This is a genomic window from Candidatus Liberimonas magnetica (assembly GCA_020523885.1).
GTDB classification, from domain to species: Bacteria; Elusimicrobiota; Endomicrobiia; order Endomicrobiales; family JAFGIL01; genus Liberimonas; species Liberimonas magnetica.
This window is the reverse complement of record JAJAPY010000005.1, coordinates 57,672-99,435: the sequence shown is the minus strand read 5'-3', so window position 1 is coordinate 99,435 and position 41,764 is coordinate 57,672. Positions and strand designations below refer to the sequence as shown.

Sequence of the window (41,764 nt, the reverse complement as noted above, 5' to 3'; positions counted from 1 at the left end):
CTGTCCCACCGGTTCCGCCTGTCCCACCGGTTCCGCCTGTCCCACCGGTTCCGCCTGTCCCACCGGTTCCGCCGCCGGTCATTCCAGGATTATTTATGTTAAAAAAACCAAGGTTTAAGTTTTGGCCTGATAATGTAACCGATTCCGGGGTACTAAATGAACCCATTCCGTTATTATAAAAACCTGCAGGATCCTGGGGATTAGAAATGCCGCCAGGTCCGTTTGTATTTGTCGCATCATCATACATAGTGTTATTGTTTGCATCTACAAAAGCTTTGATAAAATAAGTCCCGTTTGTCAAACCGTCAAATGTGTACCATTTAGACCAATAATCACCATAGATTATTTGGGTTTTGTTAGTAAGAACATTGTTTACAGTGCCGGATGATATTGTAACATAGAGCGGACCTTTCATCTGAAAACCGGGATAGTCAACTTTGCCTTCTATTTTATACGTAAAAGCTGAACCCGGATCTAGAAGGTCTACGTATGCGCCCCACGTATCATTGAACGCATTTGTTATTTCGAACGGGCCGGCGAACGCACTTATAGGGTCATCTGCCGCATCATATACCCCATCGCCGTCTATATCCATGAAAGCTCTTACTAAGAATTTCCCGGTAGTTGATACAGTGATATTAAAGTCTTTCGGGTTCGGAAGAGTAACAGAGCCCATCAGGGTTGTTTTGTCTTCTTTGTATGCCTGCACTATCACATTGCCGAATTTTGTGCCCTGGTACATAACCATACCGTTTATTTTCTTCGGCTGCGTATCGGTTAATGTAATGGTTATTGTTTTTGTCTGGCTCGGGTTTACAAGGTCAGCGGTTGTATAAACTTTTACCGTTATATCAAGGTTGCCTGCTGGCATTACAGAATAATCTGCCATAAATGAACCCCATAACGGATTATAATACCAGTCATTTTTCTGGGTAAACCTTGGGGTTGTTTCAGAGCCAAGATAAAACTCCAACCTGTCAATTGTGCTTGACCCATCGTAGGCTTCCGCATCTATATTGTTTCCCCAGGTTGCATATTTATAAATTGAATTGCCGTTTTGCGGGCTATTTATATTTAGATATTTCATATTTGCAGAGTTTTGAAGTTCTATATTCATATTATAGGCAGGCGAGCCCGCAAGGCTTATTTCTGAAGCGCCAATAACCGATCCGCTCGGTTCTGTGCTGTCATAAGCATTATTGTTATTCATATCAAGGAACGCAAAAGCATAGTACGTCCCGTTTGCAAGATCCGAAATGTTGTAACTGAAATCATAACTCCAGGGGCTGTAGTTAAAGAAAGGAACCTTTTTTACATACGCTGCTGTATTTGTAATATCGTTTGCTGTGCCAACTACTACATATAATGTACCGCTCATTTTCGGGTAGTTCCAATAGTTTATTGTGCCGTTTATGGAATTCCCTGCTCCGCCGCCTGCGCTTACTACAACATGTACAGCGCTTGATTCAGTAGGGGTGCTGTTTATCAGAGCTTTCATCTTTATCCATTTATCACCTGATGCAGCCGCAGGCCAGTTCCAGGTATAGAAACTGCCGGTCATTACCATTTGCATCCACCCGCTGTTAGTTGTAAAAGTTGAGTCTTCGGCAATCATAACCTCAGGATTACCGCTTATTGTTCCGCCGAATGCAGTACCGCTTATAGTTGTAGGCCCTGTAATCGTCTGATCAACTGTAGGATAGACTATCTGTGCAGTAGGGCTTCCGCCTCCGGTAAGGTTGACAGTTACATTAACAATATTAGATTCTACGGCTGATCCGCTTAGTGTCGGCAACGCCTGTATTTTCAGGTATTTGGACCCGCTTGAGGATGGGCTCCAATAAACTGTATAAAATCCGCTTGTTATAGACATTGGATACGTGTCATTGGAAGTAAACGTATTGTCATTTGAAATCAATAATTGAACTGATTGAAAAGTATCCCCACCAGCCGTACCGCTTACGGCTATAAGCCCTGTTATTGTAGCTCCGTTTGTAGGATTAATTAACTGCGCCGAAGGCCCTCCGCCGTCGTTGCTTACAGTAACGTTAATACGCGTAGACTCCGGGCTATCCATCATAGAAATATTTCTAACAAACATTGAAATTGTATGTGCTCCATCTGGGGCTCCTGTAGTCTGGTTAGTCGTATCCCAAACGTATTGAAAGCTTGTATTCATTAAAGGAGACAGAGGCCCTATTGTTGTTAACAGCCTTTGATTGCCAGTTCCATAATCTAAATAGAACATGCATGTAGTTATACCGCCTGAGTCGTCGGTAGCCGTGCCGGAAATAGTTACGACACCGGTAAGCACTGCTGCCTGTATAGGTTGGACTACCTGGCACGCAGGCATAGCAAAAGCGAGACTTGCCGTAAATAACGTAATTGCACTTACAAACATAACACCGGACATAATCTTTTTAAACATTGCACTTCCTCCTGTTTGCCCCGAACAGGGGCTGATGAATTTTATTTAACGATGAAAATAGCCGGAATAGACCTTCGGCTGATTTTAATATGCATGTTGTTTGAATTGAAGTTGTTTGTTTTAAATCAAGAATTAACATAGGGTGATTTGGGTTTTTTATGACACCTTTATGCTACATAACTTTTTGCACTTTTTGCGTTTACTGCCTGTTTTGCTTGCTTTGAATTATATGCTGCTTTTTTTCGCATAAATACTGTTTTTTTTCGCAGGTACTATTTTATAGCTAAAATAAATATCTTTGTCAAGCTATATAAGAAACAATTATGGCAGCGCTCTATTTTTCCGACTAAAAATAACAAAATGTGATTTTAGTCACAAGCCAAAATATCACTTTTATCTGTTTTTTTTGTTTACAGCTTCAAGCCTTTTAATATCTTTTCCGTACTTGTCTTCATTTCCTTTATCTTTATAAATCTTTTTTAAAAATATTGCGTCATCAATAGAAATATAAGAAACAGCACATCCTAAAAAATCACCTTTTACTTTCCTTTTAAAAGCATCTTCAAAGCTTAAATCCTTTTGGTTGCAAAAGATATCAATTCTTCTTGGTTCTATGCCTATATAGTAAATCTCATCTTTTACAAGCAAGGCTCTTGGATTTTCTTCAATCCCGATAAAATCTTTTATTGCTTGTGTTGTTTTGGCGGCATTCTCAATAGTGTCTCTTATCCAAAAATCAATGTCTTTTGTATAACGCGATATTTTCGTGTGTTTTATAACTGCGTAAGCGCCAATTATAAGATAATCTACTTTATGCTTATTGAGACATTCAATAAAGTCCAGATAATCTTGCTCAGCAGGCTTTTCTTTTTCCATAAATACTCCTGTTGAACTCCGGTATTTTGCCGTACTGTATTAATTCTGCTTCTTTTCTTATGCTATTTAAGGTTGCTAAAGCGTCATTAAAAGACTTTTCTGTATTAAGCAGATCTTCTTCACTATGGGTAAACTTACCCAAAATAAAAGTACGGCCATTTTTTTTACCCTTCCTTAATATTTTCATAAAGCTATCTTTTAATTGTTCAAAATAAATATTGTATTATATCACTGTCCAACATATTTTGTCATTCCCGCATGTCTTTAGCGGGAATCCAGGAATATCGACGACAGACAACTTCTCTAGATTCCTGCTTGCGCAGGAATGACAAAAAATAGGTTTTTCAATGAACCCCTTTTGCTAAATATCAGCCTGCACTTCGCCAAGAGCTATTTCGCTCTGTGTGTTATTGGTCATATCTTTCAATAACACACAGCCTCGTTTAAATTCCTCTTCTCCAAAAATAATAACTTTATCTGCACAAAGCTTATCTGCAAGCCGAAGCTGGCTTTTTAAACTCCTTTCTCCGAACGGCCCTTCTATTATATAAGTATACTTATTATTGGCGTTACAATACAATGTTTTTAGTTTGTTTGCAAGAATAAAACCGCTTTTTTCCAAGCTTTGAGAAGAAACTGCTACAAATATCAATTTGTTTTTATTAATACCTAAATTTATTTTCAATTTGTCTAACGCCATAATTACACGCTCGGAGCCAAGGGCAAACCCGACCGCAGGAGTAAAAGGCCCGCCGATTTCTTCTACCAGATTATCGTATCTTCCGCCGGCTGCTAAAGCATCCTGGGCACCTAAAGCATTTGAACGAATTTCAAAAACAGTCCTTGTATAGTAATCAAGCCCTCTTACAAGGTTGTGGTCTATTATAAATTGGCAGTCTGATATTCTTAAAAGTTCCTGCACCTGGCTGAAATTAGTGCTGCACTCCTGGCATAAAAAACCCTCAATTTTAGGTGCATTTTTGAATTTTTCGCTGTCAATTTTACAGTCAAGGACACGCAATGGGTTCTTTTCTATCCTCTTATTGCAGTCAACGCAAAGGTCTTTGCAATTTAAGAAATAATCTTTAAGGGCTTTCCTGAAGTTTGGCCTGCATCCGGGACATCCAAGAGAGTTAATATGTATACTTATATCTTTTAAGCCTATAAGGTTTAATATTTCTTTAGCTACAAGGATTATCTCTGCGTCTGCCGCGGGCGACGGGTTGTTAAAATACTCTGCGCCTATCTGAAGGAACTCCCTGTACCTGCCTGCCTGAGGCCGCTCGTACCTGAACATCGAGCCCATATAAAAGAGTTTGCTTATGCCTAAAATCTGTTCAAGGTTGTTTTCTATATATGATCGTACTACGCCTGCTGTCCCTTCGGGCCTTAGCGCAAGCCTTCTTCCTTTCCTGTCATTAAATACATACATCTCTTTTTCAACTATATCAGTGGTTTCGCCTATAGATCTGGTGAACAGGTCTGCGTCTTCAAAGGTAGGAAAACGGATTTCTTTATAATTATAAATTTTAAAGATATTGCAGCATATATCTTCAAGAACCCTTATTTTTTCCGCAGCATCTCCCCACAGGTCATGGGTGCCGCGCGGCGCGTTGTATTTCAATGAAAACCCCTTATATTAAATGCAAAATGAAAATATCAAAATGAAAAATTGTTGTATCCCGCTTTGCGGGATTAATTTTAATAAGTCCGGCATAGCGGACACCTTAATTTTGCATTTTGCAATTTGATATTTGCATTATGTTTATCTTACCCATTGCTTAAGCTTATTCTGGTCTGTCAATACGATAAAACGGTTGGAATATGTGATGCAGTTAAGCCTTTTGAACCGGTTGAGTACTCTTGATACCATCTCCCTTCCGGTACCTACGACCTCTGCTATATCCTGGTGGCTGAACGCCATGTTTATTTTAAGGCCTTCCTGAGTTTCCTGCCCGTACTTTTTGCCGAATTCCAGCAGTGTATTTGCAAGCCTTCCTATCACGTCTCCAAAAGTAAGGGCTTCTATCTCTTTGTCTGCCTGCCTCAGGCGCTGGGATAAAGTCTTCATTATCTGAAACGATATCCTGGGGTATTTTGCCAGCAGCTTCCTGAAATCCTGCTTCTTTATAACAACAAGCTCGCTTTCTGTAAGGGCGATGCTTGAAGCAGACCTTGGTTCCATGTCAAGCAAGGCCATTTCTCCGAAGAATTCGCCTCTGTCAAGGATAGCAAGGGTTTTTTTCTTTTCTCCGGACCTCGTAAATATCTTTATCCTGCCTGATAGGACTATATAGAACCGTTCGCCGGAAGTATTTTCATTAAAAATGGTCTTATCTTTTAAAAATCTTTGGTTTTTCCCTATCTGGACTATCTTCTTTAGATCGCTCTCTTCGAGCTCCGAAAAAAAAGTAACTTTTTTTAGATAATTTAACCTTACCATTTTCCCTCCCCAAGGCAATTTCGAAAAAACAATTTCGAATATCGAAAAAAACTACAATATTGAATATTCAAAAACAGCAAACGCAATTCAAATTCAATGTCTTTTTTAAAAATGTCTTCAACTCTATTTTTCTTTTGGCCGTTTTGCCTTATTGGTTATTTTTTCGGATTCCGGTATTCGAGATTCGAAATTTCTTGCTGTTCCTATTTGCAGACCAATTTCTTGAATTTTCTTTTTCCCACCTGAATTATGGTTTCTGTTTCTATCAATATTTTTTTATCTTCAGTTATTTTTTCCCCTGCGATCTTTACACCCCCCTGCTCCATAAGCCTTCTGGCCTCTTTTTTGCTCGGAACAAGCCCTGAACAAAGAAGGAGCTCTGATAACTGCACCTCTTTTTTCTCAACCGCGAACTCTTCTATGTCCTGCGGCAGGTTTTTGTTACAAACTACGCTGCCAAATTCTTTCCTTGTTTCTTCTGCCTTTTCTTTGCCGTGGTACCTGGCCGTTATTTCTTCAGCAAGGTTTTCTTTTGCCTCTTTTGGGTGAAGTTTTCTTGCTTCATTTAAGTCAACCGTGGTCAGGAGTTCATAATATTTGAACATAAGCTCATCTGAAACAGACATTATTTTGCCGAACATATCGCACGGGGTATCGTCGAGAGATATATAATTGCCGTAGGATTTTGACATCTTTCTTACGCCGTCAGTCCCTTCAAGAAGCGGCATGGTTATGACTACCTGCGGCTCCTGGCCGAAATCACGCTGGAACTCGCGGCCTACAAGAAGGTTAAATTTCTGGTCGTTTCCTCCAAGCTCTATATCCGCCTTTACCGCAACAGAGTCATAGGCCTGTAAAAGCGGGTACATGAACTCAACAAGCGCTATAGGAACGTCGTTTTTATACCTTTTTTCAAAATCGTCCCTTTCAAGCATCCTTGCAACAGTATACTTGCTTGCCAGGTTCAAAAACCCTGCAAGGCCAAGCGGGTTGAGCCAATGAGAGTTAAAAACCACTTCGGTTTTGTCTTTATCTAATATCTTAAATACCTGTTTCTGGTAGGTTTTTGCGTTCTTTAGAATGTCTTCCTCGCTCATCATAGAGCGGGTCTCAGACCTGCCCGACGGGTCGCCTATCCGTGCAGTAAAATCGCCTATTATAAATACGACTTTATGCCCGAGGTCCTGGAAAACCCTTAGTTTATTTAAGAGCACAGTATGCCCAAGATGAATGTCCGGAGCAGTGGGGTCAACACCAAGTTTTACGCGAAGAGGAGTGTTCTTAGAGAGTTTCTTTACAAGTTCTTCCTGAGAGATTATTTCTGTCGTCCCTCTTTTTATGAGTTCAAGTGTTTTGTTCATATTATCTTTATTTGGGGGGTTCTTCATCCTGAGGTTTTTGCTGTGATTTTAACCTTTCTTCAATCTTTTTGTTTATGAACTCCGCCACGATAGGGTCTGTTTTTACGAGTTTCTGGACAAGTTCTCCTGCAAGAAATATTATGTCGGTATCTGCCTCTGCCTTTACCGTCGCTGTGGCTGCCCTGGGTGTCAGAAGGGATATCTCGCCGAAAAAAGCTTTTGGCCCAAGTTCTGCTACTTTTAACTTTTCTTTCCCCTTCCGGACATTTATAGATACGAGCCCTGTCTCTATAAAGCAGAGTTTGCTTGATATTTCGCCCTGAAAAAGTATGGTTGAACCCATTTTGTAATGCTCTTTTTCAAGGCCGTCCATAAGCAGTTTTATCTCCGTGTCTGAACAGGCAGCAAACAACCCGGTCCTCGTCAGAGCTTCTTTTGACCAGGCCAGGTCCTGCGGTGTTAATTCCATATAAACCTCCGATTACAGACTGTAGACTTCCGACTACAGACTTACAACATTTTTGTCTGTGGTCTGACGTCTGATGTCTGTAGTCTATTTTTTAAACAGCCAAGTGCCGTATTAGGCCGTACAACTCCATATTTATTTTCTTTTCTTTGCCGATAACCTGCGAATAGGGGACATCGGATATCCGGCCGTTTTTTAAAACTACAAGCCTGTTCTTTTTCCCTTTTTCAAATATCTTTACAGCATGAGAACCGAAAAGGCTTGCCAAAACCCTTGACCTTGCCGACGGAGAGCCGCCTCTTTGGATATAACCGAGCGCTGTTACTCTGACTTCCAGGTTAGTGGCTTTCTGTACCTCTTTTGAAAACACAAAAGGGTCTCCCACTCCCTCGGCAAATATTATTATGATGGATGTTTTTCCCTTTTTTACCTCTTTTTTAAGTTCTTCACAAACTTTTTTTATGTTATATTTTATCTCGGGAACCAATACGAACTCGGCGCCGGCTGCGATGCCGATCTGAAGGGCAAGAAAGCCGTGTTCCCTGCCCATGACTTCCACTATAAATATCCTCTCATGGCTCTGGGCTGTATCTCTTATTTTGTCTATCGCATCTATAGCCGTATCCGTGGCTGTATCAAAACCTATTGTTTCATCCGTACCGAATACATCGTTGTCGATAGAAGCAGGTATAGATATTCCGTTTATACCGTGTCTGGATATCCGTTCAAGGGCACAAAGGGAACCGTCCCCTCCGATCCCTATTATTCCGTCAATACAATGAGATTTTAGTATTTCAACGGCCTTTATGATGCCGGCCTCAGTCTTTATTGCCTGGCACCTTGAGGTCTTAAGCATAGTCCCGCCCAGATTGACTATACCTGAAACTGAACGGGTGTTAAGGGGTATTATCTGGTTTTCTAAAAGCCCTGCATATCCGTGCTGGATACCCAGTACATCAAAACCCGTGTATATAGCTTCCCTTACAACAGCCCTGATCGCCGTATTCATTCCTGGTGCATCCCCACCGGAAGTAATTACCGCGACCCTTTTCACCCCGCCCTTCCTTTATAATTGAGAATAATGCCTATCATATTAATTATTTTTTATCACGTCTAAACAGAGTTTGAGCCCTTAGTTTTAGGAAGAGCGGGGTTCTTCCCCACCCCTTTTCTAGACATATACCACAAGTTTTTTAAACTCGGCTAATATCCTTTTATCCCACCAGCCTTTGTCCGCTTCGTTATCCAATATCGAAAAAGCTTTTGCCTGGGGCATAGCCGCTCTGTAAGACCGGTTGGTGGTTAGAGCATCATAGACGTCAACTATAGCCATGATACGCGCTACGACCGGGATATTTTCGCCGGAGAGTTTATCCGGATACCCCGTGCCGTCCATTTTTTCATGATGGTGCCGGATTATAGTTAGCGCAGATTTTATCGAATTGAGCGGCTGGCATATCTTTTCCCCCCTGTCAGGATGGGAGCGTATCACGGCAAATTCTTCGTCGGTAAGCATCCCCGGCTTGTTTAAAATGGCATCGGGAACGGCTATCTTTCCTATGTCATGGAGTATGCCGCCTTTAAATAAATAGCTTTGGTCATCGTTTGAAAGGCCGAAGTGGTGGCCTACCAGGATAGCAAACTGGCTTACACGCTCCGTATGCCCCTGGGTATAAGTGTCCTTAGCTTCTATGGCCCGGGCTAAGGCAAATATCACACCTTCCGCAGAATCAAGTTCGTCATACAACGCCTTTACTTTTAATAGGGATTTTATCCTGGTTAAGAGTTCTACCGCCTTATAAGGCTTGTTTATAAAATCGTCGGACCCTGCTTCTATAGCCTCGATCTTATCCGGGGTTTCCGTATAACCTGTAAGGGTAATTACAGGAATAAACCTTGTTTCAGGATTGGATTTTATTTCCCGGCAAATATCGTTGCCCGATATTCCGGGCATATAATTGTCAAGGATAATAAGGTCAGGGTTTGAGCGCAATATATTTTCTCTTGCGGTATGTCCGTCAGACGCAGTAATTACGTTGTAGCCCTGGTCGGTTATCAATTTTTCTAATATACTTCTTGCGCTGAATTCATCGTCAGCTATTAAGATAGTCTGTTTTTTTTCCATTATTTTTGTTTTAAAGCCCGATATTCCTGTACCCGGTATCGAAACCTTGCTGTCTTTGGTGTCGTATCCCCTTAAAAATGCACAGGTGCCTGATTTTAAAAATTTGTTTAAATTAATTTTAGCAAACTCTATAATTATTGTCAAATGGTAGTTTAAAATAAAATCTTGACTTTAAAAAATAAACATGTAATAATTAAATGTATAATTATACGGGCTGATTGTTTTGCCTAAATCAAGCTAAACAATTTGAACGACATGGTAAAGTTAAAATATATTTTGCGAATTTAATATTTATATGGCAAGATTTTCAAAAGACATGCTATTGCATAAAACTGATTGATATTTCAATTAAATTAACAAATGTTTTATTTGAACAGGTGGAACCCCTCCGGCAGGAGCCGGAGGCTCCTTTGAACAACGTGACATCCCGCCATCATTACATTCATTCCCGCCAAGGCGGGACTTACATCACGGCGGGGTAAGCTGTATTAAGCTTCGCGGTTTCGAATCAAAATAGGTTCTTTAAAAAACCTATTTTGATTTTGTGAATGTTCCACGTGGAACAAATAAGTTTTGAGCAAAACCAAAATCGTTGACTCTTCACACAACCCAGAACTCAAGACTCATAACTAACCATGAAATTTTTATTAATTAATCCTCCGATCTATGATTTTGCGGCATATGACCTCTGGCTTAAACCTTTGGGGCTTTTATATATCGCAAGTATATTAAAAAACAGCGGCGCAAATATAAATCTTATCGACTGTATGGACAGGAATCACCCGGCACTTCTAAAACCGGTATCAAACCGGTGGGGCTGCGGCAAGTATTTGCAGGAAGAGGTTCAAAAACCAGAAATTCTAAAAAAAATACCAAGAAAATACAAAAGATACGGAATGCCGCATAAAACCTTCAAAAAAGCTCTTGAAAACACACCTAAACCTGATGTAATTTTGATAACCTCAGGCATGACTTACTGGTACCCCGGAGTAATCGAAGCCATAAATACCATGAAAGGATATTTTCCCGGTATTCCGGTAATATTGGGGGGAATCTATGCAAGTTTATGCTATGACCATGCAATAGCAAACTCAGGGGCCGACTATGTGGTGAAGGGGAATAACTTATCCGAACTTTTTAGGCTTTTTAAAGAACTCAAGATAGCGGATATCCAGGAATTGTGTTTCAAAGATTATCCTAGCCCAATGTATGAACTCTATAGCGAACTCAATTATGTTGCGCTACGTACCAGTACAGGATGCCCCTTCCGGTGCAGTTATTGCGCGATAGGTGTGCTTGAGGGTGGAAAATGGGAAAGAAAACCGGCTGTCCTGGTCGCATCTGAGATAAATAAATTTTACGGCTCAGGGATAAAAAACTTTGTTTTTTACGACGATGCTTTGTTTTATAAACCCGAAGAGCATATAATACCTATCCTTTCGCAAATACAAAAATTGAGAGTTACTGGTTTTTTTCATACACCTAACGGCCTTCATGCAAGATATTTAACAAAAGATCTTGCCAAATTTCTAAAAAAAACTAATTTTATAATGCCAAGGCTAAGCCTTGAAACGGTAAACAGCACAAGCCTTAAAAACAGCGGAGATAAATTAAATACGGCTGAATTTCAAACAGCCTGTCAAAACCTGCAAAATGCAGGGTTTAAAAAGGGGGAATACGGCGCTTATATCCTTATGGGCAGGCCGGGCCAGGATTTCTTTGAAATTGAAGAATCCATAAAGTACGCCAATAAAAACGGAGCATTTGTATTTATAGCCGAATATTCGCCTATCCCAGGAACTGCGGACTGGGAAAAAATTAAAAATATCCTGCCCTGTGATGACCCTTTATGGCACAATAACTCTCTTTTCCCTATATACGAACTGTCAGAATGGAAAAGGGCCCAGGAACTTAAAAACCTTACAAGAGAATTGAACTTAAAAGTTCGGAGTTATTAGTTTATAGTTCGGAGTTACTACTCTTGACTCCGAACTAATCACTAAAAATTGTTCCATGTGGAACAATTTTATTTCATGCTTGCATTTTTTATTTTTATTTTGCTATAATAATGGCCATGGCAAAGATCATAGCTATCGCAAATCAAAAAGGCGGGGTCGGAAAAACAACCACAGCTATAAACCTTGCTGCAGGAATCGCTTCTTTAGGGAATGATACACTATTGATAGACTTTGACCCGCAGGCAAACACTACGAGCGGGCTGGGTGTTGATAAAAACACAACTAAAAACATTTACGAAGTGTTGACTAATCAGTTGTCCCTGAATGATATAATAAGGCCCACAGAGGTGAACTCGCTGGACCTTGCGCCTACAAGTATTGACCTGATAGGTGCTGAGGTTGAGTTCGTTAATATGGAAAACAGGGAAGTCCAGCTAAAGAATATCCTTTCAACTCTAAAAAAAGAATATAAATACATATTTATTGATTGCCCGCCATCATTGGGGCTTTTAACAGTAAATGTCCTGGCTGCGGTTAATTCTGTGATAATACCAATGCAATGCGAATACTATGCGCTTGAGGGGTTAAGCCAGCTTCTAAAAACCATTGATTTAATAAGGCAAAACCTAAATAAGAACCTTACCATAGAAGGGATACTTTTAACTATGTATGACAGCCGGATTAACCTATCCGAACAGGTCATAGAAGAGGTGAAAAAGCATTTCGGAGAAAAGGTCTATACTACCCTTATTTCAAGGACAGTCCGGCTTGCAGAAGCCCCCGGGTTCGGAAAACCTATCATTTTATATGATAAATCATCCCGCGGCGCCCAGGCTTACCTTGAATTGGCGCACGAGTTTCTTTCAAGGCAAGAAGCTGTTGTTGTAACACCTTAAATATAAATTTATCAATTAACAATTAGCATTGAAAATTGAACAGTATTTACTTCTTTATTTTGCAATGCTAATTGCTAATTTTGCACTTTGCAATTAGTCCGGGAGGTTTTTATGCACAAAGCATTAGGCAGAGGGCTTGAATCGCTTCTTCCAAAAACAGTACCTGAAGCATCCAACATCTCAGAAAATATCATAAAAGTTGAGATAGAAAAAATAAAGCCTAACAGGTTCCAGCCAAGGCTTGAGTTTGACAACACCAAATTAGGCGAGCTGGCAGAATCAATAAAAGAGCACGGGCTGGCCCAGCCTCTTGTGGTAACTCAAAGCATGGTTCCGGGTGAATACGAGCTCATAGCAGGCGAGCGCCGGCTCCGGGCATGCAAGATCGCGGACTTAAAAGAGGTTTCCTGTATTGTAAAGCAGGTCAATGACAAAGAAAAGTTCCAGCTGTCTTTAATCGAAAACCTGCAGCGGGAAGACTTAAACCCTATAGAAGAAGCAAGGGCTTACAAAAGATTGTCCCAGGAGTTTGAACTTACCCAGGAAGACCTGGCCAAGACCCTTGGAAAAGACAGGTCAGTCATTGCAAATACTTTAAGGTTCCTAAACCTGGACCAGGATATACAGGAAGCTATAATCGTAGGCGCGATAAGCATAGGCCATGCCAAGATACTTGCAGGCATAGATGACAAGACAAAGCAGAAAATGCTCGGAGAAAAGATCCTGAGGGAGAAACTTACCGTCAGAGAAATAGAGAAAATAGTCGCAAGCTGGAAATCAGTTTTGAAATCTGGCAAGAAAAAGAAAAAATCCGACGCAGAGCTTACGAGCCTTGCTGAAGAACTTCAACGCCACTTAGGTGCAAAAGTAAAAATAGTAGGGAAACCGAAGAAAGGCAAGGTCGAAATATTTTATTATTCTTTAAAAGAACTTGAAAGGCTCTCATTAATACTTAGATCAAAAAGAAAATGAACAAGATAATTTTTAAACCGGTTTTGCTGATTGTGTCATTAATTTTATTCTACAGTCTTTCTTTCGCGGTTGAAAAAAGCGCAAAAAGCTCCATCCTGATTAATATGCAGAGCGAACCTCCTCAAAACAAACTAATCCATTCGCTCAACCTGCCTGTTTATTTATCTGAGCTTACAAATATAAACGACTACAATATTTTTGCCAACGGCGGCTGGGACGGCAGCTGGTATGCCGGGTACAATGTCTGCTGGATAGAAATGATCCCTCAACCGCCAAAAGGAGAGTACAGGAAAGCTTATATCGGTGCAAAACTCGGCCGTACAAAAACTCAAAACGTGCCTAAAAGACCTATCTGGGAAAAAGAGCCTATCCCGGGCGAGATAGACATGGCTCTTTCTTCAAGCCCCTCCTGGAAAGCATCTCAAAGCTATTTTTTAACGCAGACAAAAGACATACCTTGTGAAGCTGATTATGAAAACGCTCTTGAAGGGGTCGGAGAAGCCAGGTGGTTCTGGGCTGAGGTGCCTATAAAAGAAGTGAACTTTGAAGGCCCGAATTATATCGCTCTGTGGTCCCCTACGCCATTTTTTGTATCTACTTCGAGCAGCCCTGTGCTTGCCGGCGGATGGGGGAGTAAAAAAGTCAATTCCTGGCTTAACAACGAAATCCGCGGCTACCCGCCTCTTGACCTAAAAGCTTCCTTAAAAACAGCTATTACTATATTTGAACCTGCCATATGCCTGAAACTTATCCCTGCAGGCACAGAGCAGGATATAGAGGTTACAATAGTAGATATAAAAGATGGCAGGGACGGTACCGCCAACAAAACTCTTGTTGTTTCAATTATAGGAAATGAAATCGAAAAAGCCTGGCTTGAAGTATCAATTAAAGACAGCAATGAATGGGAAAAACACGGAGGTTATGTCTACGGCGCTCCATACTTTTTTACCCTAAAAGCCGACAACCTTCCTGCCGGCAGCCTTCTTATACGCTGCTCAGCCCAGGATATATGGGGAAATATTGGTTCAAGTGCTCCTGTTGAGATCTCTGTTACCAGATAGCACTACTTCGTTAAGTGAGGTTTGTCATTGCGATCCCGCTTTACGGGAGAAGCAATCTCGACGTTTTGGAGATTGCCGCGTCGCTTCGCTCCTCGCAAAGACACCGAAGAAGAAAGAGTGTCGTATGATATTCGACTTAACGAAGTAGTGCTAGGGAGCACTGAAATTACCCCCTTGATTGCGCAGATTAAGACAAATTACACAGATTAAATTTCATCTATAATTTTGTTCTTACTAAACTATTTCATGGAAGCAACCCTAAAAAACAGATCAAACCTCATCACATTCCTTCTTTTTTTATCAATACTTTTCTTAACCCCCTTATTCCCTGATGTAAAGCTTTCCCGCCCCAAGCTGCTTCTCTTTGAAACAGGTCTTTACGGCATTTTTTATCTATGGCTTGTTTTTTCATTTCTAGAGGCAAAATTCTTTATCAGGCGTTCGTTTGTTTTCTTCCCGTTACTCGTTTACGGCGCTGTTAGTATCGCATTCTACTATTTGTCTCCGGACAGGGCGGTCGCTTTAAGCGAATTAAAGCGGGGGCTCCTTTCAATAACCGCATTTTTTGTAGCTTCACATATCATCGATTCTGAGTTAAAAAGAAAATGGGCTCTCAACTTTTTTGTAGCTGGCAGTTTTCTTGCTTTTATATACGGTATACTCCAATACTCGGGAGGAATATGGATATTCTCTGTCCCTAAAATGGGCAGGGTAATGTCTACTTTCGGAAACCCGATTTTTTTTGCCGCTCATATCGTAATAGTCCTTCCGATAGCCATAAGTCTCATCTTTGCATACAAAAAACCTTATTCCAGGGGTTTTTTCATTATAGCAGTTACCGCCGGCCTTTTTGCTTTATACCTTTCAAGGACAAGGGCGGCATACATAGGTTTTATTTTTTCTATGTTCATACTTATTTTTTTAAATATTAAAGCAATAAAATCAAAATCCTATATTTTTGTTTTGTTTCTGGCAATAGCTGCAGCCTTTGGTTTCTTTACAAAAAATATCTGGTCCAGGCACCAGGCTCATACCGTTATATGGAGAGACTCTCTTGTTATGTGGTCAAAAAGTCCGTGGATAGGCACAGGGCCTGGGACATTCCATATTTATTTTCCAAAGTTTGCTTCCGAAGAACTTAAAAAGATCTGGCCCCAGAACCAGTTCATTGTAAACGACGCCCACAGCGAGTATGTTCAGTATCTTACTGAAACAGGGATTATAGGTTTCGGCATTTTTTTATGGCTTTTATCAGCATTTTATAAAAACTCTTTAATACTCCTTAAAAAACAGGAGGGCGCACAAAGATATATCATGTCAGGGCTTATCGCTTCAGGTTCAGGGATACTTGTCCAAAATATGTTTTCCGTAGATATGCGGTTTATAATATCCGCTCTTAACTTCTTTTTGGTGATGGGAATAATAGAGAGTTTTAATGATACTTATTTTGAAAAAAGGGAGCTGTCAAAAAATGTTTGTGTCTTTGGGGTAATTTTAACCATAGTCCTTGGATTCTTTTCATTTAAAAAAGTGCTTGAACCCTACATCGCAGAGAAAGCTGTAGCAAATACTCCGGACTTTTTCGATGAAAAAGTATTAGAACCTCTAAAATCCGTTGCCCAACTTGAAGAACTGGCACAAAAATATCCTGATAAGGCATCGATCTATGAAAAACTGGGCTGGATATACGCCAAAGAGAAGAATTGGGAACCAGCGATAAGTAACTACGAGAAAGCAAGCCGGCTTAATCCGAACATCTTCGGGCCTTTAAATAACCTTGGAAACATATATTTCTTGTTGAACCAGAGGGAAAAAGCTATTAGCTACTGGAAAAGATCCCTTGAAATAAACCCCGGCCAGACAGACTCTCTTCTTAACCTTGCCACAGCCTACTATTACCAAGGACAACTCAAAGAAGCCGCTGACGAGCTCAAAAAAGTCCTCGCCATAGACCCGAAAAATCAAAAAGCTATAGTGATGTTAAAACAGATGGTGGAATAGTAACTGCAGAGCACAGGGATCAGGGGGGAAAGGAGTAAGTGAACTTCAAAACATCTTATTTAATATTTAACTTTTTCTTAACTTTATAAAAAAACGCCGCCAACGGGGGTACTGCTCCTTCGTTCGTTTCACTCGCTCACCCGCAGCCGGCCACTCTCGCTGCCGTCCCGCTGTGGCGGGACTTTTCCCACATTAGTGGGCGCTTCGAGTTGGCTTCGCCCCCTGTACGGTTATCAATCTTTCGCTTACGTAAATGCTTCTATTATATTTCAATTAAACAGTATTTTTGGCGCCGCCAACGGGGGTCGAACCCGTGATCTCCGCCTTGAGAGGGCGATGTCCTGGACCACTAGACGATGGCGGCAAGCTTTTATATTATATTGATTTTTCAATGTGTTTTTGATTTTCTGGTATTACTGAATTCCCCTGAATATCAAAAAGTTGTCCAAAAGTTGTCCTGTTTGATTCTTGTGAATGAATTGACAGCTCGTTTAAATGCTGTATCTCTTCATTCTGATAATTAGGCGACAGATGCGTGTAATTTTTCTCTGTCATCGCGATCGAAGCGTGTCCTAACCATCTGCTAACCGTGTGTATGTTTACACCTGCCATAACCAGATAACTCGAAAAAGTGTGTCTTAAATCGTGATACCTAAAATCTCTGATGCCAAGTTTTTTACATTTCTTAATAAACCGATGAGAGATGTATGTAGGATCATAGTCACGTAAGACTTTGCTTTGGGCATCTTTTCCTGAACCGTAAAGTTCAGCAAGCAAGTCATAAATTACATCGTTCATCGGAATATGCCTTGCTTTGCCGGACTTCGATATAGGAACATAAATTGTTTTAGCAATCATATTTATGTCTTCCCATTTCATCCTGCAAATTTCACTTCTTCGCATTCCGGTATGGAGAGCAACTAGGTAGTACGGAAAAACTATATCATCTTTAATATTCTCTTCCAGCAACCTTAACTCATCCATGGTTAAACACCTGATGTGAGCATTCGGTTCTCTTTTGAGTTTTACTTCGCTGGCAGGATTGGGGCCGCTGAATCTTTTCCACTGTGTCATTTTATTAAATATCGTCTTAATCAAAGCATGATATTTATCGATTGTTGCGGAATTAAGCCCTTTTTCCTGTAGATTATTACGCAAACACTGAATATCAAAAGACGTAAAGTCCTTCAGCTTCTTGTCTCCAAAAAGACTGTTAAGATATTCAATCTTGCTTTTATCATCTTTCCATACAACCTTGCTAGTTCGCGAATGGTTTTCAAAGAACAATTGAGCTGCATTTCTGAAAGTTATCCGCTCATCATGGTCAGGATTACTATTAAGCCCTAACCGTTTTTGAGCTTCCGCTCTCGCTGCGGCACTCCTGGACTTGAACCGTTTCCTGTATCGTTTACCGAGATGCCGGAAATCGTAAATCCATTTCTTATTAGGCGGGTGACGGACACTCATTTTTTTGTCTCCTCACCCTCCACCTGATTTGCATTATAGCATTTTTCCATTCCAAAAGGAACGGTGGTGTTGAGCTTCAGCCACGCGTCAATTTGAGTTTTATTAAAACGTAGCAGTTTGCCGACCTTTATTTTTGGAATTCTTTTTTCATAAACCATGTTGTATATTGCCTTTACTTTGACATTGAGGTACTGGGCTAATTCTTTAATGTTTAACAAATGTTCTTCCATCTTCTTCTTCCATGCATACTATTACCCTCTGAAATCTATAGTAGAATCTTTTTTACTTATCGACTTTTTTATTTTTTACTTCTACGATTTTTTGACCCAAAATTATTTTTTCAGTTTTATACAGCAGTTCATTCATTAAAAATTGCATTTCTTCAGGTTTAAATTTGAATTTCGCTTTATTTAAACTATCAGAACTCTGTTTTTTAGTGTTCTTCTTCATCGTTTTATCCCTTCTGTTTAATATTAAGTTCTTTATTCGACCTTTACCAACCATATAATATCCGCTTTTCCCTTAAACCTTGGCAACTTATTTGATCTAAATGAGCTTTTATAAAGCAAGACATGACCGGTTATATCCATTTCATCTATTGCTTCATTGATGTTATTGACTAGGTTCTCTGTATACTTTACCCAGGATTTATTATGCCTTACCTCGCAGACAAGACGGCTTTCTTCTTTATAGCCAGCTTTAGATAAGGCTTCTTCAGTCAATATTAGTCCGTTCCCGCGAGGATTAACCGGTTCAAGCCATGCTTCTTGAGCCCCAGCATCATTAACTATCCTTAGGAGTTCTTTAATGGACTTTTTATCATCAGATATTCCAGGTAAAAGCGGGCACAGCATACCGAAAACAGGAATTCCAAGTCTATGTGCCTTCTTGATAACACTGATCCTCTCTGAAATGCTTGAGGCATTAGGCTCGATTGCAGAGATTATTTCCTCCTTGGCTCTAGTTGCTGTAAGGCTTATTCCAAATGAAACTCTACCACCAAATTCTTGTATAATATCAAGGTCTTCTGCTACAGAAGCATTTTTGGTAAGAATTCTGACCTTACATTTGGTTTTTAAGAGTCCCTCAAGGATCTGTCTACCTAGGTCATATTTTTTCGACTCAGGTGCCCAGGCATCAGAAAGCGTACATACCATGACAGTATCGTTTTCATTTAGTATGTGCAGATCTTGGCTTATCCTTTCTGCTATACCTGGATCAACAACACAAAATCCTTGTTCGAATGCAGTTTTTCCGATTTCTTTAAAAATCGGATGCGTTCTATACAAAGAGCTGCTGCTGCAATATGTACACGCATGGCCGCATTTTAATCCCACGTTTACAGCGAAATTAGCCAGCTTCTTTTTTACAAATTCAATGCTTTCTTCTATTCCGGTTTGCATTTTTACGATATAAGTTTTCATTTTACGCTCCTTTAAATTTTATTGGGTTATAACCCATACATACCTCAATTACCTGTCAAACACAGCATTTATGATGCTTTTATTAGGGACCGCCATAATATGATTCCTTCATCGTATCCTCCTATCTAAGTGAGGGCTCGGTGGCTTGTGGCACCGCTTCCTCACTGCTGCACTATACGTAACTATACTGTACTTCAGCTAATGAACTTCATCTGTACATTGGCTGTGCTTCACCTAGAAGCATGAACATACCCATCTTATAAGTTGATGACGTTCATCCTCTCGCCATTGACTACACCATACCTACGATTGAGCATTTTCAGCTTACTCTCATCATAGTTCATGACATAACCATGGCTTTTCCGCTCTGTAGGCATCAACAATCTTCGGCGTATTATATCGCCGACCTTCTTAGGTGTGAGCTTCTTATCCTCTTCCTTTTCACTAACACGCTTAGCTATCTCTGATATCGGGATAACCTTCATGTCACGAAGGTACTCAATGGCTTCCAATACGCTGTATTCAACGCTAGATTTATGTGATTCCACTATCTTTTTGTCATACTGCATTGCAAAGTCAATAATCACTTTGCGGATCTTTGGGTCTTCAAAAACACTAAACAGCGGCCTTAGTATCTGTTTAAGTCGCGGTTCAATGCCTTGAGGAAATACAATATTGTCGTTCACTATAGCTTTTCCATAGTTCACTAATCGCCATTTCATGAACTTGTTGCGTAGGGATTGAGCCCTGATTTTGAAGTCATTAGTAAGAATGTCAGGGACATGCGATTGTGGCTGTAGTACCATCTCCTCAGTGATGCACCTGCTTTCAAGAGCCTGGTCCTGGAATTCCCCTCTTGTGGCTAGTATTTTAGGACAATACACCTGAAAGGCCCTGGGTTTGCCTTTTTCAGTCCTTAATACGGGAATTCCTTCCATGTATCCGCAATTAAGAATCTTTGTGATGTCCGCCCGGGCTCCGGAGTTTTTGAAATCAGCCTCATCAAGAACGAAGGTTCCTCGTACCTGATTGATGATTCGGAATATCGGAGATACTGTTGTGGCACCCCCGGTAAACATCCCACGGTAACATATGGAGCCAACCGTTTGAAGAAATCTGCTTTTACCGCTCCCATACTCGCCGATTACGCGGAGGTATGGCAAGACACTGAATTTATCAAAGATGTATGAGTAAAACGCATACAACGCAGATAGGAACGTAAATCCTGGAGAGACAGTTACATAATCTCGTATGAAATTAATAGCCTCATCCAGCAAAGCTCCGTCGCTTTCATAATCTTCTATGCCGCTTGAGAAGAGAACCGTTCCACTTTCAAAAATACTCATGTCATCTTCTAGGCCCGGGTGGACAAGCACACCATCTACATTAAGTGTTTCACAAATACTAATTCCATCATTAACATAAACAGCCCAGTTTTTCTGTTTTTCACCGCAGGGATCGTAAATCAATTCCGCCACTCTGCCATCGTTGGCCCTATAAAAGAAACTTTTTGTAACCGTCATGTCTTTTACTTGTTCTTTCTTTTTCATAAAACTCTCCTTTTGTTTAGAATTTAGGGGGCCAGGAGTTGACCACCTGGCCCCTTAAGTGTTATTACAAATCAAACATTTTACCCAACTCTTCACGGGTCTTGAAAAAGCGATTACCACATTCCACGCAGAAAGATGCAAATACTGGTGAAATCTCAGAACCACAATTTTTGCATTCACCACTGAATCTTGCCCCACAGTCCGGACAATACTGCAAATCCATCTGCGTGTCGCTTGAACATTCTGTGACACAACAACAGAATGGACATTCTACTTTAACTTTCTCAACTTTTACTTTGTTTTCTTTTACCTTTTCCATCTTAATTCCTCCAATTTAATTTTACCTGTTTCCAATTTATTTCTCGGTTATCTGCTATCAGGCGAAGCGTTTCCCGAAAATAAAAATACCACCTCCTCATTGCTCACAGTGTAGCAAGTAGTGGTGGCTTATTAAATCAAGAATCAAGGTCGTTTTTTAGTGTTTTTTGATGTTTGATAAAAGAATTGTAAAATGAAGGGGTTTTTACTTCTTACTTTTGGCTAATAATTCTTTAGTTCTATGATTCTTGTAACACACATCAATATCGCAAAAATTAATTCCTTTAGCAAATTTATCCAAAGTTTCATCTGCATTTCTTTGAAAATATTTATGACATTCTCTACATTCCTTTAAAATATTTATCTTTTTAAGCTCGGAAACTAATGCATCCCAATGCTCTCCAATAAATTTCTCAGGCTGAGGCATTTCATAAAATATTTTTCGTTTATGAATAGTGCTAACATATTTATTATCTTTTTTTAAGGCATCTTCACCTTTGCGGAAAGTTATATTTCGCCTAGCAATGTCTTGTTTATATGCGAAGTTATACCTATTTATTATTATTAACAATTCATCATCAATCCTTTCCTTACAATTATTTTCGACATAATCTTTGTAAAGCTTAGTTATATCCTTCTTTGCATCAATAAATTGTTTTTTGATGTCCTTCTCTTTTTGATAAAAATCATTTTTCTCCGGCGACTTTAATTCTTTCCAAAAATTATAATATTCTAAAGGAAACAGAAAATTTCTGTGAGATCCTTTTTCTACTTGCATAACATTTTGCCTCAAAGCCTCATCATAAAGCTTTTCATAATTTAATCGATTCATATTTTCAATAAAAACAATCTGTTTTGAAAGAAGTTGGTAAAATTCAACTGGTAAGGACATCATCATCTTATGATAGTTCCTCTCATCGTAAAGTTTTTCATATCCCTCAGCCCTTTTCATAGTATCTTTACTATTTATTTCTCTGATTATCTTGTCGTATTTATTTTTATAAAAAGCGTCATTAAATTCTTTGTAGTTCTGCAAAATAATTATTTCTTTATTCCACTTTTGGTATTTTAAATAGCATAGTCTGAATATTTTAAAATTTTCAATTTTATCTATATCTTTACTTATATATTTGGGAACAAGTACACCCATTTGATCGCCAGGGTACACATCATAAGGGAACTTTTCAGCAGGAGTGTCTTTAAGTGTGTTTTCCTTCATATCTTCAAGAACATCATCAGGGATTGTGGTATCGACACCCGGCATCCAATATGTATTGTTTGGATCATTTTCGTCATAAGTATAAAAGAAGAGATTTGCTTCTTCAGTCCTGGGACCAACAAATTCAGCAATGCAAGTTACCGGCAACAGTTCTTTGTTATAGAGAAAAAACCTACTATTGTAACCACGGGGCCGCTCCAATTCTCTAAATTTATCTTTCAGTGTGTTAATCTGAGTCTTTTTTTGTGTAAGTTTTTTCATGTGCTAATTATATCATTTCTTTATAGATTTATTAAGTTACTTATTTTATCTGCCCGCGATTCCTGGACCGGCTTCCAGGATTCCAAAGCAAGATAGGTATCATTTATGGGCTAGCGAAAGGCAATAAGGTCTCTGCGACCGCTTCTGTACCTATATATATGTTGTTTCGGCACCTACAGGAGTAACAGACAATGGCCTTACGACCTATAAGTCATTTCAGGCATAGGCTATGCAGATAATGTTTGTACCTTTCTTACAACTTTCCCTTGTTGAAATTTGCCCAATATCCCTTCTTTCTTGTCTGTGACCTGGTATTTCCTCGCCTTTTTTACCCTTTTCTTATTTTGGTGAATAAATATTTGGTTTTCTTGTATATAATATAGTAGAGGGCACACAGTGCCCCAGGAGGCCATATATGGACCAGAAACCAATCAAGGTGTGGATAGACGAAGATCAATATGGGGTTTTAAAGGCCATGTCGTTCAGGAGACGTGCGAGTATGTCAAAGATCGTAAGGAAGGCAATTTCTGCCGTTGTAGAGCTTCAGGTGTCGCTTTGGAGAGTCGTAGAAGCCAATAAGGAGAAGGATAAAAAATCGGCGGAAAAAGTAAGCATAGCAGACATCCCCAGGGAAGAGCTTAAGAAAGAATACAATGAGTGGATTAAAACTGCCAAGAACGATAAACTTGACGATGTCTCGGCGGCTGTTGAAAAAGCGTTTAAGGCAAACTTCTGCTTTTAGGTTAAATCTGAGTATTGTTTGAAAAGGCATTATCAAAGATGTATAATCACCCTTATGGACAGTCTAGGGGTGGGTATATCTTCAAAATAAGATCACGTCGGTTTACCGGTGTGGTCTTATTTTATTTAAGGAGTGTTTGTCATGAAAATATTTGATAACAATTTAACGTTGGAAAAACACAATGAAATATCTAATTTCATTCACAAACTTCTCAATGAAACTGGTATTGTTAATCCCCCAACACCCGTAGATACACTTGTAAATGCTGTAAAACTGAAACTGATAAAGTACTCAGAAGCATATAAGGAATTGTTTGGAGAACGGATTGTTAATGAGAATAAAAAGCCTGATATATATGGCTACATAAATTTTGATAAAAAAATTATTTACGCACATCCTTCTCAAAGAAAATTTACAACATTTCATGAAATAACTCACAAAATATTGCCTTGGCATAATAAGTATCCTGGATTTAGTCCCCATATAGATAATAAAAATACCATTCTCCGAAAGCCTATAAAATTGTTAGATTACGAAGCAAATTTAGGTGCATCTTTACTGCAATTTCAAATTGATAGGTTTGATCAAGAACTAAAAGACTTATCCCTGAGCTTAAACAGTGCAATCAAACTTTCTACAAGATATAGTACATCATTGCATTCTACATTTAGACGTTATGTGGAAAAAAATAATAAAGCATGTGCACTTCTGGTATATTATGCTGATTTTACTGAGGAACCTCTTTTCGAACTATACTATCCTATCCAATCGAAAAGTTTTACGGAAAAATATGGAAAAATAGATTGGCCTAGTAGTGTATCACCAGGAGAATCTCTTTTTGATCATTTTTACTCAAATAAAACAGGTGAAATTACTCTTAAAGAATTAGGTATTAATGACAACTGCGGAATAGATTTAGCGTATAATAATTATCATTATTTCGTTTTAATATACCCCAAACTTGCAAAACTAATTAAAGCAGTTAAGAAAATGAGAATAAAAAGACCTTATAAAACAACCTCTCCAGTAATAAGTAAAAAAGCAGTAGCAAAAAAGAAAAGTATAAAAACATGGAATTGATAAAATTTTGAATAAAGATACATATAATCATAAAAATGTGCGAGTAGTTAGAGAAGTATGATACTATAAGCTTTACAGAGGAGTATTATTATGGCAATTAATTTAGCCGGATTACTTATTTTAGGTTTACTTTTATTTGACAAGTTTTATTGGAGTAAAAATAGGTTTAATTCTGTTATGGCAGAAAATAGTTCGCTAAAAACAGAAATATTATCTTTAAAGAATTGTATAGATTATAAAATTCCTAAGGCTACAGAATTAGAAGCTGAAATGAATATAAAAGTTTCATCTTTAAATGATGTGTTAACAAAGAAAGAGGCTGATATTAAATTGATTAGTGATCAAATTTCTGAACTTTGGGCTGAGAAGATGGCTTATCGTGTTGTAAATAATCAAAATATAAATCAGTTGAGTGATGAATTAAAAAAGTCTATATTTATGAATAATGTGTACAAGGAAGAAGTAAAAGCTTTAAATGACTATATTTCTGCTAGTAATGATAGAAATAAAGGTTTAGGTATCGATATATTAATAAATAAATATGCAATGGTATTATTGTATATCAATGTTGCAAGGGAACAGCATCTCAAAGATAAGTATATAGTAGGTGTTAATGGTTTAGCAAAAGGACTGATTGGTGACTTTGATAATAAGACGAATAACGGTGTCAGTAGAGATTAATCATACTCATTAAAATGAGTCTATATCTATAAATAATCATAAAGTAGGATAATATCTGAAAAAAAGCATACTTTGTTTAATGATATTATGTATATATTCAGGGATCGGCCATACTTCAGATAAGCTACTCCTTGAATATGGCATAGAACAGATTGAATTTATACAAAACTTACCTTATCTTGTTAATACTTCAATTATAAGCAAACAAAAAGAGGAATCGGCCCCTTCAGCTATCTTATTAAACAAGTTTGAGGTAAAATATGATTTATTCAAAGACTGGTATGTGGGTTTAGGAGTCTTACTCCCTAGAGATCAATATGAATATAGAGAAACAGACCTATTCCAGTATTCAGAACTAGATAGCAATGGGAATGTTAAATATAATTACAATAGAAGATATATTAGAACTATTTCTCCGCGATTTAATGTCTGGCGACTATCATTTTTGAAGTACCTGGATGAGAATAAAATAGCGTTTTTTCATGCTGGAATAAGTTATTTAAATATGTCTGTTGCCGTTAGGACTGAAAAGACGATAGAAAACACTACAACAAATACAACGCAGCAGATATATGATAGAAATGAAGACTACGATGTATCCGGTGCTTCATATTTTATAGGATCCGGGATTAAGATATCTGTATATAAAGGTATCTATGTCTCCGGGGCACTAAGATTAACACGCAGCATGGAGAATAAAGATATAGAAATAGATGCATATAAAGGCTTATATCTTATAGACGTAAACAATGGCAGCGATTTGGAGCGGAAAACAGCGTCTTTGATCGGCGGATCAAGTAATGTCTTTACATTTGGGGCTAACATTGGATATCAATTCTAAATCAAAAATGGAAAGCATAAATATGTTAAATAAAGACGAAACTAAACTTTTAAAAATATATAAGAAGCTTTGGCTTACTAATGGTGCTCCTGCTTGGGCATTCCAAATCCCACCGGCAATAACGGCCATTGGGTCTAAAATGAGGAAACACATCATTTCCTTTGCATCTTGCGAGAATTTTAAAGGTGAATATCCCAGTGAACTGATTAACATTTACAAGGTTCGAGGTTTTGACTATGTTGTGTCCAGGTCGCGGTGGCCGTCAAAAGAATCACAATATTTTCCACATAGGCACATAACCCCATTTGATTGTCGTGATCAGTATGTAATTACTTGGTTCGCGTTAAGAATGCTTGAGCATGATTTAAGCGATGAAATAAGTGAATTTTCTGAGCAGATAAGCACTGCAAATCCATTTAAGTTTACAATTTTCCACGAGGCTGATGAGACGAATAAAGACCCCAAAAAAGAGCATGTCCCAAAATCATTACCTTACCTAAAAGCAGATTTGCGTGTCATAAAACCAGAAGTAATTATTATTCCCAAAAGCCGTTTCGAGCTTTTTGGCTCAAAACCTGAATGGAAAGATATGCTTAATGAGGCATCTATTAAACACATTGTCCAATTTGTCTGGATAGAGCAAGCTGGGCAACGTAGAATTAACATAAGCCAACTAAGCACGTCATCAATAGTTGAATCTGAATGTGAACCTATCAACACTTGGATTAAGGAGAGCCGTTGTAGTGCGAAAATAAAAGGCCATCTATCATACTTGAAAAATAAATGGGATAATGAAGGCTGGATGTTCTCGATAGACCCGCTTGCATAGAGCAGTAAGATAGTCAGACAAATAAGAATACAATATGATCCATAAAAACAACTTGGGCAACAATAGTATTTGCCTTTGAGGTGACTTAGATGGATAACGTATATTTTGGCAAAACCGAGGTTCTGGAACTCAAAATAAAAGTAGATGAAGTCTTAGAACCGCTGGATTTCTCAGACTTACCCGAAGGGTGGAGTAAGTGTCCACATGATCCAATGGTTTTACTTCCTGTATTCCCGGATCTTAAAATTAAAAAAGGTTTGGTTTTACGGGCATATTATAATAATACTCCAAGACTTGGCGGACACTCTAAAGTCTATGTGATGCCGGAATCGGCTGTTTTCCCAGAACCAGTTGATGCTCCTGACCTACCTTCACATGTGAGAAGACCGAAAGAGGCTTTGTCTTTGGTCATGGGGGCTTTTGAAGGCAACTACAGTGCATGGTCTTATTTTTGTGCTTCTATCCTATGTCGTGAAATTGAAGAATTTGGAAGATGGTGGCATGCGTTAAACTGGCATACTCAAACTATTCTTTTTGATGACCCAAGGAAAGTTCCACCGAAAGATTCTGCCAATATTAATAGAAAAGTATTTAGTGAATGGAAATTTGATGACAATGAACCGGCAGATTGGCGTCCTTCTTTTTTGGAAGAAGCAAATAAGATAACGGTCACTTTTTATACATATAGCGGGTTTGGCTTTGAGTGTATTTATCGTCATGTTGATGTATATGAAAAGGGTAGTTATGATCGTGTGGAGTATGACAGTATAATCTTAGCAAAAGGACCAAGAGGCTATATTTTTTAGAAATATAATTTAAGATAATACCTCAAGCGGGTAGATATTGACCATGAATTCTAAACAACCAAAAAGAACGATAAAATGCTTAATATGTAGCAAACGGTTTAAAGCAATAAATAATGGGCACTTAGTAAACAAACACGGGTATGATGGTATAAACCCTGTAGAAGACTATAAAAATGAATATGGCCTGTCAAAAGCAACTTCAGAATATACACGCAAACTTATTGGGAAAGATAAGATAGACAATAAATACTGGGTTGGTAGAAAGCATAAAAGAAAATCTATCTTAAAGATGAAGTTAGTACATTCAGGAGTCAAAGCAACAGAAGAAACTCGAAAGAAACTCAGTAAGCAAAGGATAGGCAATAAGAACGCATTAGGTTTGAAGCATAGTAAAGAGTTTAAGAAACGTATTTCTGAAATAAATAGGAAACTCTGGGCTGAGAACAAGAGAAAATATGAGAATATGGGCCAGGGCGGAAACAAAAAGCATATATCTTAGACCGCCGATTTTTGTTCCAGGCTCTACTTTATTATTGCGGTCGGAGACAAGTCCGTTCAGGGATTAACAACAGATGATTAAATTAGTAGGAAAATTATACGCTAAAGCATATTTTACAGCAGGAAAGTATTATTTCTCAAAGAAAAACTTTGATGAAAGCATTAATAATCTCGATCTCGCTATTAAATATAATCCTAATGAAGGTGATTATTATAATTTTAGGGGTTATACATACGCTGAAAAACATGATTATAATAGGGCTATTCTAGATTACGATAAAGCCATCAAGCTGAGTCCATCGCTTGCAGTCGCTTATAATAATAAGGGATTGGCATATTATAAATTAAACAAAATACAACTCGCAAAAGAGAATTTTAGAAAAGCTTCTGGACTAGGGCTTAAGATAGCTAAACGAAATTTAAATGATTTGAGGTAGTGTTTAATTTGCAAATTTCAAAAAAATATAGTATTTCAATGATATAGAATGAATGTATTTAGATCAAGGTTTATATAATTCTTATTAATAAAATAAGGACAATAAAAGGAAAAATGCTACACAAAATATTGATAACTGCTTTTATAATTGGCATTAATGCATGTTTATATGCTGATTATACAATCACAACTATTGCCGGAAACGGAACAGCTGGTTATTCAGGTGATGGAGGGGCAGCTACTTCTGCACAACTTAATACTCCCGGGGAGATAGCATTAGACAATATAGGTAATATTTATATTGCTGACCAAACTAATAAACGTATAAGAAAGATAAATTCGTCAGGTATAATATCTACAATAGCAGGTACCGGGACGGCAGGTTTCTCTGGAGACGGAGGACTTGCAACTTCTGCTCAACTTAGTTCACCATATGGGATAACAGTTGATACTTCAAATAATGTTTATTTCACTGATCTTAATAATGTTCGCGTAAGAAAAATAAATGCTTTAGGCATAATATCAACAATAGCAGGTACTGGAATCGTAGGTTTTTCAGGAGATGGAGGTTCTGCAACTTCTGCTAAACTTGTTTCACCAGTTGGAATAAAAGTTGATGCATTAGGTAATATCTATATTACAGACGGAGTTAATTATTCTCAAGCTACAATCAGTAGTCGAGTAAGAAAAATAAGCACTTCCGGTATAATATCAACTTTTGCTGGAACTGGAACTCAAGGTTATACAGGTGACGGCGGTCCTGCCACTTCTGCTCAATTTTACTATCCATTTGGGATTGCAGCTGATACTTCTGGTAATGTCTATATCAGCGATTATGATACTCATTCAAGCGTTGTAAGGAAAATCAATGCTTCAGGAACAATATCTACAATAGCAGGTACTGGTACAGCAGGTTTTTCAGGGGATGGCGGACTGGCCACTTCTGCTAAATTAAATATGCCTACTGGACTAGCAATTGACATTTCAAGTAATATTTATATTTATGATGGTTCAAGGATTAGGAAAATAAGTGCTTCAGATATAATTTCAACTATAGCCGGGAACGGAACAGCGGGTTATTCAGGAGATGGGGGCATTGCAACTTCTGCTTCAATTAAAGATAGTGGCGGAGGAGTCGCGGTTGATGTTTCTGGTAATGTTTATATTTCTGATAGATATAACCATTGCATACGAAAACTGACTTTGTTACCAACATTATCAAATACTTCAGAAGCCAATTATACATCTTCATTTTTATATCCTTCAATAGGTAAATCAACTAGTACATTTGTTTTTAGAGTAAAATATAGTCAAGAAAGCAATAAAGCACCTGGAACAAACTGCCCTAAACTTCATATTTATAATAATGGAACAGAGATTTACAGAAGTCCTTTTGTTATGGGAGCAGCCGACATTACTGATACTACATATAACGACGGCAAAATTTACACCTGTTCTATAAGGCTTTCTGCAAGTAGTAACTATACATACAAAATCGAAGTTTTTGATGTAAATGGTGCATCGGCGACAGCTATAACTGGTACGGGACCTTTAATTACGAACCCTAACTTTTCTTCTAGCAGATACAATATTACTACTATTGCTGGAATTGGAGGTGGACCGAATGCTGGTTATTCAGGTGATGGCGGACCTGCATCTGCTGCGAAGATTAATCATCCTGACGGGGTTGCAGTAGATGAATTAGGTAATGTTTATATTGCTGATACCCAGAATCAATGTATAAGAAAAATTAATACATCTGGGATTATTACAACAATAGAACAAGATAAAGTTATGGCTCTTGATATAGATACCGCTGGAAATATCTATTATTCTAGTGACGATTCTATAAAAAAAATAGATATATTAGGAACAAAATCAGTAATTATTTCAGGGCTCAATAATCCGTGGGGTTTGGTTGTTGATTTTTTTGGCAACATTTATGTAGCTGAGTCTGGAGGTAATCGAGTAAGAAAAATAAATGCATTAGGAACAATGACTACGATAGCAGGGATCGGTACAGCCGGGTATTCTGGAGATGAAGGGCTTGCTACCGCTGCAAAAATTAATAACCCTATAACTTTAGCAATTGATATTTCCGGTAATGTTTACGTGGCTGATTATGGAAATTCCCGAATTAGAAAAATCGACATGTCAGGCATAATAACCACAATAGCAGGGACCAGTACATCTGGATATTCAGGAGATGGTGGTGCCGCTACTTCGGCTGAAATTCATAATCCAATGGGTGTTGGAGTAGATGCTTCAGGTAATATATATATATCAGATACAGGTAATTATCGTATAAGAAAAATTAATTCGTCTGGAATAATTTCAACAATAGCAGGGAATGGTACTCAAGGTTATTCTGGAGACGGAGGGGTGGCAACATCTGCTTCATTATCAACAGTTCAGTTATTGGAAATAGATTCTTCCGGTAATGTTTATATAGATGATTATTGGGGATATATAAGGAAACTTACGCCAATATTTACTGGTAATATTTCTGGCAAAGTCACAAAAAGTGACGGCACAACCGCTCTTTCCGGAGCCCTTCTTGAAGTATTGCAGTCTAACGTGGTAAAATCTATCACTACAACGGATACAAGCGGATATTATTCAATAACAATCGGGACAGGTACTTATGATGTAAAAACTTCCATTTCTGGATATCAATCCCAAACCAAGACAGGATATAGCGTAGCCAATGGTTCTACAATAACAATAAATTTCGAATTAACTCAAATAAATGCTCAAGCACAATCAGGGACAATTTCAGGCAAAGTAACAAAGTCGGATGGCACAACAACTATTTCTGGAGTTTTAATAGAAGCAATGCAGTCTGGTGTAACAAAAGCCAGCGTTTTGACAGATTCAAGCGGTAACTATTCAATAACAGTAGGAACAGGAGCTTATAATGTAAAAGCTTCTACTTCTGGTTACCAGTCGCAGATAAAAACCGGTTATAATGTAACAAATGGTTCTACAGTGACAGTGAACTTTTCGCTTATCCAAGTTTCTGCACAGGCTCAAACTGGAACCATATCATGTACAGTAACAGATTCCAACAGTACGTTGATAGCTGGTGCATCAATAAAGATATACCAGGGAAGCAGTTTTATAAACGAAGTATATACTGATTCAACCGGAAAATATAGCCTTACTATAGGGACAGGGACATATGATTTTACTGTTTCAAAAACAGGTTACCAGACATCTACACAGAGAAATGTTTCTGTAACAGCAAACCAGACCACAACGATAAATTTTTCGCTTGCTACACAGACACAAACAGGCACATTGTTCTGTAATGTTCAATGCAACGGTATTGTTGTCGAGAATGCATTGATAAGAATCAATCAAGGGAATACTTTAATTGATATGGATCAGACGAATTCTTTAGGTACATACAGTTTATCTCTTCCACCTGGCACGTATGATATCAATGTTTCCAAGACAGGGTATCAAACTACTACGCAGACCGGAGTCGCAGTAAGTGCAAATCAAACAACAAATCTATATATATCAATATCTCTTGCTCAAACAACTCAGAATAATCAACAACAATCCGGTAAACAAACGACATTGAGTGATAATTTATTTAATCCGAGAACTGGAGGGACATGCAAAATAGGATTTTTAGTAACACAAACTGGAGGTGTTACGATAAAGATATGCGACTATAAAGGTAGACAGGTAAGAAATGTCTTTGATAACGTAAGCTATACAGCAGGCAGTTATCAGTGGAACTGGGATGGTAAAGATGATAGTGGAAAAGCTGTATCTTCAGGTGTATATATTTTATATTTTAAATATCCCGGTGGGACAGAAACACGGAAAATAGGAGTCAAATAGTAATAGAATGAAAATAATAAAATATATATTCATGTTATTCTTACTGTTTTTTTTATTATTTATACAGATTAATTGCTATGCTGATACATCTGCCGCTATGTTTCTTGAGATACCATCATCAGCAAAGGCAGTAGGAATGGGAGATTGTTTTACAGCTTTAGCGGATGATCCTTTCGGTGCTTATTATAACCCAGCAGGGATTTCTTTTATCAAGTATCCAACCGTTTCATTTTTATACCAAAACTATATACAGGATATGTCAGATAATTCTATAGGGATAGCTATACCTGGTAAAGTGTTCAGTTTTAATCTTTCCCCTTCATTTATTGCAATTAAAGAAGAGCCGATTTATGATTCATTTGGGAATGATACTGGTAGGAAGTTTAGGTATCAGGCTACAATTGTGCCTTTCTCAGCTGCTGTAAGAATAAAAGAACTTTCTTTCGGCGGGACAATTAAATATTATAAAGAAGAATTGGATACTGATTCTAAAGATGTCACTACTTTTGATGCTGGTGCTATTTATAGGTTAAATAATTTAAGTTTAGGTATTTCTGAATTAAATATGACAGGAAAACTTGGGGACTATGATCTTCCCAGGACCTTAAAATATGGACTTTGCTATAAGTATAAAGACCTAAACCTTCTTTTTGATTATAATTCCCAACTTACAATAAATAAAAGTTTTTATAACTTAGGTGGAGAATTCTTGATATCGAACATTTTATTTGTAAGATGTGGATATAGGTTGCAAGATACATTTGGCGGTTTAGCTTATGGTTTGGGAATAAAAATGGGTAGGTTTGATATAGATTATGCAGCTTCAAGTTATAGCGACTTAGGTACTGCTCAAACATTAGGACTAAATTATAATTTTGGTAGGGAAAAAGGAAAAAAGGAAGAATTGCCAAAGCCCAAAGAAGAGCCAATTAAACCCAAAAAAGAACTTGTTAAATCAAAGCTGGAATTAAAAGGTAAAAACACAGCTATTTCAGAATTTTTAGGAAAAAATGCTTCAGCAGCGGACGCTTCAATAGTTACTGATTTTATTAGAACGGAAATGGTAAGTAGTGAATATTTTAATATTCTTGAACGAGCAAATATGGAAATGATTCTCGCAGAACAGAAGTTCCAATTGTCTGGCTGTACAAGTCAGGAATGTGCGGTTAAAATGGGAAAAGTTCTTAATGTACAGCTTGTATTAATAGGTTCTTTATCTAAACTGCTAGAAACTTATTATATTACAGTTTCTTTGGTAGATGTTGAAACAGGAAAGGTGATAAAATCAATAGACCAGAAAGCAATGACTGCTGACGAATTAAAAGATGCTTGTAAAACAATCGTACAAAAACTAATTAAATAAATCCTTAAAACCAACCATTTCACTTAGGATACATACCTGTTAAAAATCTTAACCTTAAAGATGTTAAATTTAACGGGGAAAATATTAATCCAAAATGTATGAAATTTAATATTATTGCAAAAAGATATTGGGTTGGATTAAAATTTAAGAAGCACACAGCTCTATGGCTGTGCTAATCCAGACGAAGTTATATATTATAATTTAAAAGGATATATTGTGAAAAAAACGAAAATTGCCTTATGTATATTTATTGTGATAGGCTTATCTCTAGTATTTTTAAAACTAAAGAGAAATTCATTAACTCTTAAAGGTCAGTATGATGGACAATGGTATACTGACATGTATAAATCTTTTAGGATAAAAATAAATAACCTTGGAGATGTTAATACTCTTAAAGAGGATATAAAAGAAAATAACTTTAGCACAATTTCTTTTAATGATAATGAAGGTGTTATGTACAAATTCGTTTTTGGTAAGATAAATGATAATGTTAGCGAAGATAATTATATTGACCATCTTTATCAACAGGGAATACAGCAAGGGAGAAAATGTAAACTGTGTGAAACGCCTTTTACTAAGAAATGCATAATGGAAATATCAATTTTGTTAGATAAAGAAACAAATGATAAACCTGGTATAAGATATTCTGCTATATTTGCACGCAATAGATCATTGTATATCGTTGAAATAGAAAAGAATTTTAAGGATATGAGAGAAGCTGCAAATTACAAGGAAATTGGCAAATATGTTGACAAGTTATGGGTAAATACTATTTTTATTTAATAATTTTATAAATAATAAAATGTTTTTGCTTTGCCAGGTAAAAATAAATGAGATATTCTATGAAAATCAGTAAAACTATCATCTTACTTATTTTTATTATTACTACAAGTTGGTTTTTTTATAATAAATATAGAAACCAGACATTCAAAGAAGAAGTTAAGGAAAAACTTACAATTGCAGAAAATTTAAGGAATAAGGAACAAAATGAAGAAGCAATACAAATATATGGTAGGCTGTTTGAACGGATGCGTTCACATAAAGACATGTCTCATATTGGAGCCGTGGTATTCGGGCTCGGAGAATCTCATCTTAATATCGGAATTAAGAATGCCGATGCAAGCCACTTAGAAAAAGCTATTGAGGCTTATGGTGAAGCAATTAAATTTTATACCAAAAAGAATTATCCTGAAAACTTTGCATCAATACAAAATGAATTAGGTATTACTTATAAACGCTTAGCTGAATTAAAAGATAGAGATAAAAACATTGAAGAATCAATAAAAGCTTATTCAGAAGCATATGAATATGCAGATAAAAACAAAAATCAACAAAAATCTGGAGAACTTTTAATCAATATTGGGACTGTATACAATACACTTGCCAAATACAAGGATAAAGAACAAAATTTGTTGCTGGCAATTCAAGCATACAGTAATGCAGCTAAGAACTTAAAATTCAGCAAAGATCCGACCATATACTGCCTTGCATTAAATAATTCGGCATTTGCTTTTCGTGAGCTTTCTGTACTTAAAAATAATACAAAATACCTTCATGACGCAATAGCATTATACAAAATGGAACTAGCGGTACTAAAAACAGATCCATCTATTTTTAAGGAACACATTGAAACATTAAACTCAAATATTGAAGAAACAAACAAAACGTTGAGTAAAATGAATAAAATAGGAAAATAGTACATATTTAATATGAAGAAAATCGATTTAATAGTGATTGCTCTTGTTATTTGTTGTATAAATGTGCATAGTAGCACGTCTGTTGAAGGGTTGTATATGAAGGCATTGAAATCAAAGGGAGAGAACTTTAAAAAAGCTTCTGGGTTAGGGCTTAAGAAAGCAACTCAAAATTTAAGAGATTTAGGATAACGGTGTTTTAGAAAATAATAGTTTTATCTTATGACAATGAAAAGATTAGCCTTTATTTTGTTAAGCTTCGTATTAATAAGTAACGTATCCGCGGAAGATAAGGGAGTAAAACTTTATCTTATTAAAGACGTAAAACTGCATATTGACACATCCTGGGAAGGAAATAGCGAAAAGATAGAAAAAGAGATACAATCTATCTTAAAGACAAGCATCCCTGAGCTGAAAATAAGCAAAGACAGCAAATATACACTCTCGGTCAATATAAAGCGGGCAAAAGAGCTTCAAGGTATATTTGCTTGCCAGTTCTATCTTAGGTTAATAGGTTTTGGGTTTGACAAAGATCTCGGAGATAGCCTTTATACAAAGGAATACTGGCAGTACTCTTACTTTGGAATGTGTGATAATAAGGGCTGGGAAGGCATGATAAAGGACATTTTAAGAGATGGAATTAGGGATTTAGCGGTTAAAAGGTATAGCAAAGACAAATAGAATATGTCATACGATACCATTATGACTTAAACGGAAATATGTCTTAAAGTTTAACTTAATAGTTTAAGGTCATCCCTAAATCACACTAATATATAGCATATATTTTTAAGGAGATAATAATGACGCAGAAAAGAAAAGTTGAAGGAGAAATCATTGAAATTAAGGAATTTACGAAAACAGAGATAGATGTTGGAATAAGTAAATTGAATAAAAGAATTAATGATGTAAAATCTATTGATTCAAAAAACACGAAGCATTCAGATGCAACAATTGAAACTATCGAGTTGAATATTAGGGAAACTATTCGTGAAATATTTGGCACGAATTCTCCTGAATTCAAAAAACATCAATATCATGCAATTTGGCATGGTGGGGTTGCTTTTAATCTGCCTGATTATGAACGACATAGAAGATTTGTTGATGGTATACCTCAAACAATATCAATGTTGGAAGGTCTCATCGAAAGACTAAAGGAAAAGGAAGAATATATTAGTTTTGAATCTAAAGATAAGGAAATTTCTTTCTGGGATTTGTTACATCCTTCAGTAATAACAAATGCAAAAAGTCGTTTTGAAAGTAAACATTATGCAGATGCGGTAGAAACCATATTGAAAGATTTAAACAATAAGATTAAGGATGTAGTAAAAAAGAAGACAGGAAAAGAATTAGATGGTTCGGACCTCATGCATAAAGCGTTTTCACCTAACAACCCTATCATAACTTTAGATGATTTATCTACTGAAACTGGGAAAAATATTCAACAAGGATATATGGAGATATTTGCAGGAGCTATGACTGCTATAAGGAATCCAAAAGCACACGAAATTGTAAATATTACAAAAGAAAGAGCAATTCATTTCCTTTTTTTTGCAAGTCTGTTGTATTCCAAATTTGATGAAAGAATATGACATATTTTAACTTTGTCGCATCCTTAAAGAATAAGTCTTCAGATATGTCTCAAAATATGGGGAACAAAACGTACTTTGTTGCCTAACAACCTCCAAAATGTTATAAAAACAATCCTTGTAGATGTAATTTATTTAATGGATAGAGTTTTATGAATAAAGATAATAAAATAGAAAAATATCGTAAAATAGTGCAACCTCAAATAGAGTATTGTTTAAATTGCCAAGCCCGCGATAGTGGAGAATGGGTTTGGGTTCTTGGTGATAGAACTGATTTGGAAGAATTGTTTTGTGATTACGATGTGCCTGATAACTTAAGAAATGATTTGGCTGATAAGTTGGTTTGTAATAATTGTGGAACACAATTAAGTCGAGGCATAGAGATTGGTTTGATGACAAAAGCAGAAAGAGAATTTCATGATAAACTAGCAAAGTGGCGAAAGTACTATGAAAAACGTTTTCGTGACTTTTTATTGTATTTAGAAAAGTATCCTTTCTTGGGAGGGCAACACAAGATTGGTAAAATAATATGTGAGAACATTAAACTTTTTCCAACAACAGAAATAATTAATGAAGAATGGTGCCGAGCAAGGAAAATAGTGTCAGGTCGAAAATTAACAAAAAAAGATATGGATCCACCGAACCCATTAGAAAATCCTATATTTGAAGGCAGATATAATCATTTTGGTCAAAGTCATTTTTATTTATCAAGTCAACCGGAAGCAGCAGCAAAGGAAATATTGGATAACGAAGAAGTGTTTGTTAATATGCAAAAAATACTTATTGAAAAGGCAAGTAATATATTAGATTTAAGAGATTGGTGGGAAGGAGAAGATCGGGGATTACCTGTGATACCTATGGGGTTGATTCTGTCTGATTTATTTCAAAAGGATGTTGATAGAAAGAAAAACTGGAAACCAGAGTATTTTATAACAAGATATATTGCAGACGTTGCAAAAATGAATGGTTATCAAGGAATCATATTCCAAAGTAAACATCATTATTATAATAATATGGTTCTATTTGAGCCAAAACTGATTAAGTATAAGTTTATTGATGAACCATACATTTATGAACTAAAAAATAACACTGATTTTGAAGTTACTGACTGGCCTTTTCGAAACTCGAAATAAAAGGTGCTGTAAATAAGCTGTTATCTTGAAAGAAAAAATGGTCAGATCTAATCTGATTAACATCATTTTAAATTTAGTCATATTTTATGTTAAGACTTGAATAATTAAAAACAATATTTAGTATTAGGCTTAAAATAAAGTAAAGGAGAAAAACCATGGGTAAAGACCAAAAGGCAAGAAAAGAAGTAAAAAAGATTGCCGAAAAAACATTGAAAGAGAAAAGGCTTATAAAAAAAGCAAAAAAAGAAAACAGATAATTCAATAGTTTTTAAAATAGGCCAGATTTTAAATGTCAGCACAATGATTATTGGATCGCTTTCCAAAATAGATGAAGTTTATTTTGTCTAAATAGCTATATGTAAGGGAAAACATGAAAAAAGTATTATTGTTGATCAGTTTTATTGTTGTCTTTTCAATAAGTGAATTATATGCCGATATGACTGTCTATTTTATTGATGTAGGTCAAGGAGACTCAGAATACATAGTTCTACCCAACGGCAAGAACGTTCTTATTGACGGCGGGCCCTCAAGTGCTACATCATCTAATACAGCCTCTTTCTTAAACGCACACAATGTAACTACTATTGATTATGTAGTTTTAACGCATCCTCACGATGATCACTATAAAGGTCTTCAGTGGGTTTTTGACAATTGCCAGGTCAATAACTTCTATGATACAAAGATGAACAATAGTGGGGCAGTTGGTGATGAGACTACCCGTACAAAATCAGCAAGTGAGCCAGGATGTACTATCGTTTATCCTTCAGCAAATGATCTGCTTATCTGGGATTCAAGCGTTACAGTAAAAGTATTAAATGCCTGCCCTAGTACAACCTCCAGTTCGGATGGTACTACAATAAATCAAAACTCTATTGTCCTAAAAATGACCTACAACGGCGAATCGATACTATTTGCCGGTGATATAGATACGAATGTTGAAGCGACACTTGTATCAACCTATGGCAATAACCTAGCTGCTAAGGTACTCAAAGTACCTCATCATGGCAGTGCTTATGGCTCAAGTACAGCGTTTCTGGATAAAGTAAAGCCTACCCGGGCCTATATAGAAGTAGGTGCGGGCAATTCTTATGGACATCCAGATTCAGGAACAGTAAGCAGACTTCAAGCAGCGGGAGCAACTATATACAGAACAGATACCAGTGGCACAATGTCATATGTAATTAGCTCTGTTCCCGCGAGTGATACGACCGACCCCAGTACTCCATCAAACCTAGCCGCTATTGCTGTTTCATCTACCTCTATTAGTCTAACCTGGGCGGCTTCAACAGATAATGTAGGTGTTACAGGCTATCAGATCATCCGTGATGGCTCTTATTTGGCATCTACAACTAGTTTAACCTACTTAGACACTGGACTTACCCCTTCAACCCCCTACAGCTATACAGTGAAGGCCTATGATGCAGCCGGGAACATAAGTACACAGTCAAACACTGCTACAGCAACTACAAATGCAGCATCCACTAGCTCAAATACAGGAACAAATACAAATGTTAAGGCAAATGATTATGTAAAACCAGCTGAGTTAGGCTTTGGCGGAACGTCTGGTATTAAAAAGAAAATTAAAGAGTTAAAAAGGTATAAAGATGCTCTTAAATAGATATAAAATACTTTTTACTGCATCTTTCATGCTTTGCATAGGTTCAAATATATTAGCTAATGATTCTATTGAGAAATTAGGAATCACTCTGGGAAATCCGTGGATAGGTCTCCAGTATAACCTATTTTCAAGAACTGGATTGGAATTAAGATACTCATTAGATCCAGAAGTGAAGCTTGTAAACTTTCGCGGAAGCTATGATCTCATGCAAAAGAACCCATATAGTATATTTGCCGGATTAGATTATGGTTCTTTTTCATTCGACTGTGAAGGTATAACTGGAACAGGTTCAGCAATAACACCTTTTTTAGGGGCTGCATATTCGCTGAACAAGAAAATATCTATCTCTACTGATCTTGGATACAGCATAATAAGTGTTGAATCTGGCAATGCTTCACTATCAGGCCCGGAATATACATTTAATATTTGGTTGACTGTATATCCGTTTAGTCACAATAAAGCTAAAGAAGTAAAGAAAATTGAAGCAAAGATTGATAATCCTGAACCAGTTAAAGTTACTACTCCTAAAAGCAAGACCATTTTAAAGAAACCTGTGAAACGGTTAAATAGTAGTAAGTAATTCATGGCACAAATAATATGGTTAAAATAAAAAAGAATAGAGAGCTTATTATAGAGAAGGTAGAATTTATTAAGTCTTGTAGTGACCGGGAAGCCAAGGAGAGACTTGATTTAATATTTGATATGCTTCTGGGAGATAGTTCAATACAAAAAGAGAAGCCCCAATCTAATCCGGTTAAAGGTAGCAAACGCTGAAACTAGGTCAAATAAATTGATATGGCGTCAGTGTTTGACTCTACAAATGACAGAAAGTTAAATCAGTAAAATACTAAATTTAAGCAGTCATTATTGAAGATATCATATATTGCTTGAGAAGGAGATAAAATGCAGGATTTTAATTGTCTATTGTGTGGAAATGAGTGTAAAACCATAGATTTGCGTCCAGGAATAACACTGCTTAGAAAAGAGTGCCAAATATGTGGGGATTATGTCATTGGGTTAAACTATTTTACTATAGAAGATGCAATACAGAAAAAAGTACTGCCTGGAAAATGGATATTGTCCGGATTAGCTAGATATTTAAAAGATAATGATATGGAACCTTTGGATATTTGTAATTTTGATAAAACCAATTTAACTCTTTCTCAGATTAAAATACCTCAAACCCCATTAGAGAAAATTGACATGCTTTTAAATCACTTTTATAAAGAATCCGATCATTTTGATGCTCCTGTTTTATTTAGTTCAGATAATCAATATCCTGTTTGTTTTGCAAAGAATCCTAATGAAATGAATGGATTATGTGAGGCTGCGAAAAAATTAGGATATATCAGTGTCCCTACAGGTCTTGATGAAATGGATAAGGAAATTGGGATGCTTCATGTTCTAACTCTTAAAGGATGGGAACATGTTGATGAACTTCGTAAGATAAAACCTTTTGGTAATCAGTGTTTTGTTGCCATGTTTTTCGATAAAGATATGATCCCTATTTGGGAAAATGGTATTCTTCCTGCTATTATAGATGAATCAGTAAAGTTAGATCCTATGAAAATAGATTTGAAGGAACATAATAACCATATACCGGTAGAGATTTTGTCAGAAATTAAGAAAAGTAAAATATTAATTGCCGACTTCACACATAATAGAGGTGGTGTTTATTTTGAGGCAGGTTTTGCGAGAGGACTTAATATTGAAGTAATACAGCTGTGTAGGGAAGATTTTAGAAAAGAACTACACTTTGACTTAAACCAAATAAAC

The 41,764-nt window shown here is 37.1% G+C and carries 39 protein-coding genes and 1 tRNA gene (1 of these 40 running past the window's edge); 23 read left to right on the top strand and 17 right to left on the bottom strand.

The features are described from left to right. The 9 genes from LHV68_05450 to LHV68_05410 all read right to left on the bottom strand — a co-directional run. On the bottom strand, positions 1 to 2,428 hold a 2,428-nt coding region (locus LHV68_05450; protein MCB4791315.1), incomplete at its 3' end, for a DUF2141 domain-containing protein. 393 nt (positions 2,429 to 2,821) lie between these two features. Then, on the bottom strand, positions 2,822 to 3,304 hold the full coding sequence (locus tag LHV68_05445; protein MCB4791314.1) for a hypothetical protein: 483 nt from the start codon (positions 3,302 to 3,304) through the stop codon (positions 2,822 to 2,824). After that, the gene (locus LHV68_05440) at positions 3,282 to 3,491 is read right to left on the bottom strand and encodes a hypothetical protein (GenBank protein MCB4791313.1); all 210 of its coding nucleotides are present in this window, start codon (positions 3,489 to 3,491) and stop codon (positions 3,282 to 3,284) included. Before LHV68_05440 ends, LHV68_05445 begins: the two co-directional genes overlap by 23 nt. Before the next feature lie 174 nt (positions 3,492 to 3,665). Beyond that, positions 3,666 to 4,928 carry a histidine--tRNA ligase gene (gene hisS / locus LHV68_05435; GenBank protein ID MCB4791312.1) on the bottom strand — a complete coding sequence of 421 codons (1,263 nt, stop codon included), beginning with the start codon at positions 4,926 to 4,928 and terminating at the stop codon, positions 3,666 to 3,668. Positions 4,929 to 5,069: 141 nt separating this feature from the next. Then, complete coding sequence (locus LHV68_05430; GenBank protein MCB4791311.1) at positions 5,070 to 5,747, bottom strand: Crp/Fnr family transcriptional regulator; 678 nt, start codon at positions 5,745 to 5,747, stop codon at positions 5,070 to 5,072. A 203-nt stretch (positions 5,748 to 5,950) separates the two neighbouring features. After that, the gene (tyrS, locus tag LHV68_05425) at positions 5,951 to 7,135 is read right to left on the bottom strand and encodes a tyrosine--tRNA ligase (protein ID MCB4791310.1); all 1,185 of its coding nucleotides are present in this window, start codon (positions 7,133 to 7,135) and stop codon (positions 5,951 to 5,953) included. Then, positions 7,116 to 7,577, bottom strand: coding sequence for a cyclic nucleotide-binding domain-containing protein (locus LHV68_05420; protein ID MCB4791309.1), 462 nt, complete (start codon positions 7,575 to 7,577; stop codon positions 7,116 to 7,118). Before LHV68_05420 ends, tyrS begins: the two co-directional genes overlap by 20 nt. 91 nt (positions 7,578 to 7,668) lie before the next feature. Next, positions 7,669 to 8,628 (bottom strand): 6-phosphofructokinase, encoded by a 960-nt coding sequence (locus LHV68_05415; GenBank protein ID MCB4791308.1) that lies wholly within the window; start codon positions 8,626 to 8,628, stop codon positions 7,669 to 7,671. A 117-nt stretch (positions 8,629 to 8,745) separates the two neighbouring features. Next, positions 8,746 to 9,843: a response regulator gene (locus LHV68_05410; protein MCB4791307.1), complete on the bottom strand. Its 1,098-nt coding sequence runs from the start codon at positions 9,841 to 9,843 to the stop codon at positions 8,746 to 8,748. A gap of 491 nt (positions 9,844 to 10,334) precedes the next feature. Between LHV68_05410 and LHV68_05405 the strand changes: the two genes are divergently transcribed. From LHV68_05405 to LHV68_05385, 5 genes are all read left to right on the top strand, one after another. Then, positions 10,335 to 11,657 carry a radical SAM protein gene (locus LHV68_05405; GenBank protein MCB4791306.1) on the top strand — a complete coding sequence of 441 codons (1,323 nt, stop codon included), beginning with the start codon at positions 10,335 to 10,337 and terminating at the stop codon, positions 11,655 to 11,657. Between the two features lie 116 nt (positions 11,658 to 11,773). Continuing rightward, complete coding sequence (locus LHV68_05400) at positions 11,774 to 12,553, top strand: AAA family ATPase (protein MCB4791305.1); 780 nt, start codon at positions 11,774 to 11,776, stop codon at positions 12,551 to 12,553. A 111-nt stretch (positions 12,554 to 12,664) separates the two neighbouring features. Next, positions 12,665 to 13,525 (top strand): ParB/RepB/Spo0J family partition protein, encoded by an 861-nt coding sequence (locus LHV68_05395; GenBank protein ID MCB4791304.1) that lies wholly within the window; start codon positions 12,665 to 12,667, stop codon positions 13,523 to 13,525. Further along, positions 13,522 to 14,586, top strand: a complete 1,065-nt coding sequence (locus tag LHV68_05390; protein MCB4791303.1) for a hypothetical protein — start codon at positions 13,522 to 13,524, stop codon at positions 14,584 to 14,586. Before LHV68_05395 ends, LHV68_05390 begins: the two co-directional genes overlap by 4 nt. Before the next feature lie 246 nt (positions 14,587 to 14,832). Continuing rightward, complete coding sequence (locus LHV68_05385) at positions 14,833 to 16,587, top strand: tetratricopeptide repeat protein (GenBank protein ID MCB4791302.1); 1,755 nt, start codon at positions 14,833 to 14,835, stop codon at positions 16,585 to 16,587. A gap of 287 nt (positions 16,588 to 16,874) precedes the next feature. On the opposite strand, the gene LHV68_05380 is transcribed toward LHV68_05385, so the two are convergent. From LHV68_05380 to LHV68_05345, 8 genes are all read right to left on the bottom strand, one after another. Further along, positions 16,875 to 16,951 (bottom strand) — tRNA-Glu (locus LHV68_05380). An 11-nt stretch (positions 16,952 to 16,962) separates the two neighbouring features. After that, positions 16,963 to 18,054 (bottom strand): site-specific integrase, encoded by a 1,092-nt coding sequence (locus tag LHV68_05375; GenBank protein ID MCB4791301.1) that lies wholly within the window; start codon positions 18,052 to 18,054, stop codon positions 16,963 to 16,965. Continuing rightward, on the bottom strand, positions 18,051 to 18,284 hold the full coding sequence (locus tag LHV68_05370) for a helix-turn-helix domain-containing protein (protein ID MCB4791300.1): 234 nt from the start codon (positions 18,282 to 18,284) through the stop codon (positions 18,051 to 18,053). Before LHV68_05370 ends, LHV68_05375 begins: the two co-directional genes overlap by 4 nt. 52 nt (positions 18,285 to 18,336) lie before the next feature. Further along, positions 18,337 to 18,504 carry a hypothetical protein gene (locus LHV68_05365; GenBank protein ID MCB4791299.1) on the bottom strand — a complete coding sequence of 56 codons (168 nt, stop codon included), beginning with the start codon at positions 18,502 to 18,504 and terminating at the stop codon, positions 18,337 to 18,339. 32 nt (positions 18,505 to 18,536) lie between these two features. Continuing rightward, positions 18,537 to 19,478, bottom strand: a complete 942-nt coding sequence (locus LHV68_05360) for a DNA photolyase (protein ID MCB4791298.1) — start codon at positions 19,476 to 19,478, stop codon at positions 18,537 to 18,539. A gap of 257 nt (positions 19,479 to 19,735) precedes the next feature. Beyond that, positions 19,736 to 21,028: a hypothetical protein gene (locus LHV68_05355; GenBank protein ID MCB4791297.1), complete on the bottom strand. Its 1,293-nt coding sequence runs from the start codon at positions 21,026 to 21,028 to the stop codon at positions 19,736 to 19,738. 64 nt (positions 21,029 to 21,092) lie between these two features. After that, complete coding sequence (locus tag LHV68_05350) at positions 21,093 to 21,347, bottom strand: hypothetical protein (protein ID MCB4791296.1); 255 nt, start codon at positions 21,345 to 21,347, stop codon at positions 21,093 to 21,095. 204 nt (positions 21,348 to 21,551) lie between these two features. Further along, the gene (locus LHV68_05345; GenBank protein MCB4791295.1) at positions 21,552 to 22,826 is read right to left on the bottom strand and encodes a hypothetical protein; all 1,275 of its coding nucleotides are present in this window, start codon (positions 22,824 to 22,826) and stop codon (positions 21,552 to 21,554) included. Positions 22,827 to 23,241: 415 nt separating this feature from the next. Between LHV68_05345 and LHV68_05340 the strand changes: the two genes are divergently transcribed. From LHV68_05340 to LHV68_05255, 18 genes are all read left to right on the top strand, one after another. Further along, complete coding sequence (locus LHV68_05340) at positions 23,242 to 23,568, top strand: nucleoporin NDC1 (protein ID MCB4791294.1); 327 nt, start codon at positions 23,242 to 23,244, stop codon at positions 23,566 to 23,568. A 141-nt stretch (positions 23,569 to 23,709) separates the two neighbouring features. Next, a complete protein-coding gene (locus LHV68_05335) occupies positions 23,710 to 24,648 on the top strand; it encodes a hypothetical protein (protein MCB4791293.1) in 939 nt (312 codons plus the stop codon). 90 nt (positions 24,649 to 24,738) lie between these two features. Beyond that, complete coding sequence (locus LHV68_05330) at positions 24,739 to 25,329, top strand: hypothetical protein (protein MCB4791292.1); 591 nt, start codon at positions 24,739 to 24,741, stop codon at positions 25,327 to 25,329. Between the two features lie 79 nt (positions 25,330 to 25,408). Then, a complete protein-coding gene (locus tag LHV68_05325) occupies positions 25,409 to 26,170 on the top strand; it encodes a hypothetical protein (protein ID MCB4791291.1) in 762 nt (253 codons plus the stop codon). Beyond that, positions 26,154 to 26,999, top strand: a complete 846-nt coding sequence (locus LHV68_05320; protein MCB4791290.1) for a hypothetical protein — start codon at positions 26,154 to 26,156, stop codon at positions 26,997 to 26,999. The genes LHV68_05325 and LHV68_05320 overlap by 17 nt, the downstream gene beginning before the upstream one ends. A gap of 89 nt (positions 27,000 to 27,088) precedes the next feature. Further along, on the top strand, positions 27,089 to 27,805 hold the full coding sequence (locus LHV68_05315) for a hypothetical protein (protein ID MCB4791289.1): 717 nt from the start codon (positions 27,089 to 27,091) through the stop codon (positions 27,803 to 27,805). Between the two features lie 43 nt (positions 27,806 to 27,848). After that, complete coding sequence (locus LHV68_05310; protein MCB4791288.1) at positions 27,849 to 28,304, top strand: hypothetical protein; 456 nt, start codon at positions 27,849 to 27,851, stop codon at positions 28,302 to 28,304. A 73-nt stretch (positions 28,305 to 28,377) separates the two neighbouring features. Further along, positions 28,378 to 28,740, top strand: a complete 363-nt coding sequence (locus tag LHV68_05305; protein ID MCB4791287.1) for a tetratricopeptide repeat protein — start codon at positions 28,378 to 28,380, stop codon at positions 28,738 to 28,740. Positions 28,741 to 28,853: 113 nt separating this feature from the next. Beyond that, complete coding sequence (locus LHV68_05300; GenBank protein ID MCB4791286.1) at positions 28,854 to 32,594, top strand: carboxypeptidase regulatory-like domain-containing protein; 3,741 nt, start codon at positions 28,854 to 28,856, stop codon at positions 32,592 to 32,594. Between the two features lie 7 nt (positions 32,595 to 32,601). Further along, the gene (locus LHV68_05295; GenBank protein ID MCB4791285.1) at positions 32,602 to 33,957 is read left to right on the top strand and encodes a PorV/PorQ family protein; all 1,356 of its coding nucleotides are present in this window, start codon (positions 32,602 to 32,604) and stop codon (positions 33,955 to 33,957) included. Positions 33,958 to 34,173: 216 nt separating this feature from the next. After that, positions 34,174 to 34,740, top strand: a complete 567-nt coding sequence (locus LHV68_05290; GenBank protein ID MCB4791284.1) for a hypothetical protein — start codon at positions 34,174 to 34,176, stop codon at positions 34,738 to 34,740. 59 nt (positions 34,741 to 34,799) lie between these two features. After that, positions 34,800 to 35,654, top strand: coding sequence for a hypothetical protein (locus LHV68_05285; GenBank protein ID MCB4791283.1), 855 nt, complete (start codon positions 34,800 to 34,802; stop codon positions 35,652 to 35,654). Positions 35,655 to 35,879: 225 nt separating this feature from the next. Beyond that, on the top strand, positions 35,880 to 36,332 hold the full coding sequence (locus LHV68_05280; GenBank protein MCB4791282.1) for a hypothetical protein: 453 nt from the start codon (positions 35,880 to 35,882) through the stop codon (positions 36,330 to 36,332). A 119-nt stretch (positions 36,333 to 36,451) separates the two neighbouring features. After that, positions 36,452 to 37,240, top strand: a complete 789-nt coding sequence (locus tag LHV68_05275; GenBank protein MCB4791281.1) for a TIGR02391 family protein — start codon at positions 36,452 to 36,454, stop codon at positions 37,238 to 37,240. A gap of 149 nt (positions 37,241 to 37,389) precedes the next feature. Next, on the top strand, positions 37,390 to 38,370 hold the full coding sequence (locus LHV68_05270) for an RES family NAD+ phosphorylase (protein ID MCB4791280.1): 981 nt from the start codon (positions 37,390 to 37,392) through the stop codon (positions 38,368 to 38,370). A 370-nt stretch (positions 38,371 to 38,740) separates the two neighbouring features. Continuing rightward, positions 38,741 to 39,988 (top strand): MBL fold metallo-hydrolase, encoded by a 1,248-nt coding sequence (locus LHV68_05265; GenBank protein ID MCB4791279.1) that lies wholly within the window; start codon positions 38,741 to 38,743, stop codon positions 39,986 to 39,988. Next, entirely contained in the window at positions 39,975 to 40,568 is a 594-nt protein-coding gene (locus LHV68_05260) for a transporter (protein MCB4791278.1), read from the top strand. The genes LHV68_05265 and LHV68_05260 overlap by 14 nt, the downstream gene beginning before the upstream one ends. A 323-nt stretch (positions 40,569 to 40,891) precedes the next feature. Further along, positions 40,892 to 41,764, top strand: partial view of a hypothetical protein gene (locus LHV68_05255; protein MCB4791277.1) — the 5' portion only. It continues 84 nt past the right edge of the window; only the first 873 of its 957 coding nucleotides appear in the window; it begins with the start codon at positions 40,892 to 40,894; the stop codon falls past the right edge of the window.

Coding starts and splice junctions, on each gene's coding strand:
- LHV68_05390 (MCB4791303.1), top strand. CDS start 13,522: ATGAACAAGATAATTTTTAAACCGGTTTTGCTGATTGTGTCATTAATT.
- LHV68_05365 (MCB4791299.1), bottom strand. CDS start 18,504: ATGAAGAAGAACACTAAAAAACAGAGTTCTGATAGTTTAAATAAAGCG.
- LHV68_05260 (MCB4791278.1), top strand. CDS start 39,975: ATGCTCTTAAATAGATATAAAATACTTTTTACTGCATCTTTCATGCTT.
- LHV68_05265 (MCB4791279.1), top strand. CDS start 38,741: ATGAAAAAAGTATTATTGTTGATCAGTTTTATTGTTGTCTTTTCAATA.
- LHV68_05375 (MCB4791301.1), bottom strand. CDS start 18,054: ATGAGTGTCCGTCACCCGCCTAATAAGAAATGGATTTACGATTTCCGG.
- LHV68_05330 (MCB4791292.1), top strand. CDS start 24,739: ATGGCAATTAATTTAGCCGGATTACTTATTTTAGGTTTACTTTTATTT.
- LHV68_05445 (MCB4791314.1), bottom strand. CDS start 3,304: ATGGAAAAAGAAAAGCCTGCTGAGCAAGATTATCTGGACTTTATTGAA.
- LHV68_05385 (MCB4791302.1), top strand. CDS start 14,833: ATGGAAGCAACCCTAAAAAACAGATCAAACCTCATCACATTCCTTCTT.
- LHV68_05315 (MCB4791289.1), top strand. CDS start 27,089: ATGGATAACGTATATTTTGGCAAAACCGAGGTTCTGGAACTCAAAATA.
- LHV68_05300 (MCB4791286.1), top strand. CDS start 28,854: ATGCTACACAAAATATTGATAACTGCTTTTATAATTGGCATTAATGCA.
- LHV68_05305 (MCB4791287.1), top strand. CDS start 28,378: ATGATTAAATTAGTAGGAAAATTATACGCTAAAGCATATTTTACAGCA.
- LHV68_05275 (MCB4791281.1), top strand. CDS start 36,452: ATGACGCAGAAAAGAAAAGTTGAAGGAGAAATCATTGAAATTAAGGAA.
- LHV68_05310 (MCB4791288.1), top strand. CDS start 27,849: ATGAATTCTAAACAACCAAAAAGAACGATAAAATGCTTAATATGTAGC.
- LHV68_05440 (MCB4791313.1), bottom strand. CDS start 3,491: ATGAAAATATTAAGGAAGGGTAAAAAAAATGGCCGTACTTTTATTTTG.
- LHV68_05400 (MCB4791305.1), top strand. CDS start 11,774: ATGGCAAAGATCATAGCTATCGCAAATCAAAAAGGCGGGGTCGGAAAA.
- LHV68_05370 (MCB4791300.1), bottom strand. CDS start 18,284: ATGGAAGAACATTTGTTAAACATTAAAGAATTAGCCCAGTACCTCAAT.
- tyrS (MCB4791310.1), bottom strand. CDS start 7,135: ATGAAGAACCCCCCAAATAAAGATAATATGAACAAAACACTTGAACTC.
- LHV68_05360 (MCB4791298.1), bottom strand. CDS start 19,478: ATGAAAACTTATATCGTAAAAATGCAAACCGGAATAGAAGAAAGCATT.
- LHV68_05345 (MCB4791295.1), bottom strand. CDS start 22,826: ATGAAAAAACTTACACAAAAAAAGACTCAGATTAACACACTGAAAGAT.
- LHV68_05350 (MCB4791296.1), bottom strand. CDS start 21,347: ATGGAAAAGGTAAAAGAAAACAAAGTAAAAGTTGAGAAAGTTAAAGTA.
- LHV68_05355 (MCB4791297.1), bottom strand. CDS start 21,028: ATGAAAAAGAAAGAACAAGTAAAAGACATGACGGTTACAAAAAGTTTC.
- LHV68_05285 (MCB4791283.1), top strand. CDS start 34,800: ATGAAAATCAGTAAAACTATCATCTTACTTATTTTTATTATTACTACA.
- LHV68_05270 (MCB4791280.1), top strand. CDS start 37,390: ATGAATAAAGATAATAAAATAGAAAAATATCGTAAAATAGTGCAACCT.
- LHV68_05325 (MCB4791291.1), top strand. CDS start 25,409: ATGATATTATGTATATATTCAGGGATCGGCCATACTTCAGATAAGCTA.
- LHV68_05420 (MCB4791309.1), bottom strand. CDS start 7,577: ATGGAATTAACACCGCAGGACCTGGCCTGGTCAAAAGAAGCTCTGACG.
- LHV68_05340 (MCB4791294.1), top strand. CDS start 23,242: ATGGACCAGAAACCAATCAAGGTGTGGATAGACGAAGATCAATATGGG.
- LHV68_05405 (MCB4791306.1), top strand. CDS start 10,335: ATGAAATTTTTATTAATTAATCCTCCGATCTATGATTTTGCGGCATAT.
- LHV68_05395 (MCB4791304.1), top strand. CDS start 12,665: ATGCACAAAGCATTAGGCAGAGGGCTTGAATCGCTTCTTCCAAAAACA.
- LHV68_05335 (MCB4791293.1), top strand. CDS start 23,710: ATGAAAATATTTGATAACAATTTAACGTTGGAAAAACACAATGAAATA.
- LHV68_05280 (MCB4791282.1), top strand. CDS start 35,880: ATGAAAAGATTAGCCTTTATTTTGTTAAGCTTCGTATTAATAAGTAAC.
- LHV68_05430 (MCB4791311.1), bottom strand. CDS start 5,747: ATGGTAAGGTTAAATTATCTAAAAAAAGTTACTTTTTTTTCGGAGCTC.
- LHV68_05295 (MCB4791285.1), top strand. CDS start 32,602: ATGAAAATAATAAAATATATATTCATGTTATTCTTACTGTTTTTTTTA.